We start from the raw sequence: 57,671 nt of genomic DNA on the forward strand, positions 1-57,671 counted from the left end.
CACGCTGAACATCTGATCGGGGTCGAACATCCCGTTGAACCCCGAGACGGTGAAGCCGAAGTTGTTGTTGCTCTGCTCCTCGAAGACGACGCTCCCGTCGGCGATCTGGATGTTGAAGTTCATCCCCAGGTTCTGGTTGAGCATCTCCTGGAGGAGTTCCTGCATCGTGATCCGGATGTTGTCGCCCCGGGTGACGAAGTTGGTGAACTCGGCGGTGTGGTCGACCTCGGCTTCGGCGAGTAGCTCTTCGGCCCGTTCCAAGTCTTGGCCCTGATACGGGTCCTCGACGTCGGGGTCCCACCCGGACTGTGGCGGGATCGGGAAGTTGTCGGCCCGGCTCGCGACCCCGTGGAACGCCACTTCGAGGACTGTATCCCAGTCCATCGCGTGGAGAACGGCCTTCCGGACGTTCGGGTCGCTGAACGGCGGCGCGGTCGTGTTGAACTGGATGATGCCCATGAACGCGCCCTGGCCGCTGTCCTCCGTGACCAGCGTATCGTGGTTGCGGATGCGTTCGACTTCCCGGCGGGGAACGAGGTCGATCCAGTCCAGTTGGTCCTGTTCCAACGTGGTGAGTTTCGTGTTGACGTCGGGGTAGATCGTGAACTCGATCCGGTCGAGATACGGCAGTTGGGTGCCGTCCTCGTCTTCCTTCCAGTAGTCCTCGAACTTGTTCATGTAGACGTGGTCGCCGTCGACCCATTCCTCGAATACGAACGGCCCGGAGCCGACGGGGTTAGACGACATATCGCCCTCCTTGTCCGCCTTCTCGTTGATGATGCCGACGATGAATCCGAGCGTCGACTCCAGAGAGGCGAACGGCTGCTCGCCGGTATCGAACTCCACGGTGTGTTCGTCTCGGGCGGACACCGTCACGTCCTGGGCGAACAGCAGGGAGGCGGTGTACTGCGGCTGGTCGTACAGCGTATCGAACGTGTAGGCCACGTCGTTGGCAGTCACCGGCTCGCCGTTGTGGAACACGGCGTCCTCGTTGAGAGAGATTACGAGCGTCGTGTCGTCTTCCCACTCCCACTCGGTCGCCAGGTCTCCGACCAACACGAGCTCGTCGCCGTCGCGCCGCCACCGCATCAGCTTCGAGTAGATGTTGTAGAAGACCTGGAACGACTGGAGTCCGGTCACGGACCGCCCGTCCATCGTCTCGATCCCGACTTTCATCCCCGCGTTCAACGTGCCACCGACCTGCGGCTGTGACGACGACTGGGTCGTCGTCGAGGTGGTGCCCCCATCACCACCGTCACCTCCGCCGTCGCTGCCACCGTCTCCACCACTGTCCCCTCCCATACATCCCGCCAGTCCCACTGCCGCAGCCGCGGGACCCAGCGTCTTGATTACGTCCCGGCGCGACATCTCAGAGAGGTTTACCATCGTCTTCTCCATCGGCTTCTCGGACATGACTACCACGATTGGGGTAACGGGGCGATATAAGTCCTGTGGTGAAATACCATACCATGGTGGGTTGTTCTCACCGACTCGTCGGGTGAATTCGGCAACGTGCTGGCGTACCACCACTTAATCGGGGCGAATTGTCGGCAGAAAAGGACGGCCCGCTGACTGCCTCTTACACAACCTCTTTATACTCCATTCGGGTCCTCTACGGCATGAGTCACCGGATTGCCAACGAGTCCGCACTGTCAGGTCTGGAACGACGTGTCGCCGACGAGATCGACGACGAAGAGCCGTGGGCGCTCTTAGAGCGGTTCGCCGACCTCGAACGTGTCTCCGGAAGCGACGACGAGGTCGCCGCTGCCGAGTACATCATCGACCGCCTGGAGGCCTTCGACATCGAGTACGAGCGGTACGACCCCGAACTGTATCTCAGCCTGCCTCACGACGCGTCGGTCACTGCCGTCGACCGCGACTTCGAGGGGAGCTTCGTCAAGACCGTCTCGTTTTCGGCCGACAGGACGGTTACTGGCCCGGTCGAGTACGTCGGCTCGGCCGGACCCAGCTTCCTCGACGACCCCGACCCCGACGAGATACCGTCGGAACCGTACGCCGACGTCGGCGACCTCGCCGGGAAGGTCGCGTTGACGGCGGCTGGTAGCCTGTCGATTCGGGCGACCCGGATGCTGGAAGACAAGGGTGCCGAGGCGGTCGTCGCCATCCACCAACACGAACGGGAGCCGCACAACGGCATCGCGACGCCCATCTGGGGTGCCGTTCCGGAACTCGGCGAGCAGGACCTGATTCCGGACATTCCTATCGTCCACGTCACCAAGCCCGACGGAGCCCAGTTACGCGAGTGGGCCGAGTCGGACGACGGGGTGACGGTCGAGGTCTCGACGGACCTGACGACCGGCTGGTTCGAGTGTCCGCTCGTCGTCGCCGAGATCGGACCGTCAGACGCCGACACGGAGGAGTTCGTCCTCCTCCACGGCCACTACGACTCGTGGCACGTGGGGATCACCGACAACGCGACCGGAGACGCCGGTCTCCTCGAACTGGCGCGGGTACTCGACGGCCACGCCGACGAACTCCAACGGAACCTCCGAATCGCCTGGTGGCCGGGCCACTCGACGGGCCGGTACGCCGGGTCGACGTGGTACGCCGACGCGTTCGGTCTCGATCTGGCCCGCAACTGTGTGGCTCACGTGAACATGGACAGTCCGGGGGCGAAGGACGCGACGGAATACGCGGATATGTCCTGCTGGACGCCGGAGGCGCACGGTCTCGTGACGGACGCCATCGACGACGTGACCGGTGCCCGCTCACAGGAGCGGTTCCCGTTCCGGGCGGGCGACTACTCGTTCGACAACCTCGGAATCACGGGCTTCTTCATGCTGTCGTCGAACATCCCCGCAGACGTCCGCGACGAGCGAGGCTACCACACGGTCGGCGGCTGCGGAGGCAACTCCGACGCGTGGCATCTGACGACGGACACCCTCGACACGGCCGGTCGCGAGGAACTCGTCCGCGACATCCGCGTGTACGCCGTGAGTCTCCTCCGGGTTCTCACTGCCGACGTCCTCCCGTTCGACCACGGGCGCAACGCCGCGAAGATCCACTCGGCAGTGCAGCGGTACGACGACGCTGCCGGTGACAGGTTCGACTTCTCGCCGACGCTTGAGACGCTCACTCGGCTCACGACAGAAATCGAGGCGTTCGAGACCGCCGTGTCGTCCGGTGACGTCGACCCCACCGTCGCCAACCGGACCATCACGGAACTCTCGCGGGTGCTCACCAGACTGAACCTCGTTAAAGCGGGCCAGTTCGAGCAGGACCCCGCAGTGTCCAGACAGCCCGTGCCACGTTACGCGCCAGCCGAGCAGTTCGATACCGGGACGCTCGACTCGGACGAACGTCGGTTCCTGGCACGGCAGTTACAGCGCGAACAGAACAGCGTCGTCTACGAGATCGAACAGCTGCTCGAAAAGATTCCGACCGCCTGAGCGGGCTGGCTACCAGACCTCGTCGAGCACGCGGATGATGTTGCCACCGAGTACCTTTCCGATGTCCTCGTCGGAGTAGTCGTTTCGCACCAGCCACCGTGGGATGTTGTTCCACGCCTCCGTCGGGTTCTCCAGTCCCTTCACGTAGGGGTTCTGCATCGTACTCTCCGGCAGTTCGACACCGTGGAACTCCCCCAGCACCTCGAGTAGTGACGTGTGGTCTCCGTAGAGGACGTCCGGCCCGAACGCGACGTGGTCGATCCCCACGAGGTCGACCACGTACTCGAAGTGTTCCATGTAGGTATCAATGTCCGGCAAGTGGGTCGAACAGAGGATTCCGATGACGCCGCCGGTGTCCGCGATGGCGCGTAGCTCCTCGTCCGAGGAGCCACGCTGGCCCATCCCGCCGGTCTGTGCGAGCGCGTGCGTGTCGAAGATCGGTCGCTCGGTGACCTCACACACGTCGAGGGTCGTCTGCGGGCTGGAGTGGCTGGTCGAGATGGCCATCCCGACCTTGTTCATCCGATGAACGGCGTCGACTCCGAAGGCGGTGAGTCCCCCGTCGCGTTCGTAGATGTCGCCCTGTCCCGTGCCGAGGGAGTTCGACGCGTTGTACGTAATACCCATACAACGAACACCCATTCCGTAAAGCAGTTCGATCCGGTCGAGTTCGTTTTCGATCATCGCCGCCGACTCCAGTGCGGGTACGATGGCGATCTTCCCCGCTTCGCGTGCACGGAAGATGTCGTCGACGTCGCCACACCGCATCGCGTAGTCGGAGTGGGCGATATCGCACGCCCGCATCGAAACGTCGTGGACGATGTCGTCCCACTTCCAGCCGTGCTTCGAGTGGATACCCGACAGTCCGTCGAGATGCATATCGAACGCCGCGTCGAGCGACGTCTGTGACAGGAACTCGTAGGCCGTGTGGACTCTGCCTTCGCGGACGTAGTCCCAGAGGTCTCCGTGGACGTCTTCGGGGAAGTAGAAGGGGTGGTCGTGGAGAGACACCACTACCTCGTCGGCGACGAGTGCCTCCATCCGGTCTTGCTCGTCCTCCGAGAGCGGTATCTCGTGTGCGTCGTATCCGGAGAACATCTCAGCCAGGTCGAAGCCGGTGTAGTCCTCGCCCTCTTCGAGGTAGTCGTACGACTGGTAGCCGTCATACTGCTTGTCCGAACCCATGCGCTAACAAGGAACACCCGCTGTAATATAGTTTGACGTCAGCCCTGTATGCCTCCCGGATGGGTGACTGTCCCCGGAGCTCTCGGACGCAACCCGTCTCGCGGGACGAATAGTTGGTGTCGGCTCGGACGACGTGACATCGAATCGCTTGGAGGCTGTTCAGAACGACCATCGCTTAGGCCGTTCAAATACTCATAATATCAGAAGTAATCAGACAAGGTTTCCAATAGTACAGCCGAAGTTGGAGCCGACGGGAGAGCGCGACGCCAGTGCTGACGTTCCCATTCCTCGACGGTTTCTTCGGCCGCCCCTTCGGTCTCGACTTCTTACGTTCCAGTTATCCGAGATCGACGGACGATCGGAAGTCAACCGGGTGCACCCCGTTGAACAACAACAGAATCCGGGTTGACGGCCGGGACGAGTCCCACGACGAACTCGCGAATTCACGAACTCACGATCTGCGACAGGGGAGTGACATCCCAAGATCTGTCTCGACTGAACACCCAGATTCGGGCAATCTGGCTCGCCTGTCGCATGATTTCTACATACGGTGTCGTCCACCGGTTGGACCTCTTCAGCCGACGTAACTGGACGTGCTTACTCGACTTGCGTACCGGCCCCGATGATTCCTGCGGTGGCTCGACGAACGTGGCTGCCGACCACGCGAAGCGGTTCGTCCTATAGTCGTGCAATTATCCAAGAATATATAATTCTACGGCCAATTTTGAACCCCTGGTCATCCCTCGCGGGATCACTGTGCCGACCACAGTGTCTCGATGCGTTGCTCTATCGCCGTGAAGACGGTGGCGTATACTTCGAGTGGATGGAGCGACGGGAGTTCGAGGTCGGTGATTTCGGTGGCTTCTGGGTGTGCAACCGGTGTTGTGCCCTTCGGGTTTCAGTCCCAGCGACGGAGCTCGCACGCCGCGCCGACGTCCACTGAAGTACCGGTCACCGTGCGCTAGCCCCATTGAACATCGCGGACTCGTCTATCAAACAGACGACAAAGAGAAGCTCCTCAACAACGAAGGGCGTTAGAACACTCAGCCAAGAGCTGACACCTTGACCAATGAGGCACACGGCACTCAGACCCATTCGAGAGTGGCGTTGTGCTGGACGACGTACTCAGGGTTCAACGCATCGTCGAGTCGCGGGAAGTATTCGCCGGCGCGGTCGATGATGGTGCGTTGCAGCACGTCGCTTCTCGTTTCGAATGACGGGTTTACGCGTAACCGGAATTCGCGGTCAATAGTGAACAGCTCCCGGTCAAACGCGGCGTGATGTGTTTTACTGAGCGGCACGACGTTCCGCACGTCCGCGCGGTGCTCTGGGAACTCACTCCACGGCAACACGTGTGCCACATCCAACAACGCCGCGTGGTCCACACCCGACACGGGGCACATCCCGTCGTACCGCGACAACACCGTCGCGCGGAACTCCGGGTCCACAGTACGCGCAACCACCGTCGTCTCGTACGTCCCCGCATGGAACTCTTGATCACCCGCTGTAGACGTCCACTCAGCGTCTCGCCACTCACCGACGGCGTGACCGACGAACTCCCAGCCATCGTCCGTTAGCACGTACTCGTCGCCGCGTGTCTCGACGAGACCCATGCTCCGCAACCAGTTCGCACGCTGTTTCGCCATGTCTGTCTCCCCACGACTCCACCCTAATTCGGGGTGCGTATCCAACTGCTGTTCACTGATCTCCGCAATCGTCAACGACCCCGCAGATAATGCGTACAGTAAACTCCGCAACCCCACGTTCCGCTCACACATAATTCGAAGCAGAATCTCAGTGTCGTGCTCCGCCGTGTACTCTCGGCCAGCATCACCTAACCGCCACTCATCACCCACGCGTTGCAAGAAACCGACGTTCTCCAAGTACGACACTCGCCGCAAGATTGAATCGCGGCTCGACACGTTTGCAAACGACCCGCGATGCCACCCGACTAACTCATCCGTCGACGGATGATGTGTCACAACGAACTTGAGAACCGCATTTAACGACTCCACGTACTGCGACGCCCCGCCAAACATCGGGACGATACTTCGCAGTCGATCCGCAGGCATACACCGACCCACTCACACCCGGATCAAGACGTTTCCCCTTACCGACACGACTTCGTCACGACTCTGGTGGGTCATCAATCGGCGGCCGTAAATCCCGCGACCGGAAATCCACCTCTTCACCCGAGTTCAACTCGACGCGGAACAACTCAGAATCCTTGTCCTGCCCAGTGGTCACACCAGCATCGTCATCTAGCACCGCAACTACACGGCCATGGACGCCGTGATACCGCTCGTGATCCGGGTCCGCCACATCCGGAATATCGACTCGCACCCAATCAGAGTCAGATTAGACAGCAGTTCTACTGTGCGTACAAACTGTGGTCAGTCACTCATTCAGCATCGGGGCGACGATTGATTCTATCTCTTGTTGTAAGTAATTCTCGAACCGCTCTTCATCAAGCATCAAAAATGCTGGTCGAGAACCCTTACTCGCATCATTTAGCTTCGAGGTGAGTCCCTCTTCATGAAGATCGGTAAGTCGGTTTCGAATTGACTCAATGCTCGTGCTGCCATTCACGTATTCCACCCGCTTCACATCACTCTCAAACTCCTGTTTCGTGTACAATGACGCGCGGCTACCCCCGATGGATTTCAAAAACGGATATAACGCAGAAAATTCAGCGATTACTTCCTCTAATGGCGATGAGTTGATAAGGAATGTCAACTCATATGGTGCCCGCCAGTACGCAGTACATGACTTCCCACTTGTCGTGTATACTCGATCTGGAAACGCCAAGCCTACCTCTTCTAATCGCTCGAACAAGCTAAGTGTCTGCTCGTGGAAGGCCGGTATCTTGAGTAATAGCATAGAAAATATACCACCGAAATTCCTCGCCAATTCCTCATGATACTTCGTTGTTATATCAATCGTATCTTCCTTTTTCGAGTCAGATTCGACCAACATTTCGAGGTCTTCTCTTGAAGCGAACTCCGATATGTGGCGTGTCTCCATACTCCTAAGCTCACTTGAGAGAGCTGCCACCCAGGGTTCATCCCGAAATGATGCAAAATTCTTCACTGGAATCGTGACGCTCTCAGTATCTCCGGATTTCCATCGTCCATATTGTGTTCCTCCAATCAAGACGATTTGCAAGAATTCGTCCGAATAGTCTGACAGAATCTCTTTAATAACTGATTGCTGTTCATTTATCCGTCTCTGAGATATCTGTCCACCAACCTCCTTGGCTCCGTCAGTTAACTTATACGAGTATACGCGATTCTCCCCACTCCCTGTCGCACTACTCTCTACAAGTTCGAACTGCTTGAGATAAGCGACACCCGGGTGGTCCCACAATTTGTTGCCTCCTTGAACTACATTTCCTCCGGCATCGCTGTGCTTTGTCCCAAGTTGATACGCTTTCCTCCCTCCACAGCAACAAATCTCAAACAATGCGTCGTAGACACACCTCTTATCAAGTCCCATCGAATCCAACACTTGCTCTAGTTCCTCTGCAGACCAATCATCCATTAGCAAAAGGATGCTTGCTATGTATAAAAGGTTGGCTCAGTTACATTAATGCCGAATTATTGACGCTCATGTCCCGAGGCTCTCGTGAACTATTGCTCATCACACCCGTTGTGATAAGCTTCGAGCAAGCGAACCACTCTAACTTGTTTCATCTACCACTACTACTCCTACAACACCTGAGGATTTCCCGAGTGCTGCTGCTAGAAATGCCGTGCGTCCCGACGTGGCGTGTCAATGTCCTACCGTGTATCTAGTGTGATTCGGCGGCTATCACGCACTCACTGTCTCCACCACATCACCACGTCTGTGATACTGCGGGCGTCTTCACTCGTCGCCGACTCGAGATCCGCGACTGCCCGTTCTGTGAAGACGACGCGTTTCGTCCCGCGGCGTTTGACGATCTTCGTCTCATCTTTGCCGAACCGATTGAGGAACTCCATTACTCGCGAGACGGTTTCAGTGTGGGGGCTCTCGCCGTCTTTCGAGCGCAGGACGTTGCTGATGGTACTCGAATCGATGGCGTAGCCAGCTGGGACTTTCTTTGCGTAGTCAGAGAGGCCTTTGGCGACGTAGCGTGCACGTTTCTCGTTGGGTGTGAGTTTCTCGACGGCGTCTTTCGAGAAGGCGACGACCTGCTGGAGCGGCGAGAGTGATGCGACGTCGTTGGTTGTGGCGACGTCGTCAGTGGTCAACTCGTGGAACTGCTGTTGGAGGCACTTGCGGTGTTTACTAGCTGATTCGGTGGTAGTTTCGAGCTTGCGGACGCGAGCATTGTACTCGGCGAGGTCGGCGTGCTGGGACTCGATAGTCTCGGTTTGGTCGTCGACGGTCGATTTGAGTTCGGTGTTTTCAGCTTCGAGGGTGTCGACGCGGGTTTGGAGTTGCTCGTTCTTCATTTCGAGGGCGTCGATACGGGACTTGAGCGTCTCGAGTTCGTCGACGAGGGATGGGCTCATTGGGTGCCCTCCGTAGCGACAGGCGACTGTGCGACGAGACCTTTTTGAGTAGGTGGTGTGTTCAAAGACATGCGGTTTAGTGTCTAACGACCGCACCGGATCCGTGCGTCACCACGGGTCCTTTCTTAGAGGACAATCAAATCCGGCGACTAGTCGTTGTTCCAGCCTACTCTCCGAACCTACTTAGGATTAGTGCACTGTACACTGCACTATGAGAATCCAGACAATGCACTTTTTGAGCAGACCATCTACGTTTATTGGCCAAACACAGACTTTCGAAGTCATGAGACGGCCGCACGTAGATTGGATGACCCGTGCGGATGATGCGATACTGGAGTTTTTACTTAATGAGGGAAATCGCCAGCTAATAGCCACACCAGGCGTCATTGAAGTCAACATCGGCTATACACTTTCGACCGTTAACCAACGACTTAGGAAGTTGAAGTCTGCGGGGTTAGTCGAATACCACGACGAAGAGCGAGGAATGTATGAGCTGACAGAGAAAGGTAGTGCGTACCTTGCAGGTGAGATTGAAGCAGAAGAACTGCCGTTAGAGGGCTCCGCAGGTTGATGCACACCTAGTCTTGAATCCACCAAACAACAGCTCTAGCGCCTACCTTCTTCTGACTCACTTTCTCTTCCTCTAAGAGCTGAGCCAATTTTCTGCCCACGGTATCTCGTGAGACTTCTAAGTGATCCGCAATTTCTTTTGCAGTCATCACCGGGTCGTCTGATGCTTCGAGTACTTTGATAACCGCTTCAGCTGTCGTAAGCTCTGTGAACATCCCCCTTTTGTCACGGTCACGGGTCATACTAGTACCTACAAATCCACACACGTAGCCCTTGCGACACCTGTCTACTGGAAAGACTACATCTGGAAAAGCGGCACCTTTTTCACCATAAGACACGTGTCTCAAGGTAAGGAAGACGGGTCCCTCTTGGGCGTGAGAATGCCCGCGTGCTTGGAACACGCGGGACCGGTCTTCCAAAGGTACCAGAAGACCAATGTCAACTACGCACACCGCGACACAAGAGCGTACCGTATCGCTAGCCAACCAACTCACCAACGCCATCGCCCGGTCGTTTACCCTCGGCGTCGACGCTACCGGGGCGACGCATCACTATTACCGTCCCGCCGACGCGGTCGTCGTCTTCGACGGGCGCGCACTCGACCACTACCAGCAACTCGAGGGCCGCCCGCTTGTCGAATGGCGGCAGTTTGTTGCCCAAGAGCGTGGGTGGGCCTCAATTGGTCAGCTTGCAGAGATTGGCCTGCAACGTGACTCTCAGCGGAAGGAAGCCCACGCATGAGTGGCCGTGAAGAGTTACAGATGCATCTCTCGCAGGCACTGTCGCGAACTGAGGATGCAGACGTGCAAGCGCATCTGTATGCGGCCTTGGAGTCGACTGAGGACTTAGCGCCGACGCCGCTTGTTGAGTGTCCCGTGTGTGGGAAAGTGGGGTTGCCGGAGCGGATTGAAGTGCACGACTGCCAACCCGAATAGCTCCTAACCAGTCCACTTTCCATTTAAAACCTGTCGTTACTGTTGACTCTACCGCGTCGTAATCGGAGAGGATTCGTTCATAGGCATTGGAGCTTCGGTGGCGTTCAATGGGGGAGTCGGCACGTCTTCTCTTGGCGCTTGCGGAGTTCCGGGTGCATATGTGTACTTTTGCGCGTGAGACGTGTTTACCGATAATTCCACCCCACAAGGTCTCAAATTGGTGCTCAAAACGGTAGACGATGTAGGATTACATCGGACTGCATCCATGGCCTGAAAATGGTGTCCAAATGTAGAGTAAACTGGCAGGCTGGCCAGGGAATTGGTTTATGAAGGGTAATTTATCAGCGGTCGTCGTGAAACGGCGCTCAATGAGAGCTGGAAACGACCAACTTAGGAGAGAACTCGAAGGAAAATTCCGCCCACCGCTCGACGTCTTGCTTGATCCATCTCTACTCGTCGCGAGTAGCTCACTCGAACGCTTGACCGATTCAAAGGTATTCGAGTCGCAAACGCAAGCGACGCTTGGAGAGATGCCTACAAAGCCTCGAATCGGAACCCTGTGTGTGCCTTCGACATTTCGTGAACTGCTCGAAAACGGAGACCAGCACGATGTACGGAATACGAGTGTCTGGAACTTCTATCGTGGACAGGCCGAAACTGCCTCCAGAGACCAGATCGTCGCCTCACTCGATCGAAACGGCGTGAGTGAGTTTTCAGTTGACTCGAAGCCTTCGGGACTACAGTGGGAGAACGCGTTGGACAAGTCTGCCCGGGACAGTCGTTTACTGGAGACACTTGGCGAAGAACACGAGTTCCTTCGTTCTGGTGGAGTCGTCTTATCGAGGACACCAACCTTCGTCAAAGCACTCCGCGATGCTGGGTCACCGACTGTCGATGTCGGGAAGGCACAGTTGGCCACCGAGGTGAAAGACAGACTGACCGATATCGGATACAAAAACCCAGCCGGAGTCTGTGTCTTCGGCGTTTCGTCGGCTGATTCGACTGTCGACGCGCTCGTTGGCGACATCCTCTCGGCAAGCTCTGATTTACTCCTCTACCGACTTGATGCCTGATGGCTAATCAATCGCCACAGCACGCCGAGCCGAGTAGCTGTCCATCAGTGATTCTCAGGGCGTTCTCGGACGTCAGCTCCTGACCGCACCGTTCACATTCTGGTACTTCCATAACACCAGTTCCGACGGCGTACGGGTACGAAACCGACCTTGTGGCGTCTCCCACTCGAAGTTCCAGTTCGAGGTCACCACGTTCGTACGAGATCGACGTCGCGGTGACTGGACGAATTCGAACGGTGAGAGAATGACGGTCGCGTATCTCTCGGCGTTTCTTCGGGAAACCTCTCTCAATTTGAGTCGTGAGGTCGTCCAATTCGGAGCGCACATCGTCCAACTCGGCACGAAGCTCCTTGCGCTTCCGAAGTGCCTCCACGCGTTCGTTCTGTCCAGAAGCCGCGTCAATCGTCTCCGTCGCCTCCGCGATACGGTCTGTCAGCGAGTCGATTCCGCTATCCAGTTCGGAACGCCGCTGACGCGCGAACTGTCTGTACTCGTCCAGTTCTACGCCGGCAGCACGCGTCGCCCTCTTTCTGGTGTCACGAACAACCGGTGCTATCGCGTCCTCGGCGTGGTCTCGTGCCGTATCGAGAATATCTGCTAACGTCTGCTCGTCGACCGTCATTCCTTCCGAGAGAGACTGTAGTCCGCCAGCTTCGGTCAATTCGAGGTACGTCTCGGCGAGACGAGGGCGTCGCTCGTTATCGTTGAGGTCGACCGCGACAGCGCGGAGGTCTTCCGTCTGATACTCGCTGACTGTCTCTATGCCGACATGAAATAGCGCACAAAGTGCCCGTCGGTCGTAGTATGGTGTGAACTTCTCATCCGTGACCTCGGCTGGCCCATCTTTGAGCCACGGTGGATGTTGCAATTCACATTCTTGTCCTGTAAGAGCGAGCGACCCGACAGGGGTTCGATTTGCAGCTTCCTCGATTAGTCGCTCGACGAACGGACTCTCGGGAGCGAGAGCAACCGATTCGTCGCCGACCTCGTCCACATCACTGGCGATTTCCAGAGTTGCGCCGTTGAGTTCGAGGTCAGTCTCTGCATCGTCCGGGAGCGAAACCGTCCATCGCCGCCCATCTTTCACGATATCGGCACCAAGCGAGTTCAAGTACGCCTCTGTGAACTTTTCGACCGCCCTTTCCGTCACGGCTAACGCGGCGTCAGTCATCGCTGTCCCCCAAGTCGAACCCCTCGAACACACCGTTGTTGAAGTCGTTTAACTTGTCGGCGAGGTCACGCTGTTCCTGCAGGTCGATGGCCATTGCATCGAAGTCGTTCTCCAGTTCAACTTCCGAGCCGGCATTGACCAGCCGCTCGAACACGTCGTCCTCGAAATTGCGCCCCGTCTCCTCCAAACGAGTCAGGATCTCACTCAACTCGCCGACGGACTGCTGGAACAGGTCGATCTTGTGGTAGAGCCGTTCCAACACGTACTCCTCGATGGTGTCCTCGAGTGCGATGTTGAAGACGTACACCTCTCGATCCTGTCCAATGCGGTGAATCCGACCGATGCGCTGTTCGACCTTCATGGGGTTCCACGGCAGGTCATAGTTCACCATCACGTTGCAGAACTGGAGGTTGCGTCCCTCGTTCATCGCGTCCGTCGAGACGAGGACGCCCCCTTCCTCCTCGAATCGCTCGACGATTTCCTCTTTCTGGTCACTGGTGTGGCCGCCGTGGAAGGGATGGGTCGTGTACCCAGCCTCGTCGAGGCGATTCAGGATTGCTTGTTGGGTAGCTCGGAACTGGGTGAACACGATTACTCGACCCTTGTCAACTCGCTCCCGCGCTTCGGCGGTGATGTTCTGGACACGATCCAGCTTGGTCGGCGTCTCGATAGCGTCGACTCGTTCGAGGATTTGCTCGAGCTGGTCGGTGTGGGCTGGTTGCTTTCCCTCGTCGAGTTGCTTCTCGACAGTCTGTCGAAGGGCTGCTGGGCTGCTGACGACCTCTTTCTGGAGCGTCATCAGGACGAGCTTCTGGCCACCACCCTCACTGTAGGCTGTCCGCACGTAGTCGGTGACCGACTGGTAGAGGTCGCGCTCGGCTGGAGAAGGTTCGAAGGTACGCGTCGTGACCCTGCGTGGCGTGAAGTCGATATCTGTGTCCTCTCGGCGGTTACGAATCATCACCTTGCGCAGTCGCTTCTGGAGTTCATTCCGGTTGACCAACTTCTCCTGTGACCTGTTGATGAAGTAGTGGTGGAAAGCCTCGCGTGTCCCGAACAGTCCCGGTCGGAGTAACGAGACGATGTTGTAGAGGTCTGTGACGTCGTTCTGGATCGGCGTCGCTGTGAGGAAGAACGCATAGTCGTACGAGAGCTTCTGGAGGAGGTCGTATCGATCAGTGTCCTCGTTCTTGACGTAGTGTGCCTCGTCCAGTACGAGTACGTCCCAATCGCGGGCAAGGACGGTCGAACGGTTGCTTTCACTCTTGGCCGTGTCGATGCTCGCGATGATGTGGTCGTGAGCGTTGAAGCCCTCGAAGTCGTCGTCGTAGTTGCATTTGAACTTGAGGCCGAACTTCTCTAGCATCTCCGCTTGCCACTGCTGAGCGAGTTGCGCCGGCGTGAGGATGAGTACCGCGTCGTCGGTTCCACGGTAGTGCATTTCTTTGAGAATCATCCCGACCTCGATGGTCTTCCCGAGGCCGACCTCGTCGGCGAGGAGGGCCTTGCCATCCATCTCGAAGAGGGCACGGTGGGCGGCGTTCACCTGATGTTCGAGAAGTTTGACGTTCTCCTCGTCGAGATGTGAGAGCGAGCGAAGTTCGGTGTCAGGCTGGCCAGCCTTGAGACGGTTGGCCTGCACCGTGAGGAGATGGTCGTCAAGAGAGGACGCGTCGGCGAGGCAGTCGGTCAGATCGGTGTCCTCGTGACGGAGTTCGACGTCCACGAGGTCGTCTACCATCAGCTAATTCTCTCAACTACTTCATCAAGAAAGCTTTCCAAATTGTCGATACTTTGTCCTTCTCGATACATGGCTTTTACAATCGATTTTCCTTGAGACTTCTTGTAACGATTACCTACACCATGAATACGTCCGCACTCACTGCAAGTGCGCTCTTCTTGTGGGGCGATATCTCTATCAGTATAATGTCGATCTATTTCTGCACAGAGTTTGTCGGGGATGTCTTCGTAATGAGTTACGAACCCCTCGCTGACTTCCAAGCCAAGTGCCTCATTAATTCCTTCCGGAGTGAAATAGTTCTCAATTTCACGTCGCTCAAGAACATGAATTAGCACATCCGACTCGCAGGTATCACATTGCTCTCGGAGTTCACGTATGTATGGTTTTTCAGAATCGTCGGGACTTGACCGATCACTATCAAGTAGGAAACCGAAGTTCCGGTTGATTTCGGCTAATTCAGCAGGGTCGCATTGTCGAATATTGCCACTGCCACCCAGATGCTGAATCGTAATTCTTGCTCTATCTGCCTCCGAGAGGTGATTATCTGCGACGACTCTCAACATCTGTACGTCGGTGCTACCTTCGACATATATCACGAAGTCACTCTGGAGAATGTCACTATTTCGAGCACCCAGTTCTTCAATGACCGATAGATAGTCCTCCTTAATTTGTCTGACCGATGTTCTGCCAGCATCCCGCTGTACAAGCATAACATCTCCGTGTCCACGCCGATCAATGAATTCCGGAGAATGAGTAGACAACATAACTTGTCCACCGTTCGTTGAGATCTGCTTCAGTGCTCCGAGCATCCGACGTTTTGCTTCAGGATGTAGCCAATTCCCGGGTTCTTCGAACAACAGCAGGTAACCTTCTCCAATGTGGCGCTCTCTGTATGTTTCGACTAGTGAAAGAACCAGCATACTTCCGACACCTGATCCCCTCTGATCAATCGGAACGGACATCTCTGAATACTGATCAGTAATTCGAATCGAGGGTGTGAACGCCTTGCCCAGATTGATTTCACCGGTATCAAGCTCTAGGTGCCTTATGGAATCCATTCGGCTTACTAGGCCCTCTTCGATCTGTTCCTGAACCGCTCCCACCTCTCTATTCAATTCTCTCTCTAGTTCTTTCCTCGCCTGTCGAAGAGCATCGCTCTCCTCAAGTAGTGGAGTGAGTAGCTGATCGATTAGTGTATTTGACTTAAAAGTAGTCTCCTCCGTTACATTTCTCTCAGCAGGAATATACACTGGCTCGGGAAGATATTCCCAAAGGAAATCACGCGTATCTGGTTTTCCGAGCGAATCGTATTCCCCTACTAGGGTATCAGTCCCGATCGCAACCTCATCAGGCCCGAGATAGGTATCTGCCATGCTTCTCCGTGGATCAGGGTACTCCCACTTCCGTGTAATCTGGAGTGTATTATTGGGAATCTCGATTGAGTCATGGAGAGCGTCGGCCAATTCATCAGGAACTGGGCTAAACAACGCTGAAATGATTATCTCGTCCTCAATGCCCATATGGAACTGATTGGTTGTAGGCTTCCCTTTCTCGGTTAGGAACATTTCAATAGCCTCTAAGAGTGAGGACTTTCCTGCATCGTTCTTACCGACAAGTACCGAGAGATCCGAGACTGACTCGATTTGGGTGCGCTCAATTGATTTGAAGTTCTTAATCTGAATACCGGAGAGTCGCATCATTGGATGATTCCTTTAAATCCACTCAACCAGTAACCCAGAATGTTTCGGTGAATCCAAGTGCTACAGGCATGCCTCGTGGGTAGATGCGGTAGGCTAGCTACTTTGCGCTGTATAGTTACTTGGCTTGATATTCAGTCCAAAGAGACTATGAGCGGAGAGGGTAGGCTCTTTGTATGAGTCAGTTATCCGAACTGAACGTGTATTTTCATCGGCTGGCCCCCGGAAGTCCATCCGATGAAACGTTGTTCAAATTCTACGACGAGGGATATATCATCTGCCACTACGACGACACCGCGAGTTTCTCTGCAGACGACTACGAGAACGGAGCAGCCGATCTGGAAGACATGGTCGATTTCGCCGAGTCCGGGGGTGTCTGTCTCATCCAATTAGACGCAGATAACGACTACTACGACCGGGGACGAAAGTTGGGCGTTGTAACGCCCGAGACAGAGCCGTTTATCATCGGGGTTGGCGAGGGTGGGACACGTACCGAGGAATTCACCGATCCAGAAGAAGCGAAGAACCACCTCGAAGGAGACGAAGAGGTCACAAAAATCTACAAAGGAGTCGAGCTGCAGACCGAGATGCGCGATCTAACCTCCCGCGAGTACCTTCTCAGTGCATACGAACCGCCGTCAACGACTTTCTGCAGGTGGCGAGTCGTGGAAGATCAAATTAAGGCACTCCTTAGTGGTGAGCAGCTACCCATCGATGAGCCGACTTCATACTCTCCTGACCAAACAGAGAGACTTTGTGAAGAGTATCTCCGCGAAGAATACGAGTATTACCCATTGATTCAGCCCGGTGGATCTTCCGGAATCAACCAGAGCTTCGATTTAATCGGTGGGATTGGCGATGATTCTGTCTTCGGCGAAGTGAAGAATATGAAAGGTACCTCCCAGTCCGCACTAGACGATCTTGAGGACGAGGCAAATGGTCAGACGAGGGCGTTCTATTTTTCTCGTAATCCCGTCGATGACACTCGGAAAGGAGTCGAGATTGTGTTGTTAGAGGACGTCTTGGAAACACTCTCTGGGATAGATCGCACACATCGTATGATGGAGCGAATGACGGCGTGGTAGCGAGTGGAGATTAACAGTCCCTTCGAATATAGGCCGTTCTTGTGAGCGTTATCGTCGGGGGATTTAGGCAACCTCTCGGACAATTCTATTGATTGACCATGGCTGTGGCTCACGCGTCAAGGCACCCCCGCCAAAGCTATGACCGAACCGCAAGCGACACCACATCATCAAGCATGGTCTGCTCCAGAATCCGCTCCCGGTATCCATCGTCGACTAAATCCGTGGGATTCGTCGTCGCCAGCTCCGTCGCGTGACCCGTCTCTTCGGCGACGTCGTGAGCATCGAGACAGATCCGTCGGTCATCCCATGGAATCACTTCCAGTGCCTCGTCAATGTCGGGATAGTCCTCGTCACGTTCCCAGATTTCGGCCTGCTCGACGAGTTGAACCCGATTCTCAATAGCGTTCTGCTCGATGTCCCGTGCGAGGTCTCGGAGACGCCCGACGAGGTCGTCCAACTGAATGAAGTTCGGAATCTCGTCCTGGTAGAACACGTTGAGCGTTCTCCCGGCTTTGTTTCCGCCGCGAATCAGGTTCTGCCGTATCTGGGATGTGTCCATCGAGTCAAGTTGTCCCTCGTAGTCTGAGCGTCGGAGGCGACTGACGTGGTCGAGTACACCATCGGCAATCTCCTCGGCGAGACTCGGCTCGCGATTCAGATATTCCGATTCGACGTGGTTCGAAATATAGAGGGCGAACTCGTTGTCTTCCAGATACTGCCGGCACTTGTGGTGGTGTGAGTCGTCACGAAAGCAGAACCCGAGGACAACACCAGTATCGAGGAACGATGCGTCCGACATCTATTCCCGGGCGAGGAGTTGTTCGATTTGCTCTTCGACTGTCTGGGAGTACGCGTCCGAGACACTATCGAGTTCGGTGCTTCGGGAGCGGTCACGAAGGAGATCCGTCCGCACTTCTCTAAGCTGCGTAGTGAACTCAGCAATCTTTTCGGCCGCGTCCTCCTCCCAGTCCATAAGTCGTTCTTCGGAGATGCTCTGATTGTGGGCGAATCGGAGAACGGCCTTACTGAGTGTAGTGATGAATTCGTCGAGGAACTCCGCGATACGGCTGTACTCGACTGACTGCTCCACCATCAGACGGACAGTATCGTCCCACCGGAGGTAGAGCGTCTTCATCTCTCCATAGCGTTCTTCCTCCTCCGGGTACATCGCCATCATCTCGTCCAGTTGGCGCTTGAGGTAGTCCTCGTTTGACTCACCTCGAGTACCGTAGTTTGGGAGCCGCCTCTGTTCTCCCAAGTCGATCGTACTCAGGAGCCATCGGAGTTCACTGTATGCCTGAATGAACTCGTTCTCGGCGTGCTGCTCGTACTGGTGTTTCTTGATGACGTCGACGTTTTCCCGTCCAAATTCGCGGACAGCCCATCTGACGGCCTTCGGGATGAGTTCGAGGCCCTCCTCGGAGACTTCGAACTCCTCGACGTGCATCGGTTTGGGGATGTACTGTTGGCCGTCCCAGCCAATCGCCTGTGGGGCATTGTAGAATCGTCCGGAGAATTCGTGCTCGTTCGTGAGCTCTCCGTACATGTACCAGTAGCGTGGGAGTCCAACTTCGTACTCGTGGACTTCGAGCAGACGTCTATCGGTGATACAACAGAGCTTCAGGAACTTAGAGCGCGATATCTGGTCGTCACTCTGTTCCTTCAGTTGCCGCAAGAGGAGCCAGCCCAAGAACTCTGGCTCGCCGAACTCTGGCTCCTCTTGGCTCATAGTCTATTCCGAAGTTTGGCGGGTAGGTGGTTAATGTTTCCCTCTGATCACGAAAGGGAACGATCAGTCGGGGAAAAGAGATTGACTGTTGTTAGTAGTCGCTCAGCCGTGACTCCAGAATGTTCCGATAGGTGTCGTCGCCGGTTGCATCGGCGAGGCCCTCACACAGCTCGCGGAGGTTATCGGTGATTTCCCACTTGCCAAGGTACTCAGAGACAGACTTGCCGTGCTCCCAGCGGTAGCGGAGGAACTGCGCTTTGTCGAGGTCAGTGAGTTCTTCGTCGCTGTCGACGCGTCCCTGCACGTAGGCAATTCGTTTCTCCTCATCCCACGTCCCGAGTTTGAAGCCTTCGTCCATCCGGTAGAGACGCATATCCTTCATCCGCTCGGGCGTGGCGTTCGTTCCACGACAGAGTTTGTTTAGATCGTCATACGTGGCTCTCGGCGTCTCCAGCAGGTCAAGGAAGACATCGACTTCACCGATGTCGCTGCCGTGTTGGATAACACCATAGATTTCGTCGACGACTTCCTTAGCAGTCATCGTCTCGCCGGCGCGTTCGACCTTACCGTGGTGTTTAGAGTATTCGTGGAAACATCGGCCCATCTCAACGACTCCAATGTCGCCGCGAGAGAGTTCGCGATTCTCTTCGAGACGCTTGCGAGTGGTTTGGGCAGTTCGGTAGATATTACGACGGAGGCTGTTCCACGAGATTGGCTTTCTCTCCGTCGCTGGACGTGCAACGATCACGATGTCGAATGTTACTGCTTCTCCACCGATGAATTTATTTTCGTCGGCGTTGATCGGATACGTTGCTGTTACTTCGAAGTCCTGCTGACAGAGTGCCTGTAGGAGTTCACCCCACGATTCGACCCCTGCATGGTGATAGGTAAAAACGACCGCTCCATCCTGCTTAAGCATTCGGTGGATGTTTCCGAACGCTTCTCCTAGCTCAGACTCGAATTCTTTTGCCCCTTTGCCTTGTGCTGGGTTTGCCACAATACTCTCCGCGCGCGGGGTTTGAGTTGGCTGGAACTGATCGTATTTGTCGGCTAAGAGAATTCTCTGCCAAACGTAGAAGAAGTCCGAGATTTCGGAGTATATAATGTTGTCGTAGTAGGGTGGATCAGTGAGGACGACGTCGAACTCATCCTCCATGTCCAATGTCCGAGCGTCTGAGCAATAAAGCTCAAAATCTCCACCAATTGGCTGCGCAAACTCTGGAGATTCTACCGTTTCCCCGTCCTCTACGTAACGCTCTGTCGGAGCTTTTGCGTATTCAACTCCACGCTTGACCATCTCCCACATCGACCGGAATGTTCCCCTTCCATACTCTGCACCCCATGGGTTCCCCTCTGCTGGTTCATGAGGAACATCAAATGAGTTTGATTTGAATAAATGCTGTATCTTATTATATGAATAGTCGTAACCCGTCATCAGTGTATTTGTAGACAAAGTGTTCGTGAGAGTCAACAGAAGATATTCTTGTGCATCATGATCCTCAATCTGTTCAATTCCTTTGAGTATTTTGCCTAGTGTGAGTAGTTGCCGGTCGTTGAATAAGTCTGACCACTGATCGAAGCCGTGGTCAAGAAGATTATGGCCCCCACCGATTCCTCCCTCGAAAGCGGAGCTATCGGTCATTATGCCCAATGGAATCTCTACGTTGGGAACGTACTCATGTAGATCGGGGGAGTTTTCTAATTCTTCGGACGCTTGCTCGAATATATCCAGATCATCTTCGGTGGGTGCCTTGTAGTCCTTTACTTCACCCTTCGAGTAGCCATTCTCGTCGCAGTGGCCGCAGTAGTACTCGATAGCGTAGGGACGGAGATCAAATCCGTCCTGTTCCTGTACAGCGTCCGCGATTCGGTATTGTTGACCACAGTCTGGACAGGAATAATCACCACTTCCCACGTTCCCTTCTGATGGATCAAACGTCTCGCCGGTAATTGGTGAAACCTGCTCCGACTGCCAGTCGTCTACACGAATAACCGACCAATCTGTGGGGTCAAGAACCGTATATTTATCATCATGATCGTACCGACCTTTCCCAACGCGATAATCTCGAAAGAGAGGGACAGAGTGACCACACGAGACACAGTTGACCTCTTTCACCCAGAGGACGTACATTATGTCGGCGTCGTGATCACCGTTAGGACATTTGGTTCGATAGTACTGCATGACATCGTCAGCGACGTTCTCTCTTAGCGTCTCGTACGCATCCTCAAGACTCTCAAGATCAACGTCGCTGGCTTCCATTTGTTTCTTTGTGACAAACCAAGCTACAGGGTTGAGGTCGTTACCGACAGTTTCTGCACCAAATCGGGAGGCTTCACCGATAGACGTCCCCCCACCCATGAAAGGATCAAGCACTTTCTTGTCTTTCACTCGGATATCTTTAGAGTACAGATTCCAGAGAGAATCTGGGTCAGTCAAATCAACCTCGTCAATCAGATTTTGAATCCCGTCATCTCCTGTTGTATAGTCTGAGAGGGTGCCATTTTGACCGGGCTGGTGAAGTTCGACATGTTCCGAATCATCAAGCAGAGTGTATAGAGAAATTGCACGAAAAACACACCCAAGTCGCCTAGCCCACCACTTGTGCATAGTGTAAACCGGACGATACCACTGCTTTGCCCGACCCTCTTTTGATGCTATCTCATTTATCCTCTCAATCGGGAATCCCTTCTCGATAGGCAGCGTCTTCCGTTCACCGTCTTTTGATTGACCGAGTTCCCGGGACATCTGTTGATGGCCTACCTGTTTCTGGCAGCGTTGTATAACTTTATCCTCACTAGTGAGATGACACTCTACATAGGTTGAAGTCTACCATCGCAGACGACAACACATGAGCAAGATTGAGCTTACAGACGACTGGGCACGTACACTCTCGTCGAATCGGAAGGGGGATTTCGGCGAAGCTATCGCCAAAACCCACATCCAGTCGGTTGTCGAGGAGTGCCCTCACGAACTCTTTCCTGAGTACGGGGACATCGATTCGTCGCTGTACACGCAGGCACGCCATCGTCACCATTTCACCTTCAGAGAGGCCGATGAATCGGGGAAGATAGAACGGATTCAGTGGCAAGCCGACTTGACAATCAAACTCATCAATATCTACGAAGACAGTGCCCCAGAGATGGAACGAAACGTCGCGCTCGAAGTAAAGACTGGCCAGTACGCGAAACTGGAACGTGATCAGAAGAAAGTGATGGGTATCCTCAATGAGGACGAGGAAACGCTCGTCTTACGAGCGAACGTGCGATTGGATGGTGACTCAATAGCAGAAATACAGTATTCGACTCTAAAGCCAGACGCGTCAACGAAGGCAGGGTATCGTCTCATACCTTTTAATCTCTAATCTTTTCGAGGCTTGCACCAGAGCGCAGTCGGTTATTTTGAAAACGACTCACCACAGTACTTATGCTTTTGTTAGTTAGTCATGCAGACAAGAAATGGCCAGCACGGAGTCTCTTTCACGAACCATCGCGGACACGGTCACTATAAGCCGTGAACTCCGCGAAGAAGGCCAGATAGACGGCCAAGTCAAGCTCTACAACGTTGACGACGACGACGAGTTCGAGGCCGACGCGTCGACGTTCTTCGACCGCACCTTGATGACTCAAGGGCTTCGCGAGGCGTTCGTCGACCTCCGCGACACCCTTGACGGTGACGCCAACTACGGCAGTCACATTCTTTACGGGCCGTACGGATCCGGGAAGTCCCACCAGATGGTGGCGATGTACCACTGCTTCGCCTCACCAACGGACGCTGGCAAGTTCGGCGACCGCCACGTCGATGGCTTCGCCGATGCGTTGCCCGACGACGACAACTCGCAGGCGATTACCGTCTCTCTGCAGGACTACCAGCCGGACTATCTCTGGGAACCCTTCTTCGATGCACTCGACTACGACCCCGGCACCTACGAGAGCGGTGGCTACCCCGACCGACAAACCATCCTCGACGCCGTCGGTGACCGAGCCGTCGCCTACCTCGTCGACGAGCTGGAGGACTGGTTCGAGCCCCTCTCGGGCGACCGGAAGAAGGTGAATCGTGGCTTCCTACAGGCGTTGCTCGAAGCTGCTGACGACGACGATTCCGCTCTCTTCGCGTTCGTCTCTGTCCTCCGCAAGGGCTCGGAGGTTCACAACATCCTCGAACGGGAGAACGCGTCCGAGGTCAACATGAACAGCAAGGTAAGCAAGCGTGAGGTACTTCGCCACCGACTCATCGACGAAATCGACGAAGCGGCAGTCGTCGAGATCGTCGAAGGCTACGTGGACGCGTACGCGGATAATGACCACGTGCCGGACTCCGACATCCCGAGCGACCTCGCGCGCGAGATGCGGGAGTCGTACCCCTTCCACCCCGTTCTCCTTCAGGCCCTCGAGACTCGCTACTACGCCGACGAAGGAAACCAGAACACCCGCGGGATGATCTACCTCTTCTCCAAGATTCTCACGACTGCCGCCGATCCCGAAGCCGACCCCGACGACGAGGACGCGTCGAAGCTCATTGAGGAAACCGACCTCGTCACTCACGGCGACATTGACGCCGTCATCTTCGAGGACGAACTCTCGCGCATCAACTTCGACCGGCCAAACGTCTGTATCGACGATATCGAGAACCGCGTCGACCCCGACAAGATTCCCTATGGCCGACGGATCCTCAACACGATTCTCCTCTACAGCCTGAAGCCCGACGAGGGTGAGGGTGCCGGCAAGGCCGAGATCGTGATGGGGTCGCACCAGACGGGCGACCTCGTCTCGGATATCGTCCTCAACCTCGAGCAGCTCTACGGTGTCGCGTGGTATCTGCACAAACTCAACGGCAAGTACGCCATCCGCGACCGGCAGAACCCCAACGCCCTCATCCAGAACAAGGCCAGCGAGGTCGACGAGAAGATCGCGCTCGAACAGATTGCCGAGACGGTCACCGAGGTCTTCGGAAGGAACGCCTTCCCGGCAGGGTTCAGCGAGGGCGACCTAAAGCAGGTACCCGACAACCGAGATATCAAGGTCGTCGTCAAGGCCAACGAGTGGACGCAAGAGGACATCGAGACGGTCATCAAGAACGCTGATGGAACTCCCGGCCGCGAATGGCGCAATACGCTGGTGTTCGTCCAACCCAAGAGCGACAAGGCCATCGAGTCCGGCACGGGCTTCATCGAGAAGGCTCGCTACATCGAGGGCGCAAAGCGTGTCCTCAAGGACGAATCGCTCGACGGCGAGATCCGTTCCTCGGTCGAACGCCAGCAAGAGGACGAGCTCCGCGAACTTCGTGACCGCGTCGAACTCGCCTACGGTGAGATTATCGACGGCGATGACCTCCTCACCGACTTTGAGTTTGCCGCCGAGATGGATCTTGACGTGTTCGTCTCCGACGGCGAACCGCTGAGCGCCAAGGACATCACGACTAGTGTCTACGCGGAGGGAATCGACCTCCGTGGGTTCATTTGGGAGATTGTCGACGACCTCCTCGACCGCCGCGGGGAAGCCAGTATCGAGGACATCTATGAGCAGTTCCTTCGACAACCGACCTACCCGATTCCGGGCAGTCCGGGCGATGTGCTGGACGAGGCTGTCAAAGCTCTTGACGACAAGCCAGTCATCACTCACGGCTCGAATGGATTCTCCGAGTCTCTGAAGGGGAGCTCTCTTGACACGACCATTCTCCGCGAGAGCGACGTGGAGCGGTGGACTGTCGATGACGTCGTAGAGGAACTTCGCCGACGGTTCGGAAGCGGAACGATAGCTATCGACATCGGCAACTTCGAACTCGAACTCCTCGAGGACACTGAAGTGTGGCTCGAAGGCGATAGTCACGATTCGGTAATGACCGCTGTCGGCAGTCTCGGACAGGAGGATAAGTACGTCCTCTACAGCGGGACGGACATCGTGACCAAAGCCCAGTCCGACGCAACGATTCACGACATCTCTGATGCTGAGCGGATTGGAACAGCTGACGTCCGTGGTCGCATTCGCGAAGCCTTGGAGTCGAGTGGTCGAGCGAACACGCGTCGCATCCTCGAAGATATCCGCCGGGACGATACTGTCTATCTCCCCGGCGACGAGACCGACCGCGCGTTCCGTGAGGCGGTGAATGACTTCCTTGTTGACGACTACCTTGTCGACGTCGATCGTGAGTACTCCGAGACACTCGGCGACCGCGACCCGACTGACGTGACGCTCGTGCCAGTGGTTCCGAGCGATGTCGGCGACAAGATTATCGATTACATCGACGGACTCGACGGTGGAGAAGAGTTCACTGTCGGGAGCGTGACCGAGCGATTCGATTCGAGTGTCAGCGAGGACGCTGTCCAGACGTTCCTCCTCAAAAACCTCGGACGAGACACCGAACCCGAGTACGTCATCGCCTCGGACGGATCCGGTGACCCAACGCGTTGGTCGCCCGGCTACCAGTTCCGTGTCCCGAGTGGTGGCTGGCGGTTCGTGTTCAACGGCGACGATGTGGCCAATCTCCGCAGTAAGTGGCGTAGCGAAGAGGACTCTGGCGACGTCACCTACGGCGAGGTGAGATTCAAACTGAACGACCGAATGGGTATCCCCGGCCCATTACAGGGCACCGCGCGAATCAAGGAGACGATGACGAAGCTGACGCTAGAATCGGGTGAGGACTTCACCAAAGTTCGCGACCTGTTCGAGCGAATGCCCGACGACGCGTGGAACATCTCCGTCGAAATCAACTTCGAATAACAATGCCAGAACCCGGCCAACTTCCCGGCGAGTACAACATCGTCGTCAAGGACGAGTACGACCTCTTCGACCACCGAGTTCCGGTCGAGGAGTTCAAAGGGATGCTTCAAGAGAACGACGTACCCGACGAAGTGTGCGTCGTTGGACTCGGGAGCGTCTTCGAGGACGACGAAGAGGTAACCGAACTCTCGAGACTCATGAACCGGAGCGCGAACAACCTCGAAACACGGCACCCGCTGCCGACAATTCAATTCGCCACGGAAGGATCGTTCCAACGTCGACAGAGAGATTACGAGTTGCAGACGGAGACCGACCTCTACCGGTTGAGTCGAGTCTTCGGGCAGCAGATTAGTCGCCGAAGTAGTGGCTGGCTTACGGCACCGTTCTGAAGAGAACGGGGATGTTATTACCAGAAACCTTGTTCACAAGTGGGTGAAGTTAGCAAACTCTATCTGAAAGTCAGATTTAACACCAACAAAACATCATTTTGAGATGGCCATCGCCGTCGGCCAAGAGGTGACAATGTATGTCCGACCGACAATGTGACATTTGTGGTGAGGGAATGACACGGGAGTTAGGAGAACCGATGTACGTGGACGACTCTCAATACGAGTATGCCCACGTCGATTGCGCTAATGACGTGGGTGTCGATACGTCGTTGTGAGAGATTCCAAAGACACAACGACGTAGGATTTTTTCGTCATCAGTCTACAGAAGCCGGAAGTCTCCTACCATCGAGACCTGTGTTGGGGTTCCATCTTCGTCACGTGTGATGAAGTAGAGGTCGATGCGCTCCTTTCGACCATTCCGGCGGAAGACCGGCACGCACGTCATCTCATCCGATGACCGTTCCTTACAGTGGGTCTCGATTTGCCGACGGGTCCACTTCCCTTGCTGTTCTAAATCAGAACGGGAACGATGATCGTAGGACAGCGTATCTGCGGCTGCATTCACCACTCGTAGAGAGAATTCGGGAACGTTGCTGAAATCAAACGCCCCGTTTGGATCAGTCAATTGCTTCAAGTCGTAGATGTCGTGCTGGTCGAGACAGAGTGCGTTGTCTTGGACGGCCCTGTAGACATCGAGAGCGGGATAGGGCTGTGCCAACACGTCGTGCAGATACTGTTGGATACTCTTGTGATACTCGTCAAGCGAGAAATGCTCACTGTCGGGTGAGATGACTTGTAGCTCGGCACCGGTCTGTGGGATTTTTCGAATGCGTGGCTGGTTCAGTGGAGTCAGGAAACCCATTCGGTCAGTGGTGAGTAAGTACGCGTAGCTGAAAAGTCGCGATCGTGAGCCGCCGCTTTTGACCGGGTCTTTGTTCTCCGCGTAGTACTTCGAGTCCAGGACGGCCAAAGTCACGTCGCCCTCTTCCACCGCATGGTCTGGCTGATGATACACTTGTGACTCGTCCTCGAACGGTTTTACTGTGGGTGAGCGGACAGCAGAGACGTTCTCGGTCTGATCGAGCCAGTCGTACTCCTTGATCGACCTCAGTTCGGACTCTATTGCGACCTGCGAATACTGCTCAAATAGCGATTCCATATTCAATACGTAGTCTACAACGAGTTCTCGGTCTCCCTGCATCGCCGGTGTGCCGAGCGAAGATGCGACGACAGCTTTCGAGACTTCGACAGCCTGTCGATAGTAGTGGCGTTGCTTCGGGAGGTCACGCAGGGAGAACCGCTGGTACTCGGGGATTCGCCGACGGCCACTGTCCACGTCCAGCTTCTCCAAGTGACGAACCTCCTGATGCACTTGCGAGAAGATGTGGTAGTAGGCTTGGTGGTCGTACTCGTCTTCGTACTGACTGAATAGCCTGAGTAGGTGCGTGCCGGCGTAGTGGAGTAGCGAGTTGGCGGGATTATCGTACTCTACTTCCTTCAGGATACAGTGCTGGTGTGCCCGCCCCTCTGCTTGATTGATTAGCGACTGCTCGACATCAATCACACCGCGAGGTTGTTCGAGATCGGCCCGGCGAGTTTCCAGACGTCGCACAAACCCGTTTCGGTGGATAACTTCGAGTCCGTTGAGGTAGTTGATCGCCAGAATCAGGAATACGTCTTCGAGGTTGACATCCTCCGTCCGGAACTCCGAGAGGGGGATGCCGTGGTACTCCACCGACCGCTTCCGGCCATGGACGGCGAGCAACATATCGAAGATGTAGTCCCAGTCAATCTTTGGCTCGATACGCAACTTCGAACGTGGCGTGAGACTGATTATCCCGACATTATCTCGTGCTGTGACGTGCATCACGCGTCCATCGAGTCGTACTCGGACAACTCGATATTCTTTGTCTTGGTCGTCAATCGACTTCTGCGTCTTGACAAAGATGTTGTCTGCTTCTTGTTCGAACGATGCTCGACGAAGTTTTTCGCCAATCGAAGCTGGGCAATCCTCGATACGAATCTCACCACGCTCGGGGATACTGAACGTGCCAGGTTCGTACTCGTACGCTTCGACGGACTCTGCAGTACTCATTACTGATACGAACCCATCTGGCGCTGTTCAGCCTCCAGTTCTCGGTTGGCGAGGTCTGCTGCGGCGCCGAGCTCGAACGTCTCGAACGACTTGTTCAACGCCCGGTAGTGTTCCTCGATTTGCTCAATTTGTGGGAAAGCAGCCGAGTTCAAAAGCCGAGGGACAATGAACGTGCGGAACGCTTGTCCGACCGCTTCTTCGGGTTCGTCCATGTACAGGCTCTCATCTTGGAGTGCCTCGTGGAGGAAGATGGCGACGTCACGGTAGTGCATCGGGCCGAACCTCATGATTGGCCCGCGCGACGCCTGCTCGGAGCCGTGATTAATTCCCTCGAAATCAGCCTCGAAGAGTTCGAGCAGTTCCGCGTTATCGAGTAAGGGGATGTCGCCGAGGTAGTCGTCGATCCATCCCTCGAATAGCGTGCGCCGGTCGTCGTCCTCGTACTCATCGAGTTCAACCATCGCGAAGCGACGCGTGATGGCGTTGTCCAACTCGTTGACCGTCCGGTCGGACATGTTCATCGTACAGATGATGCTCACTCGCTCGTCAAGCTCGATAGTCTCTCCGTCGTCGGTTTCGATGAGTGTTTGATTTCGATTCTCGATGGCCGTGTAGAGCGGCCCAAAAATCTGTGAGATATCTGCCCGCGTAATCTCGTCGAGTATTACAGCATATGGAATCTCGAAGTCACGTGCGCGCTTGACGCCTTCCGAGACAGCACCGAGCTCCGTCTGATACCCGAGCGACCGAATACCGGTCGACCCTGTGAGCTTCGGGCCGATACCGCCGATGATGTCTTTGGCCGTCCAAGAGGGCGTCGCAGTATGAAGCGAGTAGCCGACACAATGCTCAAGAGCGAGTTGTTTCGCAAACGTCGTTTTTCCCGTACCTGTCGGGCCGTAGAGAACAACCGGCTTCCCCGTCCGGAGTGCGGTTCGAGCGTTTCGTTCCACCTCGTCAGGGACTAGTATGCTCTCGGGGGTGTCGTCACCGCGAGTAATCACCGTCCGCTTCAGAGTTTGAGAAGCGTGTGGAGATTTCAAAACAGCTTGTCTAATCAGACCTACGCCTTGATCTCCTTCGTGGTGCCGGTCAAGACCCTGTTCACGGATAAGGAATTCGAGGACATCGCTACCGTTTGAATCTTCGACAGCTTCCACGACCTTCTCGGGGACTGCTCGGAGGACATCGAGATTCTCTCTAGCGTCTTCCACTGTGTAGTTACCCGTAGAGCCACTCATTTTTTGTAAGAATTCAGCCCACCGTGATAAAAGAATGCCTGCGCTGATGCTCACAAACCGGCAGCCCACGGCGCACACGTATTTGGCTCACCCTCGGCACCAGGGGTGGTGGAACATAAGTTTGTCACCAAAACTGTTTCACCATTGCCAGAATTACACGTATCCAGTGAAAAGAAGATCTGAGATTCAGGACTGTGAAAACCTACTGGCTACGGAACTTCCAGACCATCTGCACGTCCGGCGGAAAGTTATCGTCACAGGATTTGTTGAAGATTTCAAATCCGATTTGGAAGATTACAACATAGTTTCCGTAGACATCTCTGAGTGGGAACATGCCGAACTGATGGAGACTCTGAGATACGAGCTTCAGAAAGAACTCTCGACAATCAGGTACTACTACAGCCGGATTAAAAGTATCGGGGCCTCAATTCCCGGAATTGGCGGGGGAAGTGCAGGTGTTGAAGCCAAACCCGATTACTCACGAACAACAGACTATTTACAAGATGTTGCCGACAAAAGCGACGACAACGTCGTTGTAGTGATAAACTATCACGGGAAGAGGCCCGTTAGTGGTTTCAGTTGGATACCTAAACTCGATATCCCCGAGAATGCAACTATTGTAACAGACGGGTACACAAGTTGCGAACTAGATATTACAGAAGAATACGAGATTGGACGACTCACGGTTAACCAAACGGTTGACTATCTTACTGAACTCAGAAGCGGGATTGATCAACGCGAAGCCGCCCAGATACACCACGTACACGATGGTAACCCGGTTGCTATCGAAATTGCTAATCAAGAGGGCTCTCTTGAACAACCCCTAGAGGGTGATGCTCTGCGAACTCTCTGGTCAGAAGTTTACGACGACAAAATATCTGGTGACGAATTAGACCTTCTAACCGATAGCTCACACCTGATAGATCTTGATCAGAGAGATGTCGCATCGGTCACGGACAAGACTCGCGGAGAGGCGAAAGACATCCTCAGGCGGCTAGAACGGAAAGGTGTTGTCTCACAGAAACAGTCTGGTCTATTCACTACTGACAAATATGTAAAAAGATATACTGCGAGCCAATTGACTGGACGAGAGCTTTCGCAACAGCACAAGATGTCATTCCATGACTACGCTGAAAAGTGGGTGGATTCTCATGAGTCTCGAATGGCAGAAATGGAGGAAAAGTCAAAACTAAATCGAGACGATCCGATATCCCCTCCAGACTTCGATACAGGGCTTACAGACCCGAACTTGTTCTTGGCGATTCACCACCTATCTGAAATACATGATGAATTAAATAAAAAATTGTTTGTTGAAGAATTAGAGAAGATAGATGGTGAAAAATCGAGTGTTTTCGCGTTTGGCATGATTGCCCAGCGATTCTTTTTTGAAAATCCAACAGAAGTTCTGCAAGAACTCTCCGAGTCAATACTCAATATTGAGGGAGATCTCGAGAACGAGCTATTCTCCGGGACTCTGGGAATATTTTTCGACTTTGACGTTCAAGAATATTTCTCAGAGTTAGCTGGTGGGTGGTCAGGTAGTGTCAGTACAGATAGAATCAACACGGAAAACGTATCTCAACCCGATGATGTGGTGATGAAGATTCAGCAGGACTTTCTCCCCAATATTTTTGAAAACCTTCCAAGTGACGTGAAAACAGCCGTCTCTCACCTCATAGCACTAGCCGTTACTGATACCAGAACTGCCAGAGAGTACTACAATCGGTTTGGGAAAACAGCTGAAAAGTATGGTCTAGAAGAAGAGGCGTTCTGTCAGTGGTTGGACGAGCTTGGAAACCTCGCAGATGAACTCAACCCAGATATAGACGATTCTGACCAGAGCGATGCAGATCCGTATCAAGAGAGCTTCGAATCTCTAAACAGTGAAATTAGGCACCGAATCGACCTACAAGACCATCTTGAACAGAACGAATCTCAAGCGCAAGAACAGTTCCAACAACGCATAGAAAAGATTCGGAGCCGGCCTGACGAGATTGCAGACCAATATATCCGTTGTGGAGAGTACCTAGAGGAGATGGATAACAGCATATTTGCGTTCTTGTGGTATGTTGTTGGTCACGAAGGATTCGCCAAGATTGTACTGGGTGGAAAGAACTGGAAAATATTCGGGAAGTACAATCGGTTATCAGGGACTCGGGAAGAGCAAGAGAAGCGTATTGACGATGAAAAAATAGTATTGACAAGCGATGAAATAGAGGCGAAGTTTGGTGGTGTGAGTTAGTACCTCGTCCAGTCTTGCATGGCATTCATCCTCCTCTCTGCTTTCTCTTTCCACGTCATTTACTCAGGTCACTCACATCCCACACAGAATAGGGTCGATAATACGAGAGGAGAATAAATTCAGCTCTAGTGAACCGCTATTCCTCGGTGGCTTCGCCGTGTCGCGGTATGCCTGTGTTGTAAACAATACACTTCACGACGAGTTCGCGAAATCTTCGGTAGCCTCCCAAGACTCAGAACGCTTGCAGCGAGACATCCTTGTGCTCACCGAGGTATTGTTCGATCTCGCCCTCTCGCCATCCAAGGGGAGAGAGGACGCTCTCTGCGGCTCGGAGTAGTTGCGTACGATAGAAGTCGGCGTCGTACTCGTCCAATCCCTCGGAGGCAAGCGCAACACGGTCAGATGACTGCTTGCTATCGTCGACAACAACGTACTCCACATCCTGTCCGGGAGAGCGACTCAACCCCCGGTTCTCTGCTCGCTCCAGCGCAGCAACGTTCCGCGTCGACTGGGTATACTCGTCGAGCGGCTTCGATACACGGTTCTTCACCACGAGATCCTCGACATCCACGTCCCCGGTCTGTAGCTTCTGAAGCCACCGCTTCAGTCGCTCACAGACCGCCTTCACATCCCGGTGCTCGTCGAGTGCCGCAATCAGGTCCTTCTGCGCCTCTTCGATGAACTGCGGAGTGCTCCGTTGGCGGCACTCGATCCCTCTGAATTTGTAGTCGTCGTCACCGTCGACCTTGCCGAAGTACTTGGTGAGCGCGCCGGCCTCGGAGTTCCGCATGGGGACGAACGCGACCCAGTCGTAGTGTGCCTCGTGCTCTAATCGGATGCCTACGTCCCCAGAAATCGCCTCAGCCAACTCGTCGAACGGCGTCTGCTCCTCGCCGTCGACGGGCGTCACCCAGACGGAGTCGACGATCCCGTGGACGACGCGCCAGCCGTGGGCCTCAAGCATCTCCTTGGTGTCGAGGAGTATCTCACGAGCGAAGGCGTTGATTGCCTCGTGGCACTCGATGCGACCGAACTTCGCGTTCGAGAAGCCCTGATACCCGAAGCATGAGACCAAGATCCACTTGATTGCGCTTGAGCGCCCTTCCAACTCGGCGACTCGCTCGGGGTCATCTGTCGACCGAAGCTCCTGCTTGATCGCGTCGCGGTCGGAGATGAGCGGCTCAAGCACGTCCGGCAGGTAGCCCCGCTCGTCACAGATGCAGTAGTCGAGACCAGGGACGTCGTCGCGACCAGCGTGACACGCACACCGAATCTTCTCGGGACTCACGTTGCGCGTGACGATGATGTTCGGATAGAGCGACGAGAAGTCCAACTCGTGGACGTCCTCGTGGACGCCGACGTCGGGTGCGAAGGTGAACCCACCCCGGTCGGCTTCGTGGAGCTGGCGCATCGTCTTGAACTGCTCATGACGCCACGAGTGCCACGGGACCAACACCCCACGTTGGCGGGCCTCACGAATCTGAATCGCGGTGAGGATGTTGCCGATTGACGCCCACGCAAGTTCCTGCAGGGGCTTTCCCGACTGCTCGATGAGGTACAAACACCCATCAAGGTTTGACTGCGACCAGAAGAACGTGTTCGAGCGGTCGATGATGGCCCGTCCGGGCACGTTGTACCGCGCTGGTGAGTGTCCTACCTGTCCGTAACTCGCGTAGGTCGAATCGGCGGCGAGTTGCTGCCACTCAGGAAGCCGCCCAAGTTGGAACTCCTCAAGACCGAGTCGGTCGGCTGCCCGGTACAATACTGGAACAATCTCGCTCGTGTTCAGCATCAACACGTCCGGATCTTCTGCGTCGACGGTTCGGGCGAGTTCGGGGAGTACGACCCCCGGTTCTCCTGTAAGTAGTTCGCCGTCGACGATGATCTCTCTTGGCTCTCCCGAGGCCAACACTTCCTCGTCGATAGCGAGTTCCAGCACAGTCGGCTTCCGTGATGGCGTCGCCGACAATCCCTGCTCCAGACAGTAGCGGAACTCTCGCGAGAAGTCCACGTTGTAGAGTCGGTAGTCACCCGGCTGCCCCCACCCAGAGATCTCGTGGGCGAGGCTCGTGACGGCGTCAAGACTGTCGACGTCGACTCGCAAGACCGGCTCTGGGTCGTGTCGGAAGCCGATGCGCTCCTCGGCCTCCGTGGCGTAGACGACGTGTGGATGCTCTCGGAGTGTCGCATAGAGGTCAGTCAAATCCCTACCGCCGTGTGTGGAGACGAACACAGTCGGCGTATACGACGAGTTACGCTCGCGTTCGACGCCATCTTCGGTGAGTGTCCACTCGACGACGTCGCCGTCGAGATAGTCGATTTTGAACGGCATGGAGACTCACCGCATCGTCTGGGAGACGGCGAGCTCTTCGACTGTCCGTTCCAGGTCAGCGATGCGCCGCTCGTGTTCGACGAGGACCGACATCAGGAGCGGTATCTCGACCGACTGGTGGTTGAGGTACCCGGCGGCGTCGGCGTGTGAACGCCCGTGTTCGAACAGCCGGTCGAAGTGTTCGCGGTCATGCTTCCGCAGTGCCCGGCGATACGGAGACCACCGCTCTTCGGTCCCTCGGAGCATATCGCGGTACGTCGGATTAGTGCGACCCAACGGGACTCACCTCCGGTGTCGTCGCCGTCGCGAGTGCCGGGTGGCGCTGTGAAAGCACGCGCTGCCAGAAGGCGAGTGTCGTCTGGACGAGCCCACCCTCGACTGGATAGACGAGCGTCTCGAACTCTTCGCCGGCGAAGCGGGGCCCGAACTTCGTCATCTCACACTGGACTGTGTGGTCGGCAGCCGAGCGCAGTGGGGCAGTCAACGAGTCAGCCCGAGACTGGGTCACGACGACTGGGACGTCGTACTCGTCGACGACGTCACCGATGAGGTCGAGGCCTGCCGTCACCAGTCGCTTCCCTTCGCTGCGCCGGACGTCGTCGCCGCGGTAGAACGCGTCGAACGACGGAAGGACGATGAGCGACGTCTCGTCATCGACCTCGTCGGCGAGGTCGCGAAGGAGGCTCTGGTGTTGCCACGGCGTGAACGCTCGGGCGACATGGATGCGTTCGAGGGTTCGCATACTTGGAGCGACCTGTGCGAGTGTTCTGGTCGTACTGTTGCCCTTTGCATCGACCCAGACAGCCGAGCCGTCGTCGACGAGGATGTGGTCAAGGACGAGCGACTGGAGTGCGCCCGTAATGCGGTCGTCCGAATTGAGCAGCGTCACACCCGAGTCGAGTGTCGGGAGTGCTGGCGTGTCAGGTGGTCTGTGGTTCATCACAGTCACACCGTTCAACGGAGATACACATAGGCAAGGGCGAGCGGCTTCCGATTCTTCCGATAGCGGGATTCAGCGAACTCGGTACGTTCGCGCACGGTTCTTTCCCTCCGAGACGACGAGGCGGTACTGGTTCATCTTCGAGAGGTAGTTTCGGACGGTGCGCTTCGTCTTCGGCTCGTCGACGCGCTCGGTGTAGTGCTCGTAGAGTTCGCCCGGCGACAGTTCTCCCTCGTCCTGTAAAATCTCGTAGAGGGCGTGCTGGTGCGGCGTTAATTGGCTCACCGCTTTCTGCCGGACTTCCTGCTTCCCACCGGGGATCGCGTCGTGGAGAATCTCGTTCGTAATCGTGTCTGCACCCTCCTGGTCGGCCCGTCGTGCAGCGTTCCGCAGAATGCCGATTGCGACCCGTGCGTCGCCGGCGGCGCCGTCGGCAATCAGCGCTAACTGTTGCTTTCCGATAACGTCTTCCGAAAGTCCCCACCGAACGCGAGCTTCGAGGATGGAGACGAGTTCGTCGAGGTGATACTTCTCGAAGCGAATTCGCGTACAACTCTGCAGGCGGCTCGTGAGTCGGCCATCGAGCTGTGAGAATAAGTCCTTCTCACGGTTGGCCATCATCACCATCGAAATATTCCGCGCTCGATAGAGGTCGTAAAGGACGCTCTTGTCCTCCAACTGGTCGACCTCGTCAAGAACGACGACGTATTGGGGACCATCGTACTGCTGGAGTCGTTCGAGCAGTTCGTCCTTCGGCGTCGACCGGCGATGGATGTCGACCGTCTTTCCGATTCCCTCGAGGACACGGTAGAGTACGCGAAAGCGCGTGTAGTCCTGCCAGCAGTTAATGTACTGTGAGTTGATGTCGAGGACGTTCTCCCGGAGTTTCTCGACGGTGAACTGCGCGATACAGGTCTTTCCTGCGCCTGATGGACCTGTGAGGAGTGTTGTCTGGGCGGCTTCACCGTCCATGATGGGCCGCAGAGCGTTCGAGAGATGGTTGACCTCTTGGTTGCGATGCTCGACCTCTCGGGGGATGAACTCCGGTTGCAGTACACGAGCATCGGTGATCATACGCAGACCGTTCAACAGGGAACGACATAAGCGGAAGTGGGTTGTTTCCGATTCTTCTGATTCCGTGAGACAGTGAACAGACCCGTCCGAGGTTTCATGTACTCTATCGCCGATTCTCTATCTAATGCGTCATTCCCAAACGCCGCTCACACCACGTGAGGAAGATGCGTTCAAGCGTATCCGGGAAGTCTTTGACGAGAGTGATGCAGCCAGTCATCGCGACGCTCTCACAGAGGCACTAGCAGCGCGAATGTTTGAGGAAGACGAGTCGGAGTACTTGGTGGAGCAACTCCTCTCGAAGGGATATCTGTACGCTGTCCACGAGGAAGTCCGCATTACGGGTGGGCTAGAGCTGTAGATCAAGAGCGAATGCTGTGGTTATCTACACTTGCAGGCAGAGGACTGGTTCCGAAGTATACCCACACATATACGGAGTATATGGACACGGCGGGTACTGAGTAACAAGTCTACTTCTCTCACTGATTGTTACGTACTCAGCTCCTCGCCACGCGTACGTATACTACCTATAAAAACAACTATACCAACAGCACCTGATGAGGACAGTAGTGAAATGACACGGAGAGAACTTCCGGACGATGCACCAGGGAAGTACGTTCCGTACCATCCGAACCCGTACTATTCGCCGGAGCCGCTCCCGATAGAGCCGAAGCCCCAGATATCTGACCAGACACGCGACCTCGTCACCGATGCTGCGTACCAGATTGGTCGTGTCGATGGTATTAGTTCGACAGTGGATTTCGCTGCAGTTCTCTACACATCTCTCATCCGCATTGAGGCAGTCGAGTCAGTGCGTATCGAGGGTGCGGAAGTTGAATACCAAGACGTCGAAGCGTATCACACACAGAATCCCTCAGGTGAGTCCGATACGACGGTCGAGAAGGATCTGAAGGAGGCACTCAACTACGAGAACGCACTGACCTATGGCCTCGAAAGACTCAACGAAGGAGATCCGATTACTCTCAAACTCATCAAGGAACTTCACTCGATGATTCTCGAGGACGTCCGCAACGACGGCGACGTCGTCGGCAACTTCCGTGACCACTTGGTTCATCTGACGAGTCCGAGGCTAGGACAACGTCCGTTCGTACCACCGACTCCAGCGGGTCTGAGTGGACTCATGCAGTCGCTCGAATCCTACATCCACATGGGTGGACAGCATCATCCGCTCGTCGACGCCGCAATAATCCACTACTTCTTCGAGACAGTGCATCCGTTTTCAGACGGAAACGGCAGATTGGGTCGGCTCCTCATTATTCTCTATCTGGTGAGCGAGGGCTATCTCGAGAGCCCGTATATCTATCCAAGCGCGTACTTCAACCGCCACAAGGTAGAGTACGTCGAACGGATGCGTGCAGTGAGCGAGCAGGGAGAGTGGGACGAGTGGATCGCGTTCTTTGTTGAAGGCCTGCGGAGTCAAGCAGAGACTTCGTACGAGCGCACGCATCAGCTCCGTGAGCTACAGAAACGGTACGAGAGGGAGTACCCGGGCAGCACAAACACAGCGAAATTCGCTCGGCAGCTACTCCAGTATCCGTACTTCACAGCACCAGACCTCGTCGAGTATCTCGATGTCTCGCGTCGCACCGCCTACAAAGTCGTCGACGATCTCGAGGCCGATGGCCTCATCGAGGAAGTGACCGGGAAACAACGTGGGAAGGAGTACAAGGCAGTCGATGTGTTCGATATCCTCGAGTAGTCGGTCTTCCCCGTATCCGAACCCAATCCCGATTTCGATCATCCAAGATCCTCTCGTGGGGCCGTCAGTGCAACCGCTCCGCCACAGAACTCAGGATTCAGAAACAGCTAGCCGAGAATGTTTTGTAAGGTACTGAGAATACTCTATCAAGTCTATTACATTCTGTTACAATGTGTTATATGTGCCAGTCGACTTTGAGAACTACCAGCCATCGGACCTTCCCGGTGCGAACACGAATGGACGGAAGATTCTTCGATTCCTTGCAGCGTCCCCAGAGACTGGCTATCGAGCAGGCGAGATTGCCGAAGCGCTTGAACTCCCGCGAGGAAGCGTTGGCACGACGCTAGGTCGGCTCCACGACCAGGGGTTTGTGCGTCTAAGGGCAAGTATTGGGCAATCAATCCTGATGCGTACGACGCACACACAGCGAGTTTGATTGGCCTCGCGGCCGTGAACGAGCAGTTCGAGGGCGATTACTACGATGAGAATCCAGATTGGGACGCGAATCTCCCAGACCTTGAGGAGTATGAAGAGACAGATGCTGATTCGGAGCAGGCCTGATGCCTGAGCGCGGCGTAATCGTCGTCGCAGCGGATCCATTCGGGCACATTCCTTGACGTCCATATTTCATTAACTACGCAGTTGCCACCAGAATACTGGAAACAGTGGTGTGTGATGGAGTCGATGATGGTGCCGTATTAACCAACGCAAGACAGTGAATACAATTTTGTTGGTTAATTGTATTCGGACGTCAAAGCGTCCATAACGTCAGTTTAGTCGTGAGAGGATGTCACCACAGCTGTGGCTGACTGATCAGGCTCTACGCCATGTCGCGGATGACGTCAGCGCCGCCGGCGAGCCGGTCGTCAGAGTTGGGGAGATTCTCGATGGCGGTTTCGATACCGACAGCGAGTGAGTAGCGGTTCGTAACGCCCTTGCCCTGTCCTCGTCCAGTTGTCTTCTTCTTGAGGATATTCGAGTGCGAGAGATTATTTAGCTTCTCTCGGTAGCGACGGTCAGAGAGGCTCTCGACGCCGTACCGAGAGCAGATTTGTTTGTGATAGTCGTAGAGCTTGTTCGTCTCTATCCACTTTGCGTCGTCACGAACTGTGTAGTACGTGACGGCCATGAGCGCAATCTTCGCGTGTGTCGGCAGGGAATCGATTCCTCGTTCGACAGCCCGCCGTTCGATATAGTCACGTGCATCACGAACGTGTTGTTCCGTTACGAATTGCTCTCCAGCGTCGTCGGCGAGCCGGCAGGCCCGGAAGAGTAACTTGATTGCCTGACGTGCGTCCCCCGAGTCGGCTGCTGCATAAGCTGCTGCCAGCGGGATAACGTCCGATTCGAGTACACCGCTAACCAGGACTGTACCATCAATCCCATTAGTCGCGACGGTGGGGCGAGAGTCCTCAGCAGCTTCGTCGACGAAGTCTGTATCTGTGAGTCCCTTCGCTGCGCGGCGGGCGAGAATTGCGCGGAGTTGATTAGCGTCGTAAGGAGAGAACTCGATTTCGTCTTCTCCGAGTGAAGAACGAACGTCTGCATTCAGATTCTCCCGGAACTGCAGATCGTTCGTGATACCGATGATGGAGAGTCGGACGTCTTCAAGCTCAAGTCGGGGGAGTTCGTACAGTACGTAATCGTCATCACCGATGGCGTCGATCTCGTCAAGAACCAATATGATAGTGCCACCAATTCTGCGGATTTCCGTGGTGACCATCTCGAAGAGCGCCTTTTTTTGGTGGCCCTTCGGGAGCTCGGCACCAGGACCTCGGAGCTCCTTCACGAGGTGGGTGAGCAGGTGATAGGACTTGTCCAAGCCTTTGCATTTGACGTTCACCACAGTGACGTCGATCCCCTTGTCATCGGCGAAGCTCTGTAGTTGGTGGGTTTTGAGGTTGATTGCCGCCGTTTTTCCCTGCCCGGTGGGGCCATATACGAATACGTTGAGCGGCGTTGACCCCAAAGTGGCGGGACGGAGGGCACTGTGGAGTTCGTCGAGTTCCATCTCGCGCTCTGGAAGCTCACGGGGACGGTAACCCTTGTTTGGGTTCAGCACGTCCATGTCGTCGAAAATTGTCTGCTCCTCGCCGAACTCTCGCATGGATGGTGTATAGATTGTTAGTTATTTAAATCCCCCATGTCCAGTGACGTCAATGAGGGGGTATCATGTCCAATGATGATTCCGATCAAGACTGTGTAGGAGGGAGAGGGGGGTACGTCCAGTGTAATCCCCTCGAAGATTGGAGGTGATTCGCTCGCTAACTATTGTATCGGAAAATGCTAAGTAACACCCAATTCAACCGTACCCTTACTGGTTAGAGAACCGATTGAATGAACTGTTCTGACGCGTGAATACTCTGTATAGTACACTGGACGCACCCCCTCTCCCCGTTGTTTCTTCGATTGCTACCATAGGCTTCTATTTGGCACCGGCTCATTGGACGCACCCCCCTCTCCGAGTACTTCGTTCTGGATAGATTCTGCTCATCTCGTACACTGGACGCACCCCTCCCTCCCTAAGCACTGGTTACAACGATGAGCTAGTATTAACAGAATGTGTAACGGTGATGAGTTAGCAGAAACTGAAGCTCGAACGCCGCGAATCGCGCTAGTCCTGTTTCGTGGAAGTGCTCAGTATCGAGTTGGAAAGAGACTTACTGCCCATCGTGGACGATGCTCCGGCATTTCTCGATGAACTGTAAGAGGTCTCGGCCGGCGTCGCGAGAGAGGCTGATGAGGATGCTCTCAGTCTCCGAGAACGGAAATTGGATAATGAACGCACGCTCGTGATAGTGAATTATCGCACGGCGTTCTCCTACGGGGTTTGAGTTAACATCCGGGGCTAAAAATGGACTGTCAAGACGGAATATGTCGACGACTTCCGAAAAGGTCTCGTCGCTGTACTGGGCTTCGAGGTCCGATCGGAGGTAGTGTACGTCGTAGTTCTCGTCTCGGACGATAACGACAGTTCGGAGTCCGCGGCCGGCACGGTCGCGGAGGAACTCCGTTATTTGTTGGGCGGCTTGTTGAACCATATCTGTGCACTGTATCGTAGGGAGATAAGTTAGATTTTACCTACAGGTATTGGGACTTGACAGTTATATGGACGTTTACACAACAGAGAAAATAATAACCTATTGAAATGCCAGAGAGGGGAAATCTGGAGCGTGCGGCGCAACGCGACACTCCGGGCAGAGTGGTTGAACCGCATCAACCTCTCAGTCTCACAAGTACATAATTTGGTTGGTATGTTTGTTCTCTTGATACAGATGTTGGATCAGCACCGCCGTCGAGAGAACCCGAACGGTGGCGTTCGATTCCCGATGGGTGACGCCGGCGACGGTCTACAAGTGTGTCGAACGGAGTAATTGTGGATTCGGGGCCACGACCCGAAAACAGGGCTGTCAGAAGTGAACACTGGAAGGACAGCTATTACGACGAATGCCGGTAACGCTCGTGTATGACCACTGCACACTCATTATTCCCCCGAAACAGTGATGAATACTACACCACAAAAGTGTAAGCACAGGACAATTATGCCCGCACTTTCCCTCTCCAGGCGACTCGAAGCCCTTCGCGAGCGTTCGCCACAGAATTATGGGGCACTCCGAGACCACTACCCACTTCTCAAGCAAGCGCTCGACACCAACACGCGGTCATATCCGACTGGACGGCAGCTGTATGTCTCGCTTGAGGATCCACCGATCACGTCACAAACCTTTGGCCGCCTACTCGCGTTGCTGGCTGATCTCGAGGTGGTTTCACTCTACACTGAGCGCAGTAACGCCAACCGCTACGACGTCCGTCACTACGACTCGACGGACTTCGATTTGTTAGAGAAGAAATTAGAGTAGTAATCCCCAGACCCCTTTCGGCCGTTCTTGCCTAACTCCTCAAGATTGTACGGTTCAGCAGCTACTGCCCAACCGATTTCTCGGCACGCATATGTGTCTATTTGATTACTAGACTTTCTGCATATATCGAACAGCATATGTTTATTCAATCTTCGCATCTTTTCTAGATTTTCAGCAGACGCACACTTATTCGTCCAAATGTTCAGATTAATATACTGGTGACTAAGTGCTAGAATTGAACGCCCATCCCATCCCTCTCTGGAAGAGTATCTATCGAGGATGTTGGGGGGCACGACAAGCACTCATGACACCCGACGAAAGCCAATCTCCACAACCCCAATCAAATACGCCAATGTGGCGAACCGTTGCAGGACAGTTCGCGCTCGCAACTGTATTTCTTGCATCGTTCGCCGTTGAACCGGCTCTCGCACAGCAGACATCACAGAATGCGGTGTGTAGTGCAGACAAACTCCCTGAGATGATTGAGGGGTTCTTCCAATTAACCACAGGCCTCGGGATCGTTGGTCTGGCGGTAGTCTGGCAGACGGACTCGCTTATCGACCTGTTCACACTCAACCCCGAGCAAAAGAAGGGGCTCAAGCGTCACAAGCGGTCTGCGATGAAATCCGCGGTCATCCTCGTGGTTCTCGGCCCACTATACACCGTCGCCGGTTCCATGATGGGCCTTCCGCTGGCGCAGTGCGTCGACCTCGTCCCCTGGTAAACCTACAGACCAGCATCAAAATCACCCATGGAAAAACGAGAGCTCTCCGTACTCATGATTCTCCTGCTCGTGACGAGCGGAGTCGCGGGCCTCGTCACGGCAAGCCCGCCACAACCGGGTACGGAAGGTAATGGGCTCTCTGAGAACGAATCTGCGACTCTCTGGTCTCGCGACGCCGACACCTACATCAGCCAAGACGAATACCGCCAACGCTACGGTAGCGAGCGGACAGCCGTTCACCAGCTCGCGAACGGGACGGACATCACGTTCAAGCGGCCACCTTCGACTGCCGCAACGTGGACCCAGAACGATTTCGAGGACCTCGACGCCGGCGACTCGGAGACGTCCGTACACCCGCCGCACGCGTCGCTCGAAGATGGGGTGTTCATTGAGGACGCCCATGCAACCGTATTCGCGGTTCAACCGTCGACGCGAGGCCACCTTGAGGCCGGTGAAACCCCACTCTACATCGCACCGAATGGGACGATGCGTGGGCTCGTCGATTATCGTGTCCGTATCCCAAACGGGAGTTCTTCAGGCAACAGAACCGTCGAGTGGTCGCTTTCGAACCACGAGATCGAGGAAGTTCGGCTGCAGAAAGACGGTGAAACTCTCGCGAGGACCGATGGGTCACACACGCCAGCTCTCGACTATCAGATCGACGACGACTGGAGTGCAACCCTCACGCTTGAAGCAGAGATTCGCGTTCGGTTGAAGAAGACCATCGAGCCAAACAGAGGCAGTGGAACCGACGTCGTCTACCGCGAGGAGACGCGGAACGTCTCCGACTCTATTGACGTCGAAATCTACGACCTCTCTGCGTACCCGTACTATGCTGAGTACCCCAACGGCGATTCTGGGGTGGCTATCTTCCAGTCTCAGCCGTGGCAAGGCTACACGCTCACCGACAAGGGGAGCGCAAGTGTGCGCGGTGTCTGGCGGTTCTACACCGCCCGTGACACCAATTGGGACACACTGGTTCGGTCGAGCCGAACCGACAGCTCAGAAGTCGAGTCAGATGCAATTCCCGTGTACGTCCACGCGTACCCCTCCCGAATCGGACCCCGTGCTGGACCCGTCCGGGATGGCCCGAAGATCATCGACACGTGGGGAACGGAACGTCCTTCTCCGCTGGGGACTATCGGCGAGAACGTCAACATTGAGGTCGTCAACCAGTCCTACGAGACGACGTACGGTGTCGCCGTCCGTGCTGAGAACGTCGACAGAGAGGCACTCCACGTCGCGGGCATCGTTCGCGGCGTGAACGCGTCTATCGTCGAACCCGACTCTGGTTCCGAGCGGCAGTTGCGTCGTAGTAACCTCACGGTGGAGGTTCTTCAACAAAACCAGTCACAGGCGACACTCCGAATCGAACTGCGTGACAACCAGACTGGTGCGCCGATTATCCTCGACGATAGTACCCGCCAATATCCCATCGGAGGCAGCTCACGTAATGGCTACATCACCCTCGCCGATCGGGAGGTCGAGACCAACGTCTCTGGCATAGCCGTCGTGACGATTACTGAACCCGGTATCTACACCACCCGGTATCATCCGGGCTCGTGGCTCGGACACAACCCAGCCTACATGAGTGATACGGCGACCGCCCGGTGGCATCCGCTCGGAACCATCGACGGCTGGTTCGCGTTCATAATCGAGGTCGGCTGGCAGTTCATCCCCTTTTTCGTGGTGTTCTATGCAGGACACCGGCTCCTCCGAATGCTCGGTCCAGAAGACATCTTCCAACAAGACCAATGACTAGAGACTACCCACAGATTAGTCGAAGAAACGCCCTCAGAACAGTCGCAGGCGCGGCGCTTACAAGCGTGGCTGGCTGTCTAAACGACGGTGGAAGCTCCGGAACTCCTGGTGACGGGACAACTGACCCAGACAGTGGACCGCTCACGCGAGTCGCAGTTGAGGGCACGACGCTCGTCGTCGAACTCTCGGCAGAAGCCAACGTCGACCAGATCAACCTCATCCAGCCGAATGGAGCGCTGTTCGGAAAACGGGACGTAGCCGTAGGGGCCCAACAGGTTTCCTTCGAGATCGGAACTGCGTACGACCCCGGAGAATACCGCGTGGTCGCACTGAAAGGCGAGGAGAGTGTAGTAGAGACATCTCTTCCCATACAACCAAGCCTCACCATTGTAGAAATGGGTATCGGCAGGAACCAACCCGAGAAGATGTGGGACGGTTCGAGCGACGAAATTACTGAAGAGGCTTTCGTGACTGTTGAGAATCAGGGTAGCGGCCCAGATGCGATTACGAAACTTCTCTTCATCGGTGACGTACCGTATCCCTCTGACGAGGAAGGTACGAATTATGCGAACAACGAAGACGTTAGCGGAATCTACGATCCTCAGTCTGATTCTGAGGTGAGCGAGGTCATCGTTGCAGCAGGGGACCAAGTTACGATGTACAGTTCTCGATCTCCCTTCGCGTTCGTTCCCGGCTCAGGGACTTCGTGTAAAGACGAACAGCAGAGTGGTGAGTTCGAACTCATTCTCGAAACACCAGTAGAGGAGGCTCAGCTAACCAAGAGCTACAACATACAGTATTCGGCCTCAACAGAGGCAGACAACTGTGAAATTACGATTAGTGAATCGTAACTATGGTTGATCTAATCGACGTCGTCCTCGAGGGGTTCAAAGAGGTCGTCGACTGGTTGATAGGCCTCTTCATGGAGGGTCTGCAGACCGGATATAACACCCTCACGGAGGAAATGTTTGGAACCCCGACACCACAAACGGATGGGACGTTTGTATTTGGGACGCCCTCCAATGGTCCGTGGCCTGCGATACAAGACGCCCTAGTTGGTGGCGAGATTATGCTAATCTCGTTACTCCTGTTGCTGATGTGTGTTCAAGGACGGCACACAATCGGAATTTTCAACATTGGAAGCGCATACGAAGCGAGGCGGACGAAGAAAACCGCCTGGGTCGGAGCCTTCCTCATCATTACGTGGTACTGGGTCAGTATTCTGTGCCTCTACATCGTTGATGGGTTCACAATTGCTCTGATGCCGAGCCTCAGCTCGTTAGGAGATGCGATGCTCAATTTCTTAGAAGTCTCTTTGAGCAATCCAGCACTCGCCTTCGTCTTTGCTATGGTTGGTGGACTCTCGATGTGGGCACTTGAGGCCCTCTACTACATTCGGGAAATCCTCCTCTACGTGTACGTGTATGGAATGCCGATAGCGTTCGCCTTGGGTTATGGGAATATCCCCGTTCTCTCCGACATTTCGATGGGGTTCATCAAGCGGTTCGTTCCGCTCGCAGTTCTACCCCTCCCCGCAGCGGTAGTGTTCAAAGGATACGACCTACTCTACTCCGAAGGCGCGCTTGCCCCGGGTAGTGCATTTCTGAAGTACCTCGTAGCCGCTTCTCTACCACTGGTTGCCCTCTACATTACCTGGAAGACGTTCAAATACGCGACTCCGCTGACTGCAAGAGTCGTCGGAGGCGCAACGAGGGGAGCAGCACTTGTTGGCAGTGTCGCAGCAGGCGCGTACGTCGGTGGTGCCGGCGTCGCAACAACTGCTGCACGATGGGGTCCAAAGGCTGCCGCTGGTCAGATGATTGCAGAGAAGGCAACAGCACGGACGCAGAGCAGTGATGAACAGAACAGTACGCCGTCGTACCGGCGAACCGAGAACGACCCCGGAACCTAGTAAGAACTCATGTCGATGGATCAAGACACAGCAGCACGGCGCATTATGAATCAGTTCGGCGAAGAGAGTCGCATCCCCTACCTGAACATCGAAGAGGGGGACGTCGGCGTACTCATCGCTTTTCCAATTATTGGCCTATTCATTGCCGGCCTCAGCGGAATCGAATCACTTGCTCTCCCGTTCGTAGCAGGGGGACTCGGGTTTGGCGTTGCCGTCATCTACGTCTCTCCCGACCACCTGAACGCGTGGACGTGGACAAAGGACGTCTATCGTTACGCCAAGCGTCCGCGAGTTACGTTCAATGCCCCAGAAGAGCCCAAGAGTACCACGAACGAGACCGTACGAAATGAAGGCGGTCTCGCGAACTACACGCCGTTCAAACCTGACGAGCGAACACAGGATCTCACGAACGTCAAGCGGGCGTGGCCCGGTGCTGGAGCGATTCAACGAGTGGACGGAACGATGGAAGCGTTCATCGAAATCAATCCGGGCAACATGGACTTCGCGATGTCCGACGACTGGGCCAAACTCCAAGAAGCGAGTAAGGAATTCGCCAATAAGGAACTCGATTCGAAACTCAAATTCCACGCGACAACTCGGTCATTCCCGGTAGAACAAATCACCGAGACGATCGAGGAGCGACTCAATGACGAGGACGTCAAACAGAACCCAATTCTCCAAGAACTCCTCGAAGAGTACCGTGAGACGCGCCCCAAGGAGATGCGTGACCGAGGCATCCAACAAGTTCGTTACTACATCGGCGTCGAAGTTGCCCCGATCGAAGTCTACGACAAGTACCGAGACGAGGGCACACCTGCGGAGAAACTGACGCAGTTCCCCGTCATCGGGTTCCTGTTTAACCCGTTCGTGACCCGTCGTGAGGATCTGACGGCTGTAGAGAAGCGGGCACAGATGTTCAAGAAGCTCGATAGCCGCGTCAATGACGTTCGCACCGAATTCATCCAGCAGGCGTCTGGCTGGTCCGCTCGTCGCCTCAGTACGGTCGAGCTGTTCGTCCTGAACATGGACTTCTGGAACGGACAAGAGCACACCCACGACGATGCAACGCGTGTTGTGCGCGAGCAGCCAATCATCGGCCGCTCCCGTCGGGAGGACGAGACTGATGTATAGCGTTGTCCTGCAGGTGAGTGGTGAGACCGTGACCCAGCTTACAGAGTGGCTACTGAACCCAACGTCACCCGAGGGGGCTGCGATTTATCTCCTGTCGGTTGTGGCTCTCGGCGTCGTCGGGAACCGTCTCAAGAACCGCCACACCGCCGACGACGAACCCGAAGTGGACTTTTCGGACGTCCTCGACGAGGAGACGCTCGAAGAGGGTCACGCAGAAGGCCAACTCCTCGACGACATCTCCGAGTCCCACAAGACGGTGACCGCGCCGGCAGCCATCGAGTGGGAAACACGAGCTGCACGCGTCGGCGAGCAATGGACGACGACACTGTACATCGCTGACTACGCCGACTACCCGAACGACGGCTATCTGAGCGACCTCTTCGAGTTGACCGACGTCGAGTTCGACCTCACAGCGCACATCACCCCGAAGAACCAGCAGCGGGCACGGAACGAACTGCAGGACATCGCTGACGACCTCCAGGTCGACGCCGATTTGGAACAGAGTGTCCGCAGTGCGTACCTCCAAGAGCGAGCGAACGAAGCCGCTGCGACGTACAAGGCCGTCGAGAGTGGTGCGAACGTCTTCGACCAGGGGATGTTCGTCACAGTTCGCGCCGACGACAAGGACGACCTCAGGAACTCGGTGCAGAAGGTCAAAAGCGCTCTCCGTGACGAGCCAGCAAACCTGACGCCGAAGACTGCAATCTGCCGGCAGGACCTCGCGCTGCAGTCGGTTGCTCCCATCGGAGGGAATGCATTTGGCCGCGAATCAATCGCCCTCGGTGGGGCCGTTGGCGCACTCCTCTCGTCGCCGCATAACGCGACCATCCTTGAAGAGGGCGGGGTTGAGTTCGGGATCCACAAGGACAACCAGAGTCCCGTCGTCATCGACCCGTTCGCCCGTGACAACGGGTACGCGATGTTCACCGTCGGCGATACTGGGTCTGGGAAGTCGTTCGGCTCGAAGCAGAACTTCATCCGCTCTATCGAGCAGAGCAAGGACCGCATCGGCATCATCCTCGAACCGCTCAACAACTGGGCAGGCGTCTCCGAAGCACTCGGAGCGAAACGCATCACGGTCGGTGGGACCCTCGGGCTGAATCCCCTGGAGATTCGCCAAACGCCCGACCACGTCCAGCGGGCGATGGGTGAGGACGCGAGCCCGTTCAACGAGAAGCTCGACGACGCGATGAGCTTCCTGACGAATTTCTTCGCACTGCGCGGTATCTCACTCGGTGACCGCCGGACAACACTCGAACTCGGCCTCAAGCGCGCCTACAAGCGCAACGACATCATCGACGACATTTCGACGCACAGCAACCCCAGCCCGACCATCCGAGACATGATGGACGTCTTCGAGGACATGGTCGACGACCCAGAGTCGTTCGTGGTTCGGTCCGACGAAGAGGCCGGGAAGATCCGCGAAGACGCGACGTGGCTTCTCGACCAGCTTCGTCCGTTCGAGGAGGAGGGTCGCCACGCTAATCTCGGGAAGTCCTCGGAGTTCGACATCCGTGACGAGAAGGTCATCTACCTCGACCTTGCACAGCAGGAGGGCAGCGTCGACAGCAGCACGGCGCTGACGATGCAGTTGCTCATCTCGCTCGTGTACGAGCGGGCGAAGGAGACTGACAAGGAGGTCGTATTCGTCATCGACGAGGCACGGTACATCATGCAGGACGCCGCGAGTCTAGCGTTCCTCGAGACGGTGTTCCGACATCACCGCCACCACGACCTCTCGATTCGACTCGTCACGCAGACCGTCGACGAGTTCTTCGAGCACGCCGAATCCGAGGCCATCCTCGATCAGTGTGCCGTCAAGCAGTTCCATCGTCTTGATGGGATGGACGAGCAGTGGGCCGACGAGTTCGGCCTGAACTACGCCCAGATGCGCTACGTGCAGGATGCAGTCCCCGGGAACGAGGACGCTGGCTTCTCCGAGGCGCTTGTCGGCGTCGACGGCGAGTGGCGCGGTATCAAGGTCGAAGCGATGCCCAAAGAGAAGCAAGTCATCGACTTCGACCCGACGACTCAGACACGGGAGTCACTCCCTGGTGCAGAGATTGATTCACGTAACAGCGACGACCAAGCCAGCCGTGCCAATTTACGAGACCAGGGCAGTAGTGCTGTCGCCGCCGAAACAGACGGTGGTAATGAGGTGAGAAACAGCCATGAACCGTGAGTACCTTCGTGTCACACCGACCGCAGAGGCTCTCCCGTCGAACGATGTCGCAACGACACTCGCTAGTCTCCACAAACTGACTACTACTGACTCTCCAGGACTCTTCGAGAAACTCAACCCGTTTCACTCTACACTCCCTCCACGGTTCGAATTTCTCGTCATTAGTGAGGGACATAACCAACCAGTTGAGTTCTACTATGGTGCCGATGAACGATTAGAGACGCTAGAAGCGCGGCTTCGCTCAATCTATCCCTCGTCGTTCGATATCGAACGAGCAAACCTCAATACTGCAACGAAACTCATCCAGCCGGTCGATTATTCCCGAGAGAGATTCAGTGAGGCCCTAAGGGGAGGTCAATTGCTCTATGAGTTTAGTGGCGACGAGAGACAGGCTGTAAGCGAAGAGGGCCCAGAGAACAAACCCTCCGACACCGAGACTTGGGTCAAAGCGGGCGACAAACTCGTTAGCCTTGCAAATTCAGACACCAGCCCTGAAGGTGCAAAGCAGACTTCGGTTGGGAAACCCGTGGTAACCGAAGACGGTACTATTCTTGCGCGGCCTGCCATTGATTCGATTCGGCCAGTCGGTGTTCGATGGTGTGGCAGCACGACTCGGAAGGAAGACTGGATGACGACACTTGTCCCGTTCACAGAGTCCTCGACAGTCAACGGAGCGAGTGAATCCACAGGGGTCCCACTGGCTACTCTCATCGATTACCTGAACGAGTTTGAGCAGCCAATCGCGTTCCAGGTCGTGTTCCAACGACGAGACAATTGGACGGCAGATGCAGAGCTTCGAAAAGAGAATCTCGTTGATGGTCGAGACACGCTTTTTCAAGAGCTCGTCGGACCGCTTCTCGAAGTCGACGAACAAGCACACGAGGCGAACCACAGGGAACTGAGCGAAAGTGTCGAGAAGCGGATCGAGAACATCACCGAGAAAGACCCGGCACGAACCTTTACAGTGAATATTCGGGCCGTCTCGGTTCCACCGAAAGATGCCGATATAGAGCATCTCGAGCAGAAGATGGAGTCGTTACGACCCGTATTTGACTCGCTTGAGGGTCAGTTCTACGGCGTTGATGGGAGGCGACTCCGGGAGACAGGGTGGCGACAGACTACGAAGGAGAAGAACGCCCGGAAAGAGCTCAAGCGACTGCTGAACCGCGAAATCACAACAAGTAGCGGGAAAGTGCGACCAAACCTCGTGTTGAACGCCGATGAGTTGGCGAACTTCACTCTCGTTCCGTCTGCTGAGCAGCTCAGTGTAGAAGGAACCAGAGGGACACGTGCGGAGCAACAGAGCAGAAACCCGCTACCACGCCCACACCAAGACCTCATGGATGAATTCCGTGACGGCATGGCTATCGGCTACGCTCTTGACGAGAACGGAGACCCAGAGGACGAACCAACACACATTCCACCAGGGTTACTCCCAACCCACTACGGACGCTTCGGTACAACGGGATCAGGGAAGTCGAAGGCACTCATCAACGAAATCCTCTCGCTGTACAACAACACCGATGGGCCTGTCATCCTCGTCGACCCGAAGGGCGATGGGATGGCCGAGAACTATATGCGAGCCCATGCTCGGCGCTTCGGAATGAGCGACTTAGAGGAGAACGTTATCCACTTCCCAATTCCGGATGTTCTCCCGGGCTTCTCGTTCTTTAATCTGAAGCCCTCGATGCGGAATGGGCGGCACCGAAGGGATGCCATTCAGCGGAAGGCAGACCACTACGAAGAGATTCTGAAGCTCGTTATGGGGACAGACCGCTACGAGCGGGCAACCGTCTCTCCAACCGTTATCAAGACACTGATCAAGGCGTTGTTCGACGAAGAACACGGTCGTGAAAACGGACTGTACCGTGAGTCTGCAGACTATTTCGCCCATCGACAGCTGGAACACGCGGTTGACCAATTGTGGGATGCCGGACCACCACAGGAGTCCCTTGCAGATGCACCACAATCGAGCGACGAGGAAGTCGTCCGAACGCTACGTCGGCAACTCCAACTGGATTCGAGCACATTCTCGAACATTATGGGCGGTGTAGCGAACCGCCTCGCATACATCTCACAGGACACTCACCTCCGTCGGATTTTCAACAACACAGAAAACCAGTTCGACTTCCGTGATGTGCTTGACGAGAACACCGTCATCCTGTTCGACCTTGGTGACCTTCGTGGCGAGGCCGCCCGCATCATGACGGGTGTGATTCTGACCAATCTCGACGACGCACTCAGAGAACGCAAACGTGATCTTAACCAGTACTCCGACCAGTACGTGGTAAACTTGCTCGTCGACGAGGCGGCATCAGTCGTTGTTTCGGACATTATGAACGACCTCCTCGAAAAAGGGCGAAGCTTCCGCCTCTCTGTGGGACTGTCAATGCAGTTCCCCGAACAGTTAGAAGCCGAGGGTGGTCGCAAAGTGTATCTAAACGCGTTGAACAACATCGGAAGCTCTCTCGTCGGGAAAGTCAACGTCGACCAAGAGTTGGCGCAAGCGATGGCACACGAGGAAATGGACCCAGTCGAATTTGCTAATCGAGTCCGGTCGCTCCCACGTGGTGAGTGGATCGCCAGCCTTCCAAGCCCAATATTTGGCGAAACAGGCCCGTACCCGTTCAGCTTGAAGCCTCTCCCGATACCAGCAGGCCACCCAGAGAGTGACTATCCACTTACAGAGCGTGAAGAAGAACGCTTCTCGGAGAGGCTCTCGTCTATTCATACTCGGGCGTCCGAGGAATTTGGTGTCCCAGAATCCTCAGCACCCAATACACGGACACCCGAAGAAATCAACCAAGCTCTCAGTATCGACGTGGACGATTTGGACGTCGCCATCGCGAAGACCGTCCGAAGCGTGCAACTCCGCAACGGCGTCCATGAGGACAACGAGTGGGTGAGCGTCGAGACAGTCGACGAGACGTTGCGAGAGCTGTACGAGCGTGTCGACGCCGAACCACCGGCCTATGAGGAACTCACGGAGATTCGAAAGCGATCACGACTGCTCGATACCACGGTCGATATCGACGCCGACGAACTCATCGTCCGACTCACGGAGGCAGGTGAAACCGAAGCTGAACCCGACACAGGCGACGTACGATCTGCCGGTGGAAGCGACCACGACGATGCGCTCTTGGAAATCGAGCAGGCGCTGTCGCCGTTGGGGTTCACCGTCTCGATTCTCACGCAAGACGGGAGTGAGAAACCGGACGCCAGAGCGACGCATCCGGACCTCGAAACGCCGTTCGCAATCGAGGTCGAGACGACGACGCCAGAGTACCCAACGAAGGTTCTCACGAATCTCAAGAAGGCACAAGCGGAGAGCGCAGTTCCGCTGTTTGTTGTCCGAACAGGTGAGACAGAGACCTACTGGGCTGAACGAATCGAGACCATCCTCTCACCGCCAGTTCGTGAGCTCGCGAACGGCAAGACACGGTTCTATACGCACGATTCGCCGTTGACATTCAATGGCGGAGCAACCGAGCACGGTGGCGTAACGGCCATCCGGCCAGTGAACGGGGGCGACGACTCGAAGCGCTCTGTGTGGGTGAAGGATGGAAACGAGATTGCCCTTCAGGATGGGGATGGCACAGAGTATCTCCGTGCCTCTGGCTGGGACAACGTGACGAAAGACCGTGTGCCCGCAACCTACAGCTACGACCACCCCGTGGAGGAGTATCTCGTCTATGAACGTGGGGAGATTCACGTCTATGAGTCGAAAGCGGCACTCGAAGCTGACTGGGCGACAATCAAACAGCCGTTCATCCCTACAGAAGAATTGGTCGACCCAACGAACAGTACGGACAGCTATGCAATCGTTATTCTCCGTGAGGATAACGAGGCGGTCGTCTACAGGGACGGTTCTACGAAGCCTCTTGAGACAATCCTTGAGAGTACCGAGCAATCCGAGGAAGCTCCAACCAAAGACTGGAAAGATGATTCTGATGCTGTTGTCGAGCAGTTTGTATCCGAGTGGATTGTCGAAGAGGGGGGCAATTCAGTCCCCGCTGCAGACGTCTATTCGACGTATGAATCGTGGGCCAAACAACACGAGATCACTCCCGATTCACCGAGCTGGTTCAGTCGACGCCTCAGTAACCAGATAGAATTTGAGCGGACAACTGAGCGCCACGATGGGGAGGCGATTCGGTGCTACAAGGGGATTTCGCTCGCAAATCGGGGTGGCAACGATGAATTCTGAGATTAGGCAGTGTACGCCTTCAAACGCCACTCTATCGCATTTCACGATGGCGTTACGCCAACGGGCTGCTGCGATTCGCGAGAATCCGCAAAAACGCAAGACAGCGTGGTGTTACGGCAAAACCGAGAATGCCGTAACACTGACCCTTGCTCAGAAAAATGCCGTACATGGCGTACGCCTGTACCTCAGCGTCTCTATCTTCCAATTGGGGATTCTGTTACGGCAAAAACCAACTAGTATAGAGGGGGGTGAGGCCGTTGGAAGTGAACGAAGTGAACAGCGAGGGATTTTTTCTGGCGCCAAAAGGGGCGCGGCTCCCAAAAGAGACAACCAATGACTGGCGAACCTACCGAGATGCTGACACAGGAATCGATACCCGAAGAATTAGTCGAACAACCCCAGTGGGTGTGCTGGCGACGGGCGGAACGCGACGGGAAAGCGACGAAGATTCCGGTGGTCCCAGGGGTGGGGTCATTCGCGTCGTCGACGGACCCCGAAACATGGTCGGACTTCGAGACTGCCCTCGGATATCTGGAGCGCGGCCGGGCCGACGGCGTCGGGTTCGTGTTCACTGAGGAGGACACCATCGTCGGCGTCGACCTCGACGACTGTCGCAATCCAGAGAGCGGAGACGTCGACGACGACGCACAGGACATCATCGAACGCCTGGACTCCTACACGGAAGTGTCGCCATCAGGAACGGGGTATCATGTGCTCATCCAAGGGAGCTTACCCGACGGCCGCAACCGACGAGGGAAGATCGAGTGTTACGACACAGCGCGCTTTTTCACCGTGACCGGCGACCGGGTGGCGGCGACGCCACGAGACGTTGCACACCGACAAGATGCCCTGGAAGCGATTCACCGGGACTACGTCGCAGACGAAGAGTCGACGCAATCGACAGACAGTCCTAAGCGTGTAACGCAACGTGACGAGGCACCGTCTAGCACGTCACTCGACGACGACTCCCTACTCAAGAAAGCGAAACGCGCCTCGAACGGCGAGAAGTTCGAGCGACTCTGGAACGGGAACATCACGGGCTACGACAGCCAGTCGGAAGCGGACATGGCGTTGTGCTGTCTCCTCGCGTTCTGGACTGGCGGCGACACACAACAACTGGAGCGACTGTTTCGACAGTCCGGACTCATTCGCGAGAAGTGGGACGAAGTCCACTACGCCGACGGGTCGACGTACGGAGAAAAGACAGTTGAACGAGCGATTTCGAACACTTCGGAGTATTACGACCCAGGCACCGAGAGTAACTCGAGTGACTCTCACACACCTTCAGAGACCTCACCAGACGTCGGCGACGACGTCGACCGCAACCGAGCGTATCTGGTCGAAAAGAACCGACTGCTGGCAGACCGTGTCGACACACTCGAAGCAACGCTTGAGCAGAAAAACGAGCGTATCGAGACGCTCGAAAGAGAAGTTCAACAGCTCGAAGACGAACTTGCAAACCGAGAGCGAGCAGCAACGAGTACCTCACAAGGAGAGGCCGGTGAGCAGGGTGGCGGAGCCGAAGCCGAAACAGAAGCGTCGGCGTCTGTGTGGAACCGGACGAAACAGTGGCTCGGGACCGACTCAGAGTAAGACAGCGCCCGCAGGGTTCGTTTTTCACCCCCAATAGGGGTGAGGGGGTGAGTGACTGCCCCCTAAATAACCCATGAACACGGAGCAACAGCACAAGCGAAATCGACGTACCAACCACGAACCAGCCTGTCCAGACATCCCTCACCCTGTGTGGACGACCCTCTCGATGCAGGTGCCGAACAGTCGTAGTCGAGTCTCAATCGTCTCCTTCGTCGAATGCGTCCTCGTCGAACTAACCCATGAGTCGCTGGGTGCAGAGTACCTCTCCTCGAACGTGTGGGGAGTGAAGCGGACGCAGTTCATTGCCGACGACGACGTCGGCGAGACGTTCCTGAAACGGCACTACGACGAGCGGCTTGGGTGGCACAAGACGATGATGAGCAGAGAGGAGGTCCGAAGTGAACTCGTGGATCGGCTTACTCGTACGACTTCGTTGAGTGGAGAGCGAAACCGCGGTGAGGCCGACGACGAGTTCGACCGATTTAGCGTCAAACTCGTCGGACAACTTTGGAGCGCGTGATGAGCAGTTAACCAACACAAGCGGTTGTATTCTCAGACTGTTGGTTAACGGGTGACGAGAGCGTAGCGTCTCAGTTTCGGTAGTTCGTATGAGTGAGTTCAACCGGTAATTCGGAGCCCACCCGTCGCTTCGTAGAGATACCCCTTCAGCAACAACTGCTCAAGGAGGTCGTGTGCTTCTGGCCGCTCGAAACCACCTATAGTGAGGAGGTCGACAGCTTCGTTGTGTGTAATCGTTTCATCGTCATCGACACCCTGCATGATGAGTCCAAGTGCAGATTCTTGTGACGGCGTCAGTGGAGTCGACGAATTCTCCATTATTTCAGATATTGTCATCGACCGCCGAGACTGTTGGGGTTGTCTCTAGGGCCCTCCAGAATCGCGGTCGTAAGTGAATCAGTACCGTTGCTGGAACCACTGTGCAATTTCTTGTTGGAACTGCTCGAACCAGTGGAGGTCGTTGTGTAGCACAGCATAGACGACATCGTGATTGACATCTCCATACCGATGGGCGAGGATGTTCCGAAACCCGACTGCTTCTTCCATCTGCTCTTGCACCGCTGATGAGATGATGTTCGCAGACCCGAGCGACTCGATTTCCTTCTTCGAGGTTCCACTCGGTGAAAGTCCCTCAGAAGCACGGATATGCTGGGCAAGGTCGATGCAGGACTGAATGAGGTTCATGAACGTCCGTTCGACAGCTCGTTGAACGATGACGTCCTCGACATATTCTGTCTTCGACATCCCACGCATCTGCTTCAGGTCGTTCGTGTACTCGTTGATGTGACGAAGTTTGTCGACGACGATGTCCGGATCAACCATCTAGACGTCACCACGAGCAAGTCGATCGATGAATTCACGACGAGCTTGCTCTCGTTCATTCTGGCCCGCCTCGTACGCCGCGGTGACTTGTTCTCGATACGCGTCAACGACTTCCTCCTCACCAACGAGACAAGTCCCATCTCGAATCGCGGCATATGCAACGTGCGTTGGGAGCGACTCGATATCACTCACGTCGACGAATCCCACCGCAAATTCCTGTAACTCAGCGTCGATACGGTTCCGTCGGCGGAATCGCTCGTTTTCAGGCATCTCCGCTGGGAACCGGAGTGCGATATCGACATCCGATGACTCGTCGGCCGTCCCTCTGGCATGTGACCCAAAGAGAATCGCGAAGCTGACCTTCGTTTGAGCGAGGTACGCCCTGATGGCATCAATGTCGAGTGTATCGACAGCGGAGTCATCTGAGTCGGCCATAGTGGTGCTTTACGCTCCAAGGTAATATATCTCCAGATACAACAGCGTCTACATCTTGACGATGTTCTGTTGCGAGGGTACGAAGTGACTCATGAATCACTTCGCTATTTTGCAACAGTGGATGAGTTGTTCAATCGAAGCGATCAGTGTGCAACATCCGACGCCTCACCCGGTGTAGAGTGGTAACGTCGCTTCCTTACTGTCTGCCAGGTGTGACGACTCGGTACGCCCGCTCGCCGTCCAGTCGGCCGGCCGCCTGCACTCGGCTCACGCTGTTCGCCTCGGCACGCCACGGGACTCCCGGTGGTCGTCCCGCGCGTCGTTCGCTTCTCCCGAAGCGCCAGCAGGTTAGTCAATCGACGCCTGCGCGCCAGTGGTGCTCGTCGTCGACGAGACTAACTCCGCTGGCCACTCGGTCCGGCCTGTCCGGCGCGCGTGCTTGTCTGTGGAGCCTTCCGTGAGCGCTCTCGCTCGCGCCCCAAGGGGCGCTCACGAAGGCGCGAGCGAGAGCGCGTAGACGAGTCTGTCGGGTGACGTTGTGAGAAGTCCGCGATGTTGGTGCATCGCGGTGTCGGGCGCGTGAGCGCCTTCAGGAACGTGTGAGTTCCAATGTCAAGTAACAACGCAACCAGTAATGTAGTTTCGGTCGATGAACAGGCGTTCGAAAACGCGGACGAAGCAGCGGT

The 57,671-nt window shown here is 55.6% G+C and carries 47 protein-coding genes and 1 pseudogene (2 of these 48 cut by a window edge); 24 read left to right on the forward strand and 24 right to left on the reverse strand.

What is annotated here, in order from left to right; all coding sequences use genetic code 11:
* Positions 1-1,413: the 5' portion of an ABC transporter substrate-binding protein gene (locus BLR57_RS16885; protein WP_244510081.1), read on the reverse strand. The gene continues 270 nt to the left of window position 1, outside the view; 1,413 of the gene's 1,683 nt are visible here — the first part of the coding sequence; it begins with the start codon at positions 1,411-1,413; its stop codon lies beyond the left edge, outside the window.
* A gap of 206 nt (positions 1,414-1,619) precedes the next feature.
* Between BLR57_RS16885 and BLR57_RS16890 the strand changes: the two genes are divergently transcribed.
* Positions 1,620-3,410: a M28 family metallopeptidase gene (locus BLR57_RS16890; RefSeq protein WP_089699545.1), complete on the forward strand. Its 1,791-nt coding sequence runs from the start codon at positions 1,620-1,622 to the stop codon at positions 3,408-3,410.
* A 9-nt stretch (positions 3,411-3,419) separates the two neighbouring features.
* On the opposite strand, the gene BLR57_RS16895 is transcribed toward BLR57_RS16890, so the two are convergent.
* The 4 genes from BLR57_RS16895 to BLR57_RS16915 form a co-directional block, all read right to left on the reverse strand.
* On the reverse strand, positions 3,420-4,595 hold the full coding sequence (locus BLR57_RS16895) for a dipeptidase (protein ID WP_089699547.1): 1,176 nt from the start codon (positions 4,593-4,595) through the stop codon (positions 3,420-3,422).
* 1,085 nt (positions 4,596-5,680) lie between these two features.
* On the reverse strand, positions 5,681-6,241 hold the full coding sequence (locus tag BLR57_RS19780) for an HNH endonuclease (RefSeq protein WP_244510083.1): 561 nt from the start codon (positions 6,239-6,241) through the stop codon (positions 5,681-5,683).
* Positions 6,242-6,992: 751 nt separating this feature from the next.
* On the reverse strand, positions 6,993-8,135 hold the full coding sequence (locus BLR57_RS19075; RefSeq protein WP_139173386.1) for a hypothetical protein: 1,143 nt from the start codon (positions 8,133-8,135) through the stop codon (positions 6,993-6,995).
* A 278-nt stretch (positions 8,136-8,413) separates the two neighbouring features.
* Positions 8,414-9,091, reverse strand: a complete 678-nt coding sequence (locus BLR57_RS16915) for a hypothetical protein (RefSeq protein WP_089699552.1) — start codon at positions 9,089-9,091, stop codon at positions 8,414-8,416.
* 283 nt (positions 9,092-9,374) lie between these two features.
* Between BLR57_RS16915 and BLR57_RS16920 the strand changes: the two genes are divergently transcribed.
* Positions 9,375-9,662: a helix-turn-helix domain-containing protein gene (locus BLR57_RS16920; RefSeq protein WP_170830690.1), complete on the forward strand. Its 288-nt coding sequence runs from the start codon at positions 9,375-9,377 to the stop codon at positions 9,660-9,662.
* Between the two features lie 7 nt (positions 9,663-9,669).
* On the opposite strand, the gene BLR57_RS19540 is transcribed toward BLR57_RS16920, so the two are convergent.
* Entirely contained in the window at positions 9,670-9,903 is a 234-nt protein-coding gene (locus tag BLR57_RS19540; protein ID WP_170830691.1) for an HTH domain-containing protein, read from the reverse strand.
* A gap of 193 nt (positions 9,904-10,096) precedes the next feature.
* On the opposite strand from BLR57_RS19540, the gene BLR57_RS16930 reads away from it, so the two are divergent.
* Together BLR57_RS16930 and BLR57_RS19080 are read left to right on the forward strand one after the other, a co-directional pair.
* The gene (locus BLR57_RS16930; RefSeq protein ID WP_089699553.1) at positions 10,097-10,402 is read left to right on the forward strand and encodes a hypothetical protein; all 306 of its coding nucleotides are present in this window, start codon (positions 10,097-10,099) and stop codon (positions 10,400-10,402) included.
* A 562-nt stretch (positions 10,403-10,964) separates the two neighbouring features.
* Complete coding sequence (locus BLR57_RS19080) at positions 10,965-11,669, forward strand: hypothetical protein (RefSeq protein ID WP_139173387.1); 705 nt, start codon at positions 10,965-10,967, stop codon at positions 11,667-11,669.
* A gap of 7 nt (positions 11,670-11,676) precedes the next feature.
* On the opposite strand, the gene BLR57_RS16940 is transcribed toward BLR57_RS19080, so the two are convergent.
* Genes BLR57_RS16940 through BLR57_RS16950 form a run of 3 tightly spaced genes read right to left on the reverse strand, consistent with a single transcriptional unit; the run spans position 11,677 to position 16,281 of the window.
* Complete coding sequence (locus BLR57_RS16940) at positions 11,677-12,840, reverse strand: hypothetical protein (RefSeq protein ID WP_089699557.1); 1,164 nt, start codon at positions 12,838-12,840, stop codon at positions 11,677-11,679.
* The gene (locus BLR57_RS16945) at positions 12,833-14,581 is read right to left on the reverse strand and encodes a DEAD/DEAH box helicase (RefSeq protein ID WP_089699559.1); all 1,749 of its coding nucleotides are present in this window, start codon (positions 14,579-14,581) and stop codon (positions 12,833-12,835) included. The genes BLR57_RS16940 and BLR57_RS16945 overlap by 8 nt, the downstream gene beginning before the upstream one ends.
* The gene (locus tag BLR57_RS16950; protein ID WP_244510085.1) at positions 14,581-16,281 is read right to left on the reverse strand and encodes an ATP-dependent nuclease; all 1,701 of its coding nucleotides are present in this window, start codon (positions 16,279-16,281) and stop codon (positions 14,581-14,583) included. Before BLR57_RS16950 ends, BLR57_RS16945 begins: the two co-directional genes overlap by 1 nt.
* Before the next feature lie 173 nt (positions 16,282-16,454).
* Here BLR57_RS16950 and BLR57_RS16955 point away from each other — a divergent pair, with 173 nt between their 5' ends.
* Positions 16,455-17,363: a hypothetical protein gene (locus BLR57_RS16955; protein ID WP_089699561.1), complete on the forward strand. Its 909-nt coding sequence runs from the start codon at positions 16,455-16,457 to the stop codon at positions 17,361-17,363.
* 136 nt (positions 17,364-17,499) lie between these two features.
* Here BLR57_RS16955 and BLR57_RS19085 read toward each other — a convergent pair whose 3' ends face one another.
* Positions 17,500-17,922: a hypothetical protein gene (locus BLR57_RS19085; protein ID WP_139173388.1), complete on the reverse strand. Its 423-nt coding sequence runs from the start codon at positions 17,920-17,922 to the stop codon at positions 17,500-17,502.
* A gap of 45 nt (positions 17,923-17,967) precedes the next feature.
* Between BLR57_RS19085 and BLR57_RS19915 the strand changes: the two genes are divergently transcribed.
* Entirely contained in the window at positions 17,968-18,102 is a 135-nt protein-coding gene (locus BLR57_RS19915) for a hypothetical protein (RefSeq protein WP_280140462.1), read from the forward strand.
* Positions 18,103-18,162: 60 nt separating this feature from the next.
* On the opposite strand, the gene BLR57_RS16965 is transcribed toward BLR57_RS19915, so the two are convergent.
* Entirely contained in the window at positions 18,163-19,092 is a 930-nt protein-coding gene (locus tag BLR57_RS16965) for a hypothetical protein (RefSeq protein ID WP_089699565.1), read from the reverse strand.
* Positions 19,093-19,183: 91 nt separating this feature from the next.
* Entirely contained in the window at positions 19,184-21,838 is a 2,655-nt protein-coding gene (locus BLR57_RS16970) for a DUF1156 domain-containing protein (protein ID WP_089699567.1), read from the reverse strand.
* Between the two features lie 103 nt (positions 21,839-21,941).
* On the opposite strand from BLR57_RS16970, the gene BLR57_RS16975 reads away from it, so the two are divergent.
* From BLR57_RS16975 to BLR57_RS16985, 3 genes are all read left to right on the forward strand, one after another.
* Positions 21,942-22,454 (forward strand): hypothetical protein, encoded by a 513-nt coding sequence (locus BLR57_RS16975; protein WP_089699569.1) that lies wholly within the window; start codon positions 21,942-21,944, stop codon positions 22,452-22,454.
* A gap of 94 nt (positions 22,455-22,548) precedes the next feature.
* Entirely contained in the window at positions 22,549-25,809 is a 3,261-nt protein-coding gene (locus tag BLR57_RS16980) for a DUF499 domain-containing protein (protein ID WP_089699572.1), read from the forward strand.
* The gene (locus tag BLR57_RS16985) at positions 25,776-26,198 is read left to right on the forward strand and encodes a DUF8076 family protein (protein ID WP_244510087.1); all 423 of its coding nucleotides are present in this window, start codon (positions 25,776-25,778) and stop codon (positions 26,196-26,198) included. The genes BLR57_RS16980 and BLR57_RS16985 overlap by 34 nt, the downstream gene beginning before the upstream one ends.
* A 319-nt stretch (positions 26,199-26,517) precedes the next feature.
* On the opposite strand, the gene BLR57_RS16990 is transcribed toward BLR57_RS16985, so the two are convergent.
* Together BLR57_RS16990 and BLR57_RS16995 are read right to left on the reverse strand one after the other, a co-directional pair.
* The gene (locus tag BLR57_RS16990) at positions 26,518-28,293 is read right to left on the reverse strand and encodes an McrC family protein (protein WP_089699576.1); all 1,776 of its coding nucleotides are present in this window, start codon (positions 28,291-28,293) and stop codon (positions 26,518-26,520) included.
* Entirely contained in the window at positions 28,293-29,534 is a 1,242-nt protein-coding gene (locus BLR57_RS16995; RefSeq protein ID WP_089699578.1) for an AAA family ATPase, read from the reverse strand. The genes BLR57_RS16990 and BLR57_RS16995 overlap by 1 nt, the downstream gene beginning before the upstream one ends.
* A gap of 166 nt (positions 29,535-29,700) precedes the next feature.
* Between BLR57_RS16995 and BLR57_RS19090 the strand changes: the two genes are divergently transcribed.
* A complete protein-coding gene (locus tag BLR57_RS19090; RefSeq protein ID WP_139173389.1) occupies positions 29,701-31,776 on the forward strand; it encodes a hypothetical protein in 2,076 nt (691 codons plus the stop codon).
* Positions 31,777-32,008: 232 nt separating this feature from the next.
* Here BLR57_RS19090 and BLR57_RS17005 read toward each other — a convergent pair whose 3' ends face one another.
* The 4 genes from BLR57_RS17005 to BLR57_RS17020 form a co-directional block, all read right to left on the reverse strand.
* Positions 32,009-34,108, reverse strand: a complete 2,100-nt coding sequence (locus BLR57_RS17005; protein ID WP_089699581.1) for a type B DNA-directed DNA polymerase — start codon at positions 34,106-34,108, stop codon at positions 32,009-32,011.
* Between the two features lie 6 nt (positions 34,109-34,114).
* Positions 34,115-34,354, reverse strand: a complete 240-nt coding sequence (locus BLR57_RS17010; protein WP_394327578.1) for a DUF8156 family protein — start codon at positions 34,352-34,354, stop codon at positions 34,115-34,117.
* 16 nt (positions 34,355-34,370) lie between these two features.
* A complete protein-coding gene (locus BLR57_RS17015; RefSeq protein ID WP_089699585.1) occupies positions 34,371-35,048 on the reverse strand; it encodes a hypothetical protein in 678 nt (225 codons plus the stop codon).
* A 72-nt stretch (positions 35,049-35,120) separates the two neighbouring features.
* Complete coding sequence (locus BLR57_RS17020) at positions 35,121-36,122, reverse strand: Cdc6/Cdc18 family protein (protein WP_089699587.1); 1,002 nt, start codon at positions 36,120-36,122, stop codon at positions 35,121-35,123.
* A gap of 124 nt (positions 36,123-36,246) precedes the next feature.
* On the opposite strand from BLR57_RS17020, the gene BLR57_RS17025 reads away from it, so the two are divergent.
* From BLR57_RS17025 to BLR57_RS19920, 4 genes are all read left to right on the forward strand, one after another.
* On the forward strand, positions 36,247-36,480 hold the full coding sequence (locus BLR57_RS17025) for a hypothetical protein (protein WP_089699590.1): 234 nt from the start codon (positions 36,247-36,249) through the stop codon (positions 36,478-36,480).
* Between the two features lie 213 nt (positions 36,481-36,693).
* The gene (locus BLR57_RS17030) at positions 36,694-37,839 is read left to right on the forward strand and encodes a Fic family protein (RefSeq protein ID WP_089699592.1); all 1,146 of its coding nucleotides are present in this window, start codon (positions 36,694-36,696) and stop codon (positions 37,837-37,839) included.
* Between the two features lie 181 nt (positions 37,840-38,020).
* Entirely contained in the window at positions 38,021-38,275 is a 255-nt protein-coding gene (locus BLR57_RS17035; RefSeq protein ID WP_244510088.1) for a MarR family transcriptional regulator, read from the forward strand.
* The gene (locus BLR57_RS19920) at positions 38,272-38,400 is read left to right on the forward strand and encodes a hypothetical protein (protein WP_280140463.1); all 129 of its coding nucleotides are present in this window, start codon (positions 38,272-38,274) and stop codon (positions 38,398-38,400) included. Before BLR57_RS17035 ends, BLR57_RS19920 begins: the two co-directional genes overlap by 4 nt.
* Positions 38,401-38,659: 259 nt before the next feature.
* Here BLR57_RS19920 and BLR57_RS17040 read toward each other — a convergent pair whose 3' ends face one another.
* From BLR57_RS17040 to BLR57_RS17045, 3 genes and pseudogenes are all read right to left on the reverse strand, one after another.
* Positions 38,660-39,946 carry a Cdc6/Cdc18 family protein gene (locus BLR57_RS17040; protein WP_089699594.1) on the reverse strand — a complete coding sequence of 429 codons (1,287 nt, stop codon included), beginning with the start codon at positions 39,944-39,946 and terminating at the stop codon, positions 38,660-38,662.
* 451 nt (positions 39,947-40,397) lie between these two features.
* A pseudogene (locus BLR57_RS19785) lies at positions 40,398-40,490 on the reverse strand (transcriptional regulator TrmB); the annotation flags it as partial.
* A gap of 9 nt (positions 40,491-40,499) precedes the next feature.
* Positions 40,500-40,880 (reverse strand): DUF7522 family protein, encoded by a 381-nt coding sequence (locus BLR57_RS17045; protein ID WP_089699596.1) that lies wholly within the window; start codon positions 40,878-40,880, stop codon positions 40,500-40,502.
* Positions 40,881-42,051: 1,171 nt separating this feature from the next.
* Here BLR57_RS17045 and BLR57_RS17055 point away from each other — a divergent pair.
* From BLR57_RS17055 to BLR57_RS17095, 9 genes are all read left to right on the forward strand, one after another.
* Positions 42,052-42,423, forward strand: a complete 372-nt coding sequence (locus BLR57_RS17055) for a DUF7985 family protein (protein WP_244510090.1) — start codon at positions 42,052-42,054, stop codon at positions 42,421-42,423.
* A gap of 27 nt (positions 42,424-42,450) precedes the next feature.
* Positions 42,451-44,181 carry a DUF8186 domain-containing protein gene (locus BLR57_RS17060; RefSeq protein WP_089699602.1) on the forward strand — a complete coding sequence of 577 codons (1,731 nt, stop codon included), beginning with the start codon at positions 42,451-42,453 and terminating at the stop codon, positions 44,179-44,181.
* Positions 44,178-45,035, forward strand: a complete 858-nt coding sequence (locus BLR57_RS17065) for a hypothetical protein (RefSeq protein WP_089699603.1) — start codon at positions 44,178-44,180, stop codon at positions 45,033-45,035. Before BLR57_RS17060 ends, BLR57_RS17065 begins: the two co-directional genes overlap by 4 nt.
* Positions 45,036-45,037: 2 nt before the next feature.
* The gene (locus BLR57_RS17070; protein WP_089699605.1) at positions 45,038-46,096 is read left to right on the forward strand and encodes a TrbL/VirB6 family protein; all 1,059 of its coding nucleotides are present in this window, start codon (positions 45,038-45,040) and stop codon (positions 46,094-46,096) included.
* A gap of 9 nt (positions 46,097-46,105) precedes the next feature.
* Entirely contained in the window at positions 46,106-47,227 is a 1,122-nt protein-coding gene (locus tag BLR57_RS17075) for a TraC-like domain-containing protein (RefSeq protein ID WP_089699607.1), read from the forward strand.
* Positions 47,220-49,409 (forward strand): VirB4 family type IV secretion system protein, encoded by a 2,190-nt coding sequence (locus BLR57_RS17080; protein WP_089699608.1) that lies wholly within the window; start codon positions 47,220-47,222, stop codon positions 49,407-49,409. The genes BLR57_RS17075 and BLR57_RS17080 overlap by 8 nt, the downstream gene beginning before the upstream one ends.
* Positions 49,399-53,616: a primase-like DNA-binding domain-containing protein gene (locus BLR57_RS17085; RefSeq protein ID WP_089699610.1), complete on the forward strand. Its 4,218-nt coding sequence runs from the start codon at positions 49,399-49,401 to the stop codon at positions 53,614-53,616. The genes BLR57_RS17080 and BLR57_RS17085 overlap by 11 nt, the downstream gene beginning before the upstream one ends.
* A 333-nt stretch (positions 53,617-53,949) precedes the next feature.
* Positions 53,950-55,209 (forward strand): phage NrS-1 polymerase family protein, encoded by a 1,260-nt coding sequence (locus tag BLR57_RS17090; RefSeq protein ID WP_089699611.1) that lies wholly within the window; start codon positions 53,950-53,952, stop codon positions 55,207-55,209.
* A gap of 166 nt (positions 55,210-55,375) precedes the next feature.
* Positions 55,376-55,729 carry a DUF8030 family protein gene (locus BLR57_RS17095; RefSeq protein ID WP_089699614.1) on the forward strand — a complete coding sequence of 118 codons (354 nt, stop codon included), beginning with the start codon at positions 55,376-55,378 and terminating at the stop codon, positions 55,727-55,729.
* A 98-nt stretch (positions 55,730-55,827) separates the two neighbouring features.
* On the opposite strand, the gene BLR57_RS17100 is transcribed toward BLR57_RS17095, so the two are convergent.
* The 3 genes from BLR57_RS17100 to mntA all read right to left on the reverse strand — a co-directional run bounded on the left by BLR57_RS17100 (position 55,828) and on the right by mntA (position 56,985).
* Positions 55,828-55,989 carry a hypothetical protein gene (locus BLR57_RS17100; protein ID WP_244510092.1) on the reverse strand — a complete coding sequence of 54 codons (162 nt, stop codon included), beginning with the start codon at positions 55,987-55,989 and terminating at the stop codon, positions 55,828-55,830.
* A 135-nt stretch (positions 55,990-56,124) separates the two neighbouring features.
* Positions 56,125-56,550 carry a type VII toxin-antitoxin system HepT family RNase toxin gene (gene hepT, locus BLR57_RS17105; protein WP_089699618.1) on the reverse strand — a complete coding sequence of 142 codons (426 nt, stop codon included), beginning with the start codon at positions 56,548-56,550 and terminating at the stop codon, positions 56,125-56,127.
* Positions 56,551-56,985, reverse strand: a complete 435-nt coding sequence (gene mntA / locus BLR57_RS17110) for a type VII toxin-antitoxin system MntA family adenylyltransferase antitoxin (protein ID WP_089699620.1) — start codon at positions 56,983-56,985, stop codon at positions 56,551-56,553.
* Positions 56,986-57,594: 609 nt separating this feature from the next.
* Here mntA and BLR57_RS17115 point away from each other — a divergent pair.
* Positions 57,595-57,671 carry the 5' end (the start) of an SOSS complex subunit B family protein gene (locus BLR57_RS17115; protein ID WP_089699622.1) on the forward strand. 820 nt of this gene lie beyond the right edge of the window, so the window shows 77 of its 897 coding nt (coding positions 1-77); its start codon is at positions 57,595-57,597; the stop codon falls past the right edge of the window.

Source organism: Halogranum gelatinilyticum (genome assembly GCF_900103715.1).
Classification (GTDB): domain Archaea; phylum Halobacteriota; class Halobacteria; order Halobacteriales; family Haloferacaceae; genus Halogranum; species Halogranum gelatinilyticum.

Excerpts from the sequence above, each read along its gene's own strand:
- BLR57_RS16890 (WP_089699545.1), top strand. The coding sequence starts at position 1,620 with ATGAGTCACCGGATTGCCAACGAGTCCGCACTGTCAGGTCTGGAACGA.
- BLR57_RS16895 (WP_089699547.1), bottom strand. The coding sequence starts at position 4,595 with ATGGGTTCGGACAAGCAGTATGACGGCTACCAGTCGTACGACTACCTC.
- BLR57_RS19780 (WP_244510083.1), bottom strand. The coding sequence starts at position 6,241 with ATGGCGAAACAGCGTGCGAACTGGTTGCGGAGCATGGGTCTCGTCGAG.
- BLR57_RS19075 (WP_139173386.1), bottom strand. The coding sequence starts at position 8,135 with ATGGATGATTGGTCTGCAGAGGAACTAGAGCAAGTGTTGGATTCGATG.
- BLR57_RS16915 (WP_089699552.1), bottom strand. The coding sequence starts at position 9,091 with ATGAGCCCATCCCTCGTCGACGAACTCGAGACGCTCAAGTCCCGTATC.
- BLR57_RS16920 (WP_170830690.1), top strand. The coding sequence starts at position 9,375 with ATGAGACGGCCGCACGTAGATTGGATGACCCGTGCGGATGATGCGATA.
- BLR57_RS19540 (WP_170830691.1), bottom strand. The coding sequence starts at position 9,903 with ATGACCCGTGACCGTGACAAAAGGGGGATGTTCACAGAGCTTACGACA.
- BLR57_RS16930 (WP_089699553.1), top strand. The coding sequence starts at position 10,097 with ATGTCAACTACGCACACCGCGACACAAGAGCGTACCGTATCGCTAGCC.
- BLR57_RS19080 (WP_139173387.1), top strand. The coding sequence starts at position 10,965 with ATGAGAGCTGGAAACGACCAACTTAGGAGAGAACTCGAAGGAAAATTC.
- BLR57_RS16940 (WP_089699557.1), bottom strand. The coding sequence starts at position 12,840 with ATGACTGACGCCGCGTTAGCCGTGACGGAAAGGGCGGTCGAAAAGTTC.
- BLR57_RS16945 (WP_089699559.1), bottom strand. The coding sequence starts at position 14,581 with ATGGTAGACGACCTCGTGGACGTCGAACTCCGTCACGAGGACACCGAT.
- BLR57_RS16950 (WP_244510085.1), bottom strand. The coding sequence starts at position 16,281 with ATGATGCGACTCTCCGGTATTCAGATTAAGAACTTCAAATCAATTGAG.
- BLR57_RS16955 (WP_089699561.1), top strand. The coding sequence starts at position 16,455 with ATGAGTCAGTTATCCGAACTGAACGTGTATTTTCATCGGCTGGCCCCC.
- BLR57_RS19085 (WP_139173388.1), bottom strand. The coding sequence starts at position 17,922 with ATGGACACATCCCAGATACGGCAGAACCTGATTCGCGGCGGAAACAAA.
- BLR57_RS16965 (WP_089699565.1), bottom strand. The coding sequence starts at position 19,092 with ATGAGCCAAGAGGAGCCAGAGTTCGGCGAGCCAGAGTTCTTGGGCTGG.
- BLR57_RS16970 (WP_089699567.1), bottom strand. The coding sequence starts at position 21,838 with ATGTCCCGGGAACTCGGTCAATCAAAAGACGGTGAACGGAAGACGCTG.
- BLR57_RS16975 (WP_089699569.1), top strand. The coding sequence starts at position 21,942 with ATGAGCAAGATTGAGCTTACAGACGACTGGGCACGTACACTCTCGTCG.
- BLR57_RS16980 (WP_089699572.1), top strand. The coding sequence starts at position 22,549 with ATGGCCAGCACGGAGTCTCTTTCACGAACCATCGCGGACACGGTCACT.
- BLR57_RS16990 (WP_089699576.1), bottom strand. The coding sequence starts at position 28,293 with ATGAGTACTGCAGAGTCCGTCGAAGCGTACGAGTACGAACCTGGCACG.
- BLR57_RS16995 (WP_089699578.1), bottom strand. The coding sequence starts at position 29,534 with ATGAGTGGCTCTACGGGTAACTACACAGTGGAAGACGCTAGAGAGAAT.
- BLR57_RS17005 (WP_089699581.1), bottom strand. The coding sequence starts at position 34,108 with ATGCCGTTCAAAATCGACTATCTCGACGGCGACGTCGTCGAGTGGACA.
- BLR57_RS17010 (WP_394327578.1), bottom strand. The coding sequence starts at position 34,354 with ATGCTCCGAGGGACCGAAGAGCGGTGGTCTCCGTATCGCCGGGCACTG.
- BLR57_RS17015 (WP_089699585.1), bottom strand. The coding sequence starts at position 35,048 with ATGAACCACAGACCACCTGACACGCCAGCACTCCCGACACTCGACTCG.
- BLR57_RS17020 (WP_089699587.1), bottom strand. The coding sequence starts at position 36,122 with ATGATCACCGATGCTCGTGTACTGCAACCGGAGTTCATCCCCCGAGAG.
- BLR57_RS17025 (WP_089699590.1), top strand. The coding sequence starts at position 36,247 with ATGCGTCATTCCCAAACGCCGCTCACACCACGTGAGGAAGATGCGTTC.
- BLR57_RS17030 (WP_089699592.1), top strand. The coding sequence starts at position 36,694 with ATGACACGGAGAGAACTTCCGGACGATGCACCAGGGAAGTACGTTCCG.
- BLR57_RS17040 (WP_089699594.1), bottom strand. The coding sequence starts at position 39,946 with ATGCGAGAGTTCGGCGAGGAGCAGACAATTTTCGACGACATGGACGTG.
- BLR57_RS17045 (WP_089699596.1), bottom strand. The coding sequence starts at position 40,880 with ATGGTTCAACAAGCCGCCCAACAAATAACGGAGTTCCTCCGCGACCGT.
- BLR57_RS17055 (WP_244510090.1), top strand. The coding sequence starts at position 42,052 with ATGTGGCGAACCGTTGCAGGACAGTTCGCGCTCGCAACTGTATTTCTT.
- BLR57_RS17060 (WP_089699602.1), top strand. The coding sequence starts at position 42,451 with ATGGAAAAACGAGAGCTCTCCGTACTCATGATTCTCCTGCTCGTGACG.
- BLR57_RS17065 (WP_089699603.1), top strand. The coding sequence starts at position 44,178 with ATGACTAGAGACTACCCACAGATTAGTCGAAGAAACGCCCTCAGAACA.
- BLR57_RS17070 (WP_089699605.1), top strand. The coding sequence starts at position 45,038 with ATGGTTGATCTAATCGACGTCGTCCTCGAGGGGTTCAAAGAGGTCGTC.
- BLR57_RS17075 (WP_089699607.1), top strand. The coding sequence starts at position 46,106 with ATGTCGATGGATCAAGACACAGCAGCACGGCGCATTATGAATCAGTTC.
- BLR57_RS17080 (WP_089699608.1), top strand. The coding sequence starts at position 47,220 with ATGTATAGCGTTGTCCTGCAGGTGAGTGGTGAGACCGTGACCCAGCTT.
- BLR57_RS17085 (WP_089699610.1), top strand. The coding sequence starts at position 49,399 with ATGAACCGTGAGTACCTTCGTGTCACACCGACCGCAGAGGCTCTCCCG.
- BLR57_RS17090 (WP_089699611.1), top strand. The coding sequence starts at position 53,950 with ATGACTGGCGAACCTACCGAGATGCTGACACAGGAATCGATACCCGAA.
- BLR57_RS17095 (WP_089699614.1), top strand. The coding sequence starts at position 55,376 with ATGCAGGTGCCGAACAGTCGTAGTCGAGTCTCAATCGTCTCCTTCGTC.
- BLR57_RS17100 (WP_244510092.1), bottom strand. The coding sequence starts at position 55,989 with ATGCAGGGTGTCGATGACGATGAAACGATTACACACAACGAAGCTGTC.
- hepT (WP_089699618.1), bottom strand. The coding sequence starts at position 56,550 with ATGGTTGATCCGGACATCGTCGTCGACAAACTTCGTCACATCAACGAG.
- mntA (WP_089699620.1), bottom strand. The coding sequence starts at position 56,985 with ATGGCCGACTCAGATGACTCCGCTGTCGATACACTCGACATTGATGCC.